Origin of the sequence: Nocardiopsis sp. FR4 (assembly GCF_009830945.1) — a bacterium.
Lineage (GTDB): Bacteria > Actinomycetota > Actinomycetes > Streptosporangiales > Streptosporangiaceae > Nocardiopsis.
Map to the genome: position 1 here is coordinate 64,903 of NZ_ML776456.1, position 56,935 is coordinate 121,837.

At 73.5% G+C, this 56,935-nt stretch carries 51 protein-coding genes, 2 pseudogenes and 1 riboswitch; of the genes and pseudogenes, 31 read left to right on the forward strand and 22 right to left on the reverse strand.

Annotated features, from left to right (window positions below):
- Positions 1-109: 109 nt before the first annotated feature.
- Positions 110-1,270 (reverse strand): bifunctional glutamate N-acetyltransferase/amino-acid acetyltransferase ArgJ, encoded by a 1,161-nt coding sequence (gene argJ / locus FYW95_RS03985; protein WP_160050007.1) that lies wholly within the window; start codon positions 1,268-1,270, stop codon positions 110-112.
- 173 nt (positions 1,271-1,443) lie between these two features.
- Here argJ and FYW95_RS03990 point away from each other — a divergent pair, with 173 nt between their 5' ends.
- Entirely contained in the window at positions 1,444-2,475 is a 1,032-nt protein-coding gene (locus tag FYW95_RS03990) for a serine hydrolase domain-containing protein (RefSeq protein WP_160050008.1), read from the forward strand.
- A 14-nt stretch (positions 2,476-2,489) separates the two neighbouring features.
- Here the strand turns inward: FYW95_RS03990 and otsB are convergent, their stop codons facing one another.
- Together otsB and FYW95_RS04000 are read right to left on the reverse strand one after the other, a co-directional pair.
- A complete protein-coding gene (gene otsB, locus FYW95_RS03995; RefSeq protein ID WP_160050009.1) occupies positions 2,490-3,323 on the reverse strand; it encodes a trehalose-phosphatase in 834 nt (277 codons plus the stop codon).
- A 312-nt stretch (positions 3,324-3,635) separates the two neighbouring features.
- Positions 3,636-3,920 (reverse strand): DUF3263 domain-containing protein, encoded by a 285-nt coding sequence (locus tag FYW95_RS04000; RefSeq protein ID WP_159943567.1) that lies wholly within the window; start codon positions 3,918-3,920, stop codon positions 3,636-3,638.
- Positions 3,921-4,151: 231 nt separating this feature from the next.
- Between FYW95_RS04000 and FYW95_RS04005 the strand changes: the two genes are divergently transcribed.
- The 3 genes from FYW95_RS04005 to FYW95_RS04015 all read left to right on the forward strand — a co-directional run bounded on the left by FYW95_RS04005 (position 4,152) and on the right by FYW95_RS04015 (position 6,916).
- On the forward strand, positions 4,152-5,327 hold the full coding sequence (locus tag FYW95_RS04005; protein ID WP_159943566.1) for a S8 family serine peptidase: 1,176 nt from the start codon (positions 4,152-4,154) through the stop codon (positions 5,325-5,327).
- 122 nt (positions 5,328-5,449) lie between these two features.
- Complete coding sequence (locus FYW95_RS04010; protein ID WP_159943565.1) at positions 5,450-6,235, forward strand: class I SAM-dependent methyltransferase; 786 nt, start codon at positions 5,450-5,452, stop codon at positions 6,233-6,235.
- Between the two features lie 87 nt (positions 6,236-6,322).
- Positions 6,323-6,916: a GrpB family protein gene (locus FYW95_RS04015; RefSeq protein ID WP_159943564.1), complete on the forward strand. Its 594-nt coding sequence runs from the start codon at positions 6,323-6,325 to the stop codon at positions 6,914-6,916.
- Positions 6,917-7,021: 105 nt separating this feature from the next.
- On the opposite strand, the gene FYW95_RS04020 is transcribed toward FYW95_RS04015, so the two are convergent.
- On the reverse strand, positions 7,022-8,458 hold the full coding sequence (locus FYW95_RS04020; protein WP_159943563.1) for an alpha,alpha-trehalose-phosphate synthase (UDP-forming): 1,437 nt from the start codon (positions 8,456-8,458) through the stop codon (positions 7,022-7,024).
- Between the two features lie 294 nt (positions 8,459-8,752).
- Positions 8,753-8,894: riboswitch (SAM riboswitch) on the forward strand.
- A gap of 13 nt (positions 8,895-8,907) precedes the next feature.
- On the opposite strand from FYW95_RS04020, the gene thrC reads away from it, so the two are divergent.
- From thrC to FYW95_RS04055, 7 genes are all read left to right on the forward strand, one after another.
- A complete protein-coding gene (gene thrC / locus FYW95_RS04025) occupies positions 8,908-10,167 on the forward strand; it encodes a threonine synthase (protein ID WP_159943562.1) in 1,260 nt (419 codons plus the stop codon).
- Between the two features lie 83 nt (positions 10,168-10,250).
- Positions 10,251-10,529 carry a ubiquitin-like small modifier protein 1 gene (locus FYW95_RS04030; protein ID WP_159943561.1) on the forward strand — a complete coding sequence of 93 codons (279 nt, stop codon included), beginning with the start codon at positions 10,251-10,253 and terminating at the stop codon, positions 10,527-10,529.
- 145 nt (positions 10,530-10,674) lie between these two features.
- Positions 10,675-11,265: a PadR family transcriptional regulator gene (locus FYW95_RS04035; protein WP_160050010.1), complete on the forward strand. Its 591-nt coding sequence runs from the start codon at positions 10,675-10,677 to the stop codon at positions 11,263-11,265.
- A gap of 113 nt (positions 11,266-11,378) precedes the next feature.
- A complete protein-coding gene (locus tag FYW95_RS04040) occupies positions 11,379-12,350 on the forward strand; it encodes an ATP-binding cassette domain-containing protein (protein ID WP_159943559.1) in 972 nt (323 codons plus the stop codon).
- A complete protein-coding gene (locus FYW95_RS04045) occupies positions 12,347-13,162 on the forward strand; it encodes an ABC transporter permease (RefSeq protein ID WP_160050011.1) in 816 nt (271 codons plus the stop codon). Before FYW95_RS04040 ends, FYW95_RS04045 begins: the two co-directional genes overlap by 4 nt.
- Positions 13,163-13,536: 374 nt before the next feature.
- Entirely contained in the window at positions 13,537-15,168 is a 1,632-nt protein-coding gene (gene groL, locus FYW95_RS04050; protein WP_159943557.1) for a chaperonin GroEL, read from the forward strand.
- A 220-nt stretch (positions 15,169-15,388) separates the two neighbouring features.
- Positions 15,389-15,826 carry a Uma2 family endonuclease gene (locus FYW95_RS04055; protein WP_236567882.1) on the forward strand — a complete coding sequence of 146 codons (438 nt, stop codon included), beginning with the start codon at positions 15,389-15,391 and terminating at the stop codon, positions 15,824-15,826.
- A gap of 150 nt (positions 15,827-15,976) precedes the next feature.
- On the opposite strand, the gene FYW95_RS04060 is transcribed toward FYW95_RS04055, so the two are convergent.
- The 3 genes from FYW95_RS04060 to FYW95_RS04070 form a co-directional block, all read right to left on the reverse strand.
- A complete protein-coding gene (locus FYW95_RS04060) occupies positions 15,977-17,800 on the reverse strand; it encodes an ABC transporter ATP-binding protein (RefSeq protein WP_160050012.1) in 1,824 nt (607 codons plus the stop codon).
- A complete protein-coding gene (locus FYW95_RS04065; protein ID WP_160050013.1) occupies positions 17,797-19,539 on the reverse strand; it encodes an ABC transporter transmembrane domain-containing protein in 1,743 nt (580 codons plus the stop codon). Before FYW95_RS04065 ends, FYW95_RS04060 begins: the two co-directional genes overlap by 4 nt.
- Before the next feature lie 84 nt (positions 19,540-19,623).
- Positions 19,624-20,046: an NUDIX hydrolase gene (locus tag FYW95_RS04070; protein WP_159943554.1), complete on the reverse strand. Its 423-nt coding sequence runs from the start codon at positions 20,044-20,046 to the stop codon at positions 19,624-19,626.
- A gap of 185 nt (positions 20,047-20,231) precedes the next feature.
- Here FYW95_RS04070 and FYW95_RS04075 point away from each other — a divergent pair, with 185 nt between their 5' ends.
- Positions 20,232-21,551: a glycoside hydrolase family 6 protein gene (locus FYW95_RS04075; protein WP_160050014.1), complete on the forward strand. Its 1,320-nt coding sequence runs from the start codon at positions 20,232-20,234 to the stop codon at positions 21,549-21,551.
- Positions 21,552-21,773: 222 nt separating this feature from the next.
- Entirely contained in the window at positions 21,774-22,862 is a 1,089-nt protein-coding gene (locus FYW95_RS04080; RefSeq protein WP_160050015.1) for a zeta toxin family protein, read from the forward strand.
- Here FYW95_RS04080 and FYW95_RS04085 read toward each other — a convergent pair.
- Complete coding sequence (locus FYW95_RS04085) at positions 22,840-23,883, reverse strand: R2-like ligand-binding oxidase (protein WP_159943551.1); 1,044 nt, start codon at positions 23,881-23,883, stop codon at positions 22,840-22,842. The genes FYW95_RS04080 and FYW95_RS04085 overlap by 23 nt on opposite strands.
- 201 nt (positions 23,884-24,084) lie before the next feature.
- Here FYW95_RS04085 and FYW95_RS04090 point away from each other — a divergent pair, with 201 nt between their 5' ends.
- Positions 24,085-24,321 (forward strand): hypothetical protein, encoded by a 237-nt coding sequence (locus FYW95_RS04090; protein WP_159943550.1) that lies wholly within the window; start codon positions 24,085-24,087, stop codon positions 24,319-24,321.
- A gap of 6 nt (positions 24,322-24,327) precedes the next feature.
- Here the strand turns inward: FYW95_RS04090 and FYW95_RS04095 are convergent, their stop codons facing one another.
- The 4 genes from FYW95_RS04095 to FYW95_RS04110 all read right to left on the reverse strand — a co-directional run bounded on the left by FYW95_RS04095 (position 24,328) and on the right by FYW95_RS04110 (position 27,604).
- Positions 24,328-25,974: a DNA repair helicase XPB gene (locus FYW95_RS04095; RefSeq protein ID WP_159943640.1), complete on the reverse strand. Its 1,647-nt coding sequence runs from the start codon at positions 25,972-25,974 to the stop codon at positions 24,328-24,330.
- A gap of 121 nt (positions 25,975-26,095) precedes the next feature.
- Positions 26,096-26,527 carry a DUF4190 domain-containing protein gene (locus tag FYW95_RS04100; protein ID WP_201294672.1) on the reverse strand — a complete coding sequence of 144 codons (432 nt, stop codon included), beginning with the start codon at positions 26,525-26,527 and terminating at the stop codon, positions 26,096-26,098.
- Between the two features lie 62 nt (positions 26,528-26,589).
- Positions 26,590-27,069 (reverse strand): hypothetical protein, encoded by a 480-nt coding sequence (locus tag FYW95_RS28815; RefSeq protein WP_370462401.1) that lies wholly within the window; start codon positions 27,067-27,069, stop codon positions 26,590-26,592.
- A 91-nt stretch (positions 27,070-27,160) separates the two neighbouring features.
- On the reverse strand, positions 27,161-27,604 hold the full coding sequence (locus FYW95_RS04110) for a CD225/dispanin family protein (RefSeq protein WP_159943549.1): 444 nt from the start codon (positions 27,602-27,604) through the stop codon (positions 27,161-27,163).
- 200 nt (positions 27,605-27,804) lie between these two features.
- Between FYW95_RS04110 and FYW95_RS04115 the strand changes: the two genes are divergently transcribed.
- Positions 27,805-28,671, forward strand: coding sequence for a CPBP family intramembrane glutamic endopeptidase (locus FYW95_RS04115; RefSeq protein ID WP_159943548.1), 867 nt, complete (start codon positions 27,805-27,807; stop codon positions 28,669-28,671).
- Positions 28,672-28,710: 39 nt separating this feature from the next.
- On the opposite strand, the gene FYW95_RS04120 is transcribed toward FYW95_RS04115, so the two are convergent.
- Positions 28,711-31,215 (reverse strand): helicase-associated domain-containing protein, encoded by a 2,505-nt coding sequence (locus FYW95_RS04120; RefSeq protein ID WP_160050016.1) that lies wholly within the window; start codon positions 31,213-31,215, stop codon positions 28,711-28,713.
- A gap of 176 nt (positions 31,216-31,391) precedes the next feature.
- Here FYW95_RS04120 and FYW95_RS04125 point away from each other — a divergent pair, with 176 nt between their 5' ends.
- The 4 genes from FYW95_RS04125 to FYW95_RS04140 all read left to right on the forward strand — a co-directional run bounded on the left by FYW95_RS04125 (position 31,392) and on the right by FYW95_RS04140 (position 37,296).
- On the forward strand, positions 31,392-32,177 hold the full coding sequence (locus FYW95_RS04125) for a hypothetical protein (RefSeq protein ID WP_159943546.1): 786 nt from the start codon (positions 31,392-31,394) through the stop codon (positions 32,175-32,177).
- Between the two features lie 506 nt (positions 32,178-32,683).
- A complete protein-coding gene (locus FYW95_RS04130; RefSeq protein ID WP_159943545.1) occupies positions 32,684-33,067 on the forward strand; it encodes a cold-shock protein in 384 nt (127 codons plus the stop codon).
- Positions 33,068-33,253: 186 nt separating this feature from the next.
- The gene (locus FYW95_RS04135) at positions 33,254-34,009 is read left to right on the forward strand and encodes a DUF3027 domain-containing protein (RefSeq protein ID WP_159943638.1); all 756 of its coding nucleotides are present in this window, start codon (positions 33,254-33,256) and stop codon (positions 34,007-34,009) included.
- A gap of 140 nt (positions 34,010-34,149) precedes the next feature.
- Positions 34,150-37,296: a sacsin N-terminal ATP-binding-like domain-containing protein gene (locus FYW95_RS04140; protein ID WP_159943544.1), complete on the forward strand. Its 3,147-nt coding sequence runs from the start codon at positions 34,150-34,152 to the stop codon at positions 37,294-37,296.
- A 12-nt stretch (positions 37,297-37,308) separates the two neighbouring features.
- Here FYW95_RS04140 and FYW95_RS04145 read toward each other — a convergent pair whose 3' ends face one another.
- A complete protein-coding gene (locus FYW95_RS04145) occupies positions 37,309-38,172 on the reverse strand; it encodes an MOSC domain-containing protein (RefSeq protein WP_159943543.1) in 864 nt (287 codons plus the stop codon).
- Between the two features lie 131 nt (positions 38,173-38,303).
- Here FYW95_RS04145 and FYW95_RS04150 point away from each other — a divergent pair, with 131 nt between their 5' ends.
- Positions 38,304-38,738, forward strand: a complete 435-nt coding sequence (locus tag FYW95_RS04150; protein WP_159943542.1) for a hypothetical protein — start codon at positions 38,304-38,306, stop codon at positions 38,736-38,738.
- A gap of 61 nt (positions 38,739-38,799) precedes the next feature.
- Positions 38,800-39,038: pseudogene (locus FYW95_RS04155) on the forward strand (ArsR/SmtB family transcription factor); the annotation flags it as partial.
- Positions 39,039-39,064: 26 nt separating this feature from the next.
- On the opposite strand, the gene FYW95_RS04160 reads toward FYW95_RS04155, so the two are convergent.
- On the reverse strand, positions 39,065-40,561 hold the full coding sequence (locus tag FYW95_RS04160; protein WP_160050017.1) for a DUF7059 domain-containing protein: 1,497 nt from the start codon (positions 40,559-40,561) through the stop codon (positions 39,065-39,067).
- 44 nt (positions 40,562-40,605) lie between these two features.
- Positions 40,606-40,881, reverse strand: coding sequence for a DUF2530 domain-containing protein (locus FYW95_RS04165; RefSeq protein ID WP_159943540.1), 276 nt, complete (start codon positions 40,879-40,881; stop codon positions 40,606-40,608).
- Between the two features lie 219 nt (positions 40,882-41,100).
- On the opposite strand from FYW95_RS04165, the gene FYW95_RS04170 reads away from it, so the two are divergent.
- The 3 genes from FYW95_RS04170 (at position 41,101) to thpR (ending at position 44,802) form a co-directional block, all read left to right on the forward strand.
- Positions 41,101-42,558 carry an NCS2 family permease gene (locus FYW95_RS04170; protein ID WP_236567881.1) on the forward strand — a complete coding sequence of 486 codons (1,458 nt, stop codon included), beginning with the start codon at positions 41,101-41,103 and terminating at the stop codon, positions 42,556-42,558.
- Positions 42,559-42,731: 173 nt separating this feature from the next.
- Positions 42,732-44,141, forward strand: coding sequence for an MFS transporter (locus FYW95_RS04175; protein ID WP_159943538.1), 1,410 nt, complete (start codon positions 42,732-42,734; stop codon positions 44,139-44,141).
- Between the two features lie 70 nt (positions 44,142-44,211).
- Positions 44,212-44,802, forward strand: a complete 591-nt coding sequence (gene thpR / locus FYW95_RS04180; RefSeq protein ID WP_159943537.1) for an RNA 2',3'-cyclic phosphodiesterase — start codon at positions 44,212-44,214, stop codon at positions 44,800-44,802.
- 138 nt (positions 44,803-44,940) lie between these two features.
- On the opposite strand, the gene FYW95_RS04185 is transcribed toward thpR, so the two are convergent.
- Positions 44,941-45,666, reverse strand: a complete 726-nt coding sequence (locus FYW95_RS04185; protein WP_159943536.1) for a 3-keto-5-aminohexanoate cleavage protein — start codon at positions 45,664-45,666, stop codon at positions 44,941-44,943.
- Between the two features lie 91 nt (positions 45,667-45,757).
- Here FYW95_RS04185 and FYW95_RS04190 point away from each other — a divergent pair, with 91 nt between their 5' ends.
- On the forward strand, positions 45,758-46,819 hold the full coding sequence (locus tag FYW95_RS04190) for a hypothetical protein (protein WP_160050018.1): 1,062 nt from the start codon (positions 45,758-45,760) through the stop codon (positions 46,817-46,819).
- Between the two features lie 26 nt (positions 46,820-46,845).
- On the opposite strand, the gene FYW95_RS04195 is transcribed toward FYW95_RS04190, so the two are convergent.
- Positions 46,846-47,454: a CGNR zinc finger domain-containing protein gene (locus tag FYW95_RS04195; protein ID WP_236567880.1), complete on the reverse strand. Its 609-nt coding sequence runs from the start codon at positions 47,452-47,454 to the stop codon at positions 46,846-46,848.
- 63 nt (positions 47,455-47,517) lie between these two features.
- On the opposite strand from FYW95_RS04195, the gene FYW95_RS04200 reads away from it, so the two are divergent.
- Complete coding sequence (locus FYW95_RS04200) at positions 47,518-47,967, forward strand: VOC family protein (protein ID WP_159943534.1); 450 nt, start codon at positions 47,518-47,520, stop codon at positions 47,965-47,967.
- Positions 47,968-47,991: 24 nt separating this feature from the next.
- Here FYW95_RS04200 and FYW95_RS04205 read toward each other — a convergent pair whose 3' ends face one another.
- Both FYW95_RS04205 and serC read right to left on the reverse strand, forming a co-directional pair.
- Positions 47,992-48,996, reverse strand: a complete 1,005-nt coding sequence (locus FYW95_RS04205; protein ID WP_160050019.1) for a glycerophosphodiester phosphodiesterase family protein — start codon at positions 48,994-48,996, stop codon at positions 47,992-47,994.
- A 94-nt stretch (positions 48,997-49,090) separates the two neighbouring features.
- Complete coding sequence (serC, locus tag FYW95_RS04210; RefSeq protein ID WP_159943532.1) at positions 49,091-50,215, reverse strand: phosphoserine transaminase; 1,125 nt, start codon at positions 50,213-50,215, stop codon at positions 49,091-49,093.
- Positions 50,216-50,815: 600 nt separating this feature from the next.
- Here serC and FYW95_RS04215 point away from each other — a divergent pair.
- From FYW95_RS04215 to FYW95_RS04235, 5 genes are all read left to right on the forward strand, one after another.
- Positions 50,816-51,322, forward strand: coding sequence for a hypothetical protein (locus FYW95_RS04215; RefSeq protein ID WP_159943531.1), 507 nt, complete (start codon positions 50,816-50,818; stop codon positions 51,320-51,322).
- 61 nt (positions 51,323-51,383) lie between these two features.
- Positions 51,384-51,851: a hypothetical protein gene (locus tag FYW95_RS04220; RefSeq protein WP_159943530.1), complete on the forward strand. Its 468-nt coding sequence runs from the start codon at positions 51,384-51,386 to the stop codon at positions 51,849-51,851.
- Positions 51,852-51,900: 49 nt separating this feature from the next.
- Positions 51,901-52,554 carry a pyridoxamine 5'-phosphate oxidase gene (pdxH, locus tag FYW95_RS04225; protein ID WP_159943529.1) on the forward strand — a complete coding sequence of 218 codons (654 nt, stop codon included), beginning with the start codon at positions 51,901-51,903 and terminating at the stop codon, positions 52,552-52,554.
- A 395-nt stretch (positions 52,555-52,949) separates the two neighbouring features.
- On the forward strand, positions 52,950-53,651 hold the full coding sequence (locus tag FYW95_RS04230; RefSeq protein ID WP_159943528.1) for an iron-dependent transcriptional repressor DtxR: 702 nt from the start codon (positions 52,950-52,952) through the stop codon (positions 53,649-53,651).
- Positions 53,652-53,803: 152 nt separating this feature from the next.
- Positions 53,804-56,086, forward strand: coding sequence for an ATP-binding SpoIIE family protein phosphatase (locus FYW95_RS04235; protein WP_159943527.1), 2,283 nt, complete (start codon positions 53,804-53,806; stop codon positions 56,084-56,086).
- On the opposite strand, the gene FYW95_RS04240 is transcribed toward FYW95_RS04235, so the two are convergent.
- On the reverse strand, positions 56,083-56,685 hold the full coding sequence (locus FYW95_RS04240) for a GNAT family N-acetyltransferase (protein ID WP_159943526.1): 603 nt from the start codon (positions 56,683-56,685) through the stop codon (positions 56,083-56,085). The two genes, FYW95_RS04235 and FYW95_RS04240, sit on opposite strands and share 4 nt — an antisense overlap.
- A gap of 124 nt (positions 56,686-56,809) precedes the next feature.
- A pseudogene (locus FYW95_RS04245) lies at positions 56,810-56,935 on the reverse strand (transcription initiation protein); the annotation flags it as partial.

Here is a 56,935-nt window from a genome sequence, read left to right on the forward strand (position 1 = left end):
AGCTCCGCCGCCCGTCCCGGGCTGAGCCAGGCCGAGTGCCCGATGTCGAAGTAGACCCGGGCCTGGGAGGAGCCCGCCCTGAGCGCCTTGCCCGCGTGGGCCATCCGGCTCAGGTCGTGTAGTCGGCGTTGATCCGGATGTAGCCCTCGGTCAGGTCGCAGCCGTAGACGGTGAAGGCGCCGTCGGCGACGCCCAGGTCGACGCCGATGACCACCTCGTCGCCCTTCAGGTGCTGGGCGGCGCGCTCCAGCACCTCGTCCGTGGACTCGGCCGGGTAGGTCTCCACGTCGCCGAAGAGGACCCGCACGTTCTCCGGGAGGATGTCGGTCTCCTCCGAGCACTTGCCGACCGCCATCACCACCCGGCCCCAGTTCGGGTCCGCGCCGTGCACGGCCGTCTTGACCAGCGGGGAGTTCACCACCGCCTTGCCGACCCGCTTGGCCTGGGCGTCGTCGCGCGCCCCGGTCACGCGCACCTCGATCAGCTTGCTGGCGCCCTCGCCGTCGGAGGCGATCATCCGCACGAGCTCCAGCGCCACCCCGTACAGGGCCGCCTCGAACTCCGCCGCGTCCACCGGACCGGCCAGCCCGTTGGCGAACACCGCCGCGGAGTCGCTGGTGGAGGTGTCGGTGTCGATGCTCAGCGCGTTGAACGTGCGGTCCACCACCCGGCGGAACACCGCGTCCAGCACCGGCTGCTCCAGCTCGGCGTCGGTGAAGAACCAGGCCAGCATCGTCGCCATGTCCGGCTCGATCATGCCGACGCCCTTGGCGATGCCCGTCACCGTGGCCGCGCCCACCCGGGCCGAGGCGGTCTTGGGGCGGGTGTCGGTGGTCATCATCGCCGCCGCCGCGCGGTCCAGGTCGGCCGGGGGGAACTCGGCGGGCAGCGCGTCCAGGTGGGCGCGCACCTTCTCCATGGGGTACGGGCGTCCGATCACCCCGGTGGAGGCGACCAGCACCTCCTCGGGCGCGACCCCCGCCGCCCGGGCCACGCGCTCCTGCAGTTCCCGGGCGTGCTCGTCGCCGGGGCGGCCGGTGGCCACGTTGGCGTTGCGCGCGATCACCGCGACCCCGCGCGCGCTTCCGTCGGCCGCGGCGCGGCGGCTGAGGAGCACGCTGGGCCCGGCGAACCGGGAGCGGGTGAACACCGCGGACACGTGCGCGGGCACCTCGGACACCACCGCGAAGAAGTCGTCCTTGGGATCCTTGATCCCGATGTTTCCGGCCACGCCGCGGAAACCGGCGGGTACGGGGGTCTGGCTGCTCATCGTCCTCCCTCAGGGGGCTTTCCCGGCGCCAGACTACTCGCACCGCCCGCGGGCCCCTTATTACGGCTGTGACCTGCGGGGGTTTCGTCCTGAGCACATGGAGGAGCGGTGTGACAACGACCTGATAACGGGGTATCCGCCGAGGTACGAGACCACCCGGGGGGAGGCGTGTTGTGCGTGATGGTGACTGGCTCACGGAGACGGGGGCGCAGATCCGCGGCGTTCTGAAGGTGATGGTGGACGCCGGCTGGCTCCCCGGGGGAGCGGCGGTGATCGGCACCGGCGGCATGTGGGAGTTCGTCGCGGTCGGCCGGGTCGACGCCGAGAACGACACCGCCCCGGACGTGGCCTACGACGTGGCGAGCCTGACGAAGGTGATGGCCACCTGGCCGCTGGTCGGACAGGCCGTCGCCGAGGGGATCATGGACCTGGACGCCCCCATGTCCGAATACCTGGACGTGGACCACCTGCCCGGCGCCGGCGTGACCACCCGCCAGATCCTCACCCACACCAGCAGGCTCAACCCGGTGACCTGGCTGGAGCGCTACGTGGGCACCGACCAGGACCTGGCCGAGGCCCTCCTGGCCGATCCCCTGGAGGAACCCGGGTACAGCTACATCGACCGGGGGTTCATCCTGCTCGGGCTGCTCCTGGAACGCCTCTACGGCACCGGCCTGGACCGGCTGGCCGGCGACCTGTGGGAGGAGCTGGGGATGCGCTCCACCACCTTCGGCCCCCTGGCGCGCTCACCCGCGGTCGCGCCCACCGAGCGCCGCATCCCCGGCACCGCCCCGACCTGGGGCGTGGTGCACGACGAGGCGGCGGCGCTGATGGGCGGCGTGGCCGGGCACGCAGGGGTGTTCAGCACCGCCATCGACCTCGGCGCCTTCGCCCGGGAGATGCTGCGCATGCACGAGGGCGGCCGGGGCCCGGTCCCGACCTCCTACGTGCGCACGAGCTGGCAGCCGCACGTGGACGCGGGCGCCCGGCTCTGGCGGGGCCTGGGCTGGCTGGTGACCCCGGAGGGGGTGGTCTACCACAACGGCTTCACCGGGACGAGCCTGTTCATGCACCCCCGGAGCGGCCGGTACGTCGGGGTGCTCACCAACGCCGTCCACTACGGGAGGGACCGCACCGGGCTGGTGGACCTGAGGTCGGCGGCCCGGACGGCCCTGTCGCCCCAGGCACACGAGTCCTCGTCCTGAACCGGGCGCGGACCTCACACCCCGGAGGCGTCGCGGGCCGCGTCGGCGAGCCGGCGCAGGAGGTCGGCCAGCCCGGCGGGCCCGTCGACGACCAGGTCGGCGGCCTCGGCCACGGCGGTGACCTCGTCGGAGGAGGAGCACACGTTCAGGCCCACGACGCCCTGCGCGCGCAGCGCCACGACGGCCTCGAAGGCGGGCAGGTCGCCGAGGTCGTCCCCGGCGTAGAGCACGGCGTGGGGCCCGGTCTCGGCCACGAGCGCGGTGAGCGCGGCGCCCTTGTCCACACCCTGTGGACGGAGCTCGACCACCATCCGGCCCGGCTCCACCCGCAGCTCGGCCCGGCGGGCCAGGTCCTCCAGGGAGGGGGTCAGCAGCTCCAGGGCGCCGTCGGGGTCGGCGGTGCGCCGGGTGTGCACCGCCAGCGACCGGCCCTTGTCCTCGACCCAGGTGCCCTCGGGCGCGCCCAGCCGGTCGAGCAGGACGGGCAGCTCCTCGCGCACCACCTCCACCCCCGGCGGGGTGGGGGCGGCGACCACGCCGCGGTCGCCCGTCCAGCGCTCGGCGCCGTAGTGGCCCAGCACGGTGATGCCCGGCACCCGGTCCAGCCCGCCCAGGCGCACCGCCGTCTCGGCGGGCCTGCCGGTGATCACGGCCACCGCGCCGACCACCCCGGCCAGGTCGGCGAGCGCGTCCACGATCCCCGGATAGGGGGCGGACGTGCGCGGGTCGGCCACGATGGGCGCGAGGGTGCCGTCGAAGTCGAAGGCGGCCAGCGCCCTCCCGGGCGTGGCCAGCAGGGCGTCGAGGGCGGTGCGCCCGGCGTCCGTGCCGGGCTGGGGCAGCGACATGAGCGACCTTTCCGGAGCTACCGCGGTTCGCGGACCGGGCGGGGCCGCCAGACTACCGGCGCGCTCCCGCCCGGGGCAGACCCCTACCCGCGCGGGAGGCGGGTTTCACCGAACGGTCGCGTGGCGTTCGGTACACGGTCGACCACGGTCGGGTTTCCCGGGGCCGGGAGTCCCGGAGGGTCCGTCCGGTCCCGGCGTCCGGGGGTGGCCCGGGCGCGGGGGAGCGGAAAACACGCGCGTGTGCTGTGGTCACCGTGGCGCGTGCTGGGTACAAGTGAGCGGAGAGGAAAGGGTGAAGGGTGAGGAGGCCGGTCAGAGCTGGATGCCCAACTGGCGTGCGTTGCGCTGGCGACGGCGGTCGGCGCGCAGCCGACGCAGTCGCTTGACGGTCATCGGGTCGAAGGCGAGCGCCTCGGGGCGGTCCACCAGCCCGTTCAGCAGCTGGTAGTAGCGGGTCGCGGAGAACCCGAACTCGTCACGGATCGCCTGCTCCTTGGATCCCTCGAACTTCCACCACTGGCGTTCGAAGGCGAGGATGCGCTGTTCGCGTTCGGCGAGGGCCGACTGACCGTCTTCGGTCGGACCGAGATTCGGCATGGGACACCCCCTGGACGGGAAATCGGTTTGTCCGGATCGGCCCGACTCATGCTAGCGACTCGACATGCCGTGTGCGGGGCCGAAAGCGCAGGACTGGCACCAGGGATACAGTTACGTTTCCTACCCCTCAGGCCACTTGTCCACGCCTGGATCCTGTGCTCATGACAGAATTTGCCGGGGTCCGGGGAGGGCCGCGTGGAACGCCGACCATATCGTTCGAGGGAGCCTGACGTGCTCGGGGGCAACAGCCGCAGCAGGACACACACACGCCGCGCACGCGGCGGAGCCGCCGCCCCCTGGGCAGCCGCCACCGCCACCGCCGTGATCCTCGGACTGACGGCGGCTCCGGCCGCGGCCGACCTGATCCCCGACTTCCGCCCCGAGCAGTGGGGCCTCCAGGCCATCGCCGCCCAGGAGCTGTGGGAGGACACCCAGGGTGAGGGCGTCACCGTCGCGCTCCCCGGCGCCTCCGTCAACGAGGAGCACCCCGACCTGGTCGGAAACGTCGAGGTCGACACCCGCTTCGGCGACAACGACGGCGACGCCGGGGCGGGCAACGCCGCGGCGGCCCTGGTCGCGGCGCACGGTCACGGTATGGACGCCGACGGCGGCGTGCTCGGTGCGGCCCCCGAGGCCGCCCTGCTCGTCCTGCCCGCCGACGACGGCCTGGCCGACGCCGTGCGCGAGGCCGCCCGGGAAGGCGCACAGGTCATCCTGCTGCCCGAGACCGACGGGGGCACCGACCTGACCGACGCCACCCGGGAGGCCGTCAGCAACGGCGCCCTGGTCGTCGGACCCGCCGGAGGCCCGGAGGACCCCAGCGTGCTCACCGTCGCCGGAACGGACCAGGACGGCCAGCTCCTCCCGGACTCGCCCGACGCCGGCTCCATCGAGCTGACCGCGCCCGGAGCCGACCTGGTCACCGCCGACGCGGAACTGGGCCAGACCGAGGTGACCGGTGCCCCCTACGCGGCGGCCCTGGCGGCCGGGGCCGCCGCGCTGCTGCGCGCCGACCACCCGCGGCTGCTCCCCGACCAGGTACGCGAGGCCCTCGTGCAGGGCTCGCAGGACGGTCCCGACGGCCTGCCCGCCCTGCACCTGCCCTCCGCCCAGCAGGCGGCCACCGCCGCCGCCCAGAACACCTCCCTGGCCGACGAGGACCTCCTCAACCGCGACGACCAGGAGGGCGTTCCGGTCTGGGCGTGGTTCGCCTCGGTCGGCGCCGTCCTGTTCCTGGGCGTCCTGCTGCTGGTCCTGTGGGTGCGCCGCTCCTCCGCCGACCCCTACGGAGTCCAGGCCGCGCGCCGCGAGGAGGACGAGAAGCTCGCCGCCGAGCGCGCCGCCCAGGCCCCGCCCCCCACCCGCCGCAGGAAGGGCGGGCGCCGCCGCAAGGCCCGCGGCGCGTAGCGCCACCCCCCCGCCGCCGGGGCCGCAGGTGTCCATAAGCACTGGCGCCCGGTTCGCCCCGGCGGTAGCGTCATCGCGGCCGGGCGCCTCCGGGGCGCACCGACGGACCGAGTGGAGCACACATGACGCGCAGGGCCGACGGCAGCGCGGGCGACGCCGACTACGGGGTGATCGCCCGCCGCTACAGCGACTACCGCCGCCCCGACCCGCGGATCGCCGCCGCCATCCACGCGGCGCTCGGCGACGCGCGCCGGATCCTCAACATCGGCGCGGGCACCGGTTCCTACGAACCCCTCGACCGCGAGGTCACCGCGGTGGAGCCCTCCTCCAGCATGCGCGCCAAGCGCCCCGACACCCTGTCCGCGGCCGTCGACGCCACGGCGGAGAGCCTCCCCTTCCCCGACGGCTCCTTCGACGCCGCCATGACCACGTTCAGCGTCCACCAGTGGCGCGACCTCGCGGCCGGGCTGGCCGAGGCCCGGCGGGTCACCACCGGTCCCGTGGCCGTCCTGACCTGCGACCCCGCCCGGGTCCGCGACTTCTGGCTGTACGAGTACGCGCCCGAGGTCCTCGACACGGAGGCCCGGCGCTACCCCTCGGTCGAGGAGCTGACGGAGGGCCTGGGCGGCACCACGACGGTCACCCCCGTCCCGGTCCCCCTGGACTGCTCCGACGGGTTCAACGAGGCCTACTACGGCCGGCCGGAGCGTTTCCTGGAGGTGGGCGCCCGCCAGTCCTGCTCGGCGTGGAGCTTCGTGGACGAACCGGTGCACGAGCGCTTCGTCGAACGCCTGTCCCGAGACCTGGCTGACGGCACCTGGGACGGCCGCCACGGGCACCTGCGCGAGCTCCCCGCCCTCAAGGGCTCGCTCGTCCTGGTGGTATCGCTCCCAGTCCGAACCCCGTAACCGCACGTGATGCGGCGTGTGCGCGTGCATATGTAAGGAACGCCGGACGGTCTTGACGCGGGCACGCCAGGGGACAAGGCTTTGAGGATGTCACCCGTCGAAGCGTCTCCCCTGCCCTCACGAGGCGAGCCGCGGACCGGTTCCGCACCCGGGTTCCGCAACCTGGTCAACGGACGCGTCCGCCTCTCCGAATACGACCCCAAGTGGCCCTACCTCTTCGAGCGCGAGGCCGCCAGGGTCCGCGCCGCCCTCGGCGACCGCGTCCTGCTCTTCGAGCACGTCGGGTCCACCGCCGTGCCAGGGCTGGCCGCCAAGCCCTGCGTCGACCTGCTCCTGGTCGTCGCCGACTCCGCCGACGAACCCGCCTACCTGCCCGACCTGGAGGCCGCCGGGTACTTCCTGGCCGCCAGGGAACCCGACTGGTACGGGCTCCGGGTGCTCCAGGGCTCGGAGATCAACCTCAACATGCACGTGTTCAGCGAGGACTGTCCGGAGGCGGAGCGGATGCGCCGCCTCCGGGACCACCTCACCGCCGACGCCGACGCGCGGGAGCGCTACGCCGCGGTCAAACGGGAGCTGGCCGAGCGCACCTGGGACAGCATCCGGGACTACGCCCTCGCCAAGTCCGCCATCGTGGAGCAACTCCTGGCCGAGGCCGAGAAGGGCCCCGCCGCCGACTGACCGCCCGGGGACGCGTACGCCGCACGGGCGCACGCACCACGGAAACCACCGCGCGCAACGGGAGCCCCCCGCCCCGGGAAACCCGCGCCCGGGGCCCCGGCCCCCTCAGTCCAGCGAACGCAGCTGGTCCTGGAACCACCGCCGCGGCGGCAGCGCCACCGCCGCCTCCGCCAGCCGCCGCCTGCGCCCGCGCCGCTCCTCCTCCGGCATCGACAGCGCCCTGTGCAGCGCCTCCGCCGTCTCCACGGTGTCGTAGGGGTTGACCACCAGCGCGTCCTCGCCCAGTTCGTCGACGGCGCCCGCCTCCCGCGAGAGCACCAGCACCGCGTCGCGCTCCGACAGCACCGGGCCCTCCTTGGCCACCAGGTTCATGCCGTCGCGGATCGGATTGACCAGCAGCACGTCGGCCAGCTGGAACGAGGCCAGCGAACGCGGGTAGTCGTCGTTGACCTCCAGGATCAGCGGGGTCCACTCGGCGGTCGCGAACTCGGCGTTGATCTCCTTGGCCGTGCGCAGCACCGTGTCGGTGTACTCGCGGTACTCCGGCACGTCGCCCCGGCTGGGGTAGGCGAAGGCCAGGTGCGTCACCCGGCCCCGCCACTCCGGGTGGAGGGTCAGCAGCTCCCGGTAGGCCTCCAGGCCGCGCACGATGTTCTTGGACAGCTCCGTGCGGTCCACCCGCACGATGAGCCTGGTGTCGCCGACCGCCTCCTCCAGGGTCGCGCGGCGCGCCGCCACGGCCGGGTCGGCCGCGCTCTGGCGCAGCCCCTCCCCGTCCGCGCCCAGGGCGTGCACCCGCACCCCGATCAGCCGGCCGCCGTACTCCACGGTCCGCTGTCCGAAGTCCACGTCCGCGCGCAGGAACTCCGCGCAGCAGCGCAGGAACGCGTCCGCCCACCGCGGGCTGTGGAAGCCCAGCCGGTCCGCGCCGAGCATCCCCTCCAGCAGGTCGCAGGCCACCCGGGCGGGCAGCATCCGGAAGTACTCCGGGGGAGCCCAGGGCGTGTGGGAGAAGTGCGCGATCCGCAGGTCGGGGCGGCGGGCCCTCAGGATGCGCGGCACCAGCGCCAGGTGGTAGTCCTGCACGGCCACGCGCGCGCCCTCGGCCGCTCCGGCCACCAGCGCCTCGGCGAAGGCGTTGTTGTAGGCGGTGTAGTCCTCCCACAGCCGCCGGAAGTGCGAGCCGAAGGACGGCTTGTTCGGGGTGTCGTAGAGCATGTGCTGCACGAACCACAGGGCCGAGTTGGCCACCCCGGTGTAGGCGCCCTCGAAGGTGCGCTTGGGGATGTCCAGCATGTGGACGCGCATGCCGCCCAGGTCGTGCGCCCGGTCCAGCCGGGCCTCCGGCGCCTCGGCCGCGGCCCGCCGGTCGGCGTCCGACAGCGCGGCGCACACCCAGATGCTGTCGATCTCGGTGGCCACCGAACTCATCCCCGAGACCAGGCCGCCCCCTCCCCGCCGGTACTCCAGGGAACCGTCCTCCGCGGTGGAGAAGGAGACGGGTCCCCGGTTGGAGGCGATGAGGATCTGTGCCTTGTCCACGTGGTCGTCCTCTCGAAAGGCTGCGGCTGGGGTCCGGCGGCGCGCGGGAGCGCGGGCGCGGGGGCGCACCCTAGGTCTCGCCTGTCGACAGGTGCCCCAAACCCCCTTTCGGCCAAGCGGGGCGTGCGTCACAGCCAGGAAACAACGCACGTGCGTCCGGGGAGCGCCGACCAGCGGCGTTCCACCATGTGAGACCATTCGTGTTACCCAGCTCACGAGCCATGGAAAACCGGTCAACGCGTCCGTTACAGTGACGGTGCGGTTCCGCGAGAGGATCCGCCCACAACTTCATATTGCTCATCCAGAGGGGTGGAGGGACCGGCCCTGCGAAGCCCCGGCAACCATTCCAGCGCGCGACGCTCGCGAACCCGCGAGGCCGCTGGGACAGGTGCCAACTCCGGCCTGGGGACAAGGTGTCCGCCAGGAAAGATGAGGGGAGACGCCTCGCCATGGCGATTGCCGCCACCGAACCCACCTCCACCCGCGCCTTCGGCCCCGGTACCGCACTCTCCTGTCGCGAGTGCGGCCAGCGCTACGAACTCACCCCCCGCTTCGCCTGCGACTTCTGTTTCGGCCCCCTGGAGGTCGCCTACGACTTCGGGACCGTGACCCGGGCGGACATCGAGAGCGGCCCCAAGAGCATCTGGCGCTACCGCTCCCTGCTGCCCGTCCCGGCCAACGTCGCCGAACTGCCCAACATGGCCCCCGGTCTGACCCCGCTGGTGCGGGCCGACCGCCTCGCCGCCGAGCTGGGCCTGGACTCCCTGTACGTCAAGGACGACTCCGGCAACCCCACGCACTCCTTCAAGGACCGCGTGGTGGCCATCGCCGTCGAGGCCGCCCGCACCTTCGGGTTCACCACGCTGTCCTGCTCCTCCACCGGCAACCTGGCCGGCGCGGTCGGCGCCGCCGCCGCGCGCGCCGGGTTCGAGTCCTGCGTGTTCATCCCCGCCGGGCTGGAGGAGGCCAAGGTCGTCATGGCCGCCGTCTACGGCGGCAAGGTCGTGGCCATCGACGGCAACTACGACGACGTCAACCGCTTCTGCTCCGAGCTCATCGGCGACCCGGTCGGCGAGGGCTGGGGCTTCGTCAACGTCAACCTGCGCCCCTACTACGGCGAGGGCTCCAAGACCCTGGCCTACGAGATCGCCGAGCAGCTCGGCTGGCGCCTGCCCGAGCAGATCGTCATCCCGATCGCCTCCGGCTCCCAGCTCACCAAGATCGACAAGGGCTTCCAGGAGCTGGTCAGGCTCGGCCTGGTCGAGGACCGCCCCTACCGGATCTTCGGCGCCCAGGCCACGGGCTGCTCCCCGGTCGCGCAGGCCTGGGACAAGGGCATCGACGTCATCCAGCCGGTCAAGCCCGACACCATCGCCAAGTCGCTGGCCATCGGCAACCCGGCCGACGGGCCCTACGTCCTGGACATCGCCAGGCGCACGGGCGGCTCGGTCGAGCACGTGGGCGACGACGAGATCGTCGACTCCATCAAGCTCCTGGCCCGCACCGAGGGCGTCTTCGCCGAGACCGCGGGCGGCGTCACCACCGGTGTGCTGCGCAAGCTGGTCCGCGAGGGCAGGCTCGACCCCGGGGCCGAGACGGTCGTCCTCAACACCGGCGACGGACTCAAGACCCTGAACGCCGTCGACGCCGGAGTGACCGCCACCATCAAGCCGTCCCTGAGCGCCTTCACCGGCGCCGGCCTGGCCTGAGGGCGCGCCCGGGGCCGCCGCGCCCCGGCCCCCGGCCCCGCCGGGAACACCGAACCCGTCATCTCCCACGAGAAGGAAGTCCCATGAGCGCCAGCGTCCGCGTGCCCACCATCCTGCGCACCTACACCGGCGACGCCGCCGAGGTGAAGGCCGAGGGCGCCACCCTCGCCGAGGTCCTCGACGACCTGGAGGCCAACTACCCCGGCATCCGCGCCCGGATCCTCGACGACAACGGCAAGGTGCGCCGCTTCGTCAACGTCTACGTCGGCGACGAGGACGTGCGCTTCGAGAAGGGCCTGCAGACCGAGGTGGCCGACGGCGCCCAGGTCTCCATCATCCCGGCGGTGGCCGGGGGCTGCTGACCCCCGACCCGCCCGAGCGGGGGCGGTCCCGGTCCGCGAGGCCACCGGGGCCGCCCCCTCCGCCGTGCCGGTCCCCGCGGCCGTTCCGGCGCCCCGCGCTCCCCCTCGTAGGCTGGAGGAGGTTTCCGGTCGAACGAGGGTGGAGATGTCGGCGACGCGGCTGTTGGTGCTGGGCGTGGTGCGGATGCAGGGGCAGACCCACGGGTACCGCGTGGGACGCGAGCTGCTGTCCTGGGGCACCGAGACGTGGGCCAACGTCAAGTGGGGCTCCCTCTACCACGCGCTGCGCAAGCTCTCCCAGGAGGGCAAGCTGCGCGAGTTCGTCGCCGAGGGCGACGAGGTCGTGGACCGCACCTCCTACGAGATCACCGAGGACGGCGTGGCCGAGATCCACCGCCTCCTGCGCCGGGGGCTGACCCGCCGGGACGACCCCGCGCTGCTGTTCGCCTCGGTCACCCTCATGTGCTCGCTGCCGCGCGCCGAGGTCCTGGACCTGCTGGGCCGGCGGCTGGAGCTCCTGGAGGGGGTCGCCGGCGAACTCGACCCCGCCGAGGAGCCGCGGGGGCCCGAGCACCTCGGCGAGCTGTTCGGCCTGTGGCGGGGCACGGTCGAGGCCGACCTGCGGTGGACGCGGGACCTCATCGCCTCCCTGCGCGCCGGCCGGTACACCATGGCCGACGACGGTCCCGACGCCTTCGGCCTGCCGCCGCTCCCGGGGGCCTCCGCCCCCGTCTAGGCGGCTCCACCCCCTTCCTCCCGTCACCCGCGCAAGCTCTTATTCAACTTTGAATATCGGGCTCCGGTCGGGCATACTCGGCTTGCTCAAGTTTGAATAGGAAGGGGGAAGGGATGATCCGCACACGCGGGCTGACCCGGGACTTCCGGGTCGGCAAGGAGGTAGTCCAGGCCGTCCGCGGCGTCGACATCGACGTCGCCGAGGGCGAGCTCGTCGCCCTGCTCGGACCGAACGGGGCCGGGAAGTCGACCACGCTGCGCATGCTCACGACGCTGCTGGAGCCCACCTCGGGCACGGCCGTGGTCGCCGGGCACGACGTGCGCGCCGAACCGGCGAGGGTGCGCCGGGGCATCGGCTTCGTCGGCCAGGGGCACGGGGCCGGGGACGACCAGCGGGCCGGGGAGGAGCTGTACACGCAGGGGCTGCTGTACGGCCTGGACCGGCGGACCGCGCGCCGCCGCGCGGCCGAGCTGATCGACCTGCTGGAACTGGGCGGCGCCGCCGACCGGGAGTCCACCAAACTCTCCGGCGGGCAGCGGCGGCGGCTCGACATCGCCATGGGGCTGATCCACGAGCCCCGGCTGCTGTTCCTGGACGAGCCCTCCACCGGCCTGGACCCGCACAGCCGGGCCAACCTGTGGGAGCACATCACGCGCCTGCGCGAACGGCTCGGGACCACGGTCGTGCTCACCACCCACTACCTCGACGAGGCCGACGACATGGCGGAGCGGGTGCTGGTCATCGACCACGGCAGGCTCATCGCCGACGGCACCGCCGACGAGCTCAAGGGCCGGGTCTCCGGGGACCTGGTCACCTTCACCGTGCCGGACGCCGACCACGCGAACACCGGCGCCGCGGTCGCCGGGCGGACCGCGTCCGCCGGGGAGCCGGAGGTGGTCACGGCCCCGGGGCGCGACCCGGAGGTGCGCCTGCGGGTGGAGCGCGGCGACGCGGTGCTGCCCGAGCTGCTGCGCGCGCTGGACGCGGCCGGGGTCCCCCTGCGCACGGTCCGGGTGCAGCGGCCCACCCTGGACGACGTGTTCCTGACCCTGACCGGCCGCAGCCTGCGGGAGGACGAGGCATGAGCGTGCACGAGGAGACCGGGACGCCCCCGGGGACGGGGAGGCCGGAGGCGGCCTGGAGGGGGCCGGGCCTGGTGCGCGACACCGCGACCGTCTTCGCCCGCCAGATGCGGCCGGTCCTGCACCGGCCGCTGATGCTGCTCTTCGGCATGCTCCAGCCGGTGCTGTACCTGGTGCTGTTCTCTCCGCTGCTGTCCGGCCTGGCCGGGGCCGAGGGGCAGGACCCGTGGCAGTGGTTCGTCCCCGGCCTGCTGGTCATGCTCGCCCTGTTCACGTCCGGGTTCGCCGGGTTCTCCCTGCTGCCGGAGATGGCCTCCGGGGTGCACGAGCGCCTGCTGGCCGCGCCGGTGAGCCGGGTGGCGCTGCTGCTCGGACGGGTGCTGCGCGACGTGGCGATCATGCTGGCGCAGATGGTGCTCATCCTCGTGCTGGTGGTCCCGTTCGGGTTCCGCGTCCCGGTGGCGGGCGCGGTCGCCGGACTGCTCCTGCTGGCGGTGCTGGGCGTCGGGCTGGCCACGCTGTCCTACCTGACGGCCCTGGCGGTCAGGCGGACGTACGTGTTCGCGCCGGTGCTGCAGACCGTGCTCATGCCGCTGATGCTGCTGTCCGGCGTGCTGCTGCCGATGGACCTGGCGCCGACGTGGCTGTACGCGCTCTCGCGCGCCAACCCGGTGGCGTACGTGGTCGACGCCGAGCGCGCGCTGTTCGCCGGGGAGTGGGGCGCGGCGGTCGGGACCGGCTGGGCGGTCGCGGTGGTGCTGGCGGTCGCGGCGCTGGCCGCGGGGTCGAGGGCGGTGCGGCGCCTGGGCTCCTGACCCGTCGCGGGCCGCCGCCGGGACCCCGGCGGCGGCCCGCCCGTCCGCCTCCCCGCGCCGCGGACCGGAGTGTTCGCCCGGTGTTGGCCGAACTGTCCGCTGAGCGCGGAAAACACGCGCGGCGCGGGGCGTTTGCGCAGCTGGAGGCGGGAATGAGAGGAGGGGGAATCGTGACCGCATCGTTTGCACTCTCAGGGGCCGAGTGCTAAAAAGGGAGCAGGTTAGCACTCGACTTGGCTGAGTGCTAACCGGATCGAGGCTGCGAGACCGCGGCCTTCCGGCAGCAGGGTTGCCGGGGCGTACGCGGTCGTCCGTCGCGGGCGCACGCCTCGTCCCATCGCGTATCAGCCCGGTCACGGGAGGACAAGAACTCAATGGCAGCCAAACTGATCGCGTTCGACGAGGAGGCCCGTCGCGGCCTTGAGCGCGGCATGAACCAGCTCGCTGACGCCGTCAAGGTGACGCTCGGCCCCAAGGGCCGCAACGTCGTCCTGGAGAAGAAGTGGGGCGCCCCCACCATCACCAACGATGGTGTCTCCATCGCCAAGGAGATCGAGCTCGAGGACCCGTGGGAGAAGATCGGGGCCGAGCTGGTCAAGGAGGTCGCCAAGAAGACCGACGACGTCGCGGGTGACGGCACCACCACCGCCACCGTGCTGGCCCAGGCGCTCGTCCGCGAGGGTCTGCGCAACGTCGCCGCCGGTGCCAACCCGGTCGGCCTCAAGCGCGGCATCGAGACCGCCGTGGCTCGCATCAACGAGGAGCTCGGCAACCTCTCCAAGGACATCGAGACGAAGGAGCAGATCGCCTCCACCGCCTCGATCTCCGCCGGCGACCCCCAGATCGGCGAGACCATCGCCGAGGCCATGGACAAGGTCGGCAAGGAAGGCGTCATCACCGTCGAGGAGGGCCAGACCTTCGGGCTGGAGCTCGAGCTCGCCGAGGGTATGCGCTTCGACAAGGGCTACATCTCGCCCTACTTCGCCACCGACCTGGAGCGCATGGAGACGGTCCTCGAGGACCCCTACATCCTCATCGTCAACTCCAAGATCTCGAACAACAACGAGTTCCTGCCGGTCGTCGAGAAGGTCCTGCAGGCCGGCCGTCCGCTGGTCGTCATCGCCGAGGACCTGGAGGGCGGCGCCCTCCAGACGCTGGTCGTCAACAAGATCCGCGGCACCTTCAAGTCCGTCGCCGTCAAGGCCCCGGGCTTCGGTGACCGCCGCAAGGCCCAGCTCGGCGACATCGCCGTGCTGACCGGCGGCCAGGTCATCACCGAGGAGGTCGGCCTCAAGCTGGAGAGCACCGAGCTGGACATGCTCGGCCGCGCCCGCAAGGTCGTCGTCACCAAGGACGAGACCACCATCGTGGACGGCGCCGGTGACGCCACCGCGATCGCCGGTCGCGTGAACGAGATCCGCAACGAGATCGAGCGCACCGACTCCGACTACGACCGCGAGAAGCTGCAGGAGCGCCTGGCCCGCCTGGCCGGCGGCGTCGCCGTCATCAAGGCCGGTGCCGCCACCGAGGTGGAGCTCAAGGAGCGCAAGCACCGCATCGAGGACGCCGTCCGCAACGCCAAGGCCGCGGTCGAGGAGGGCATCCTGCCCGGCGGTGGCGTCGCGCTGCTGCAGGCCAGCGTCCCCGCGTTCGAGAAGCTGGACCTGGAGGGCGACGAGGCCATCGGCGCCGACATCGTCCGCCGCGCCATCGCCGAGCCGCTCAAGCAGATCGCGATCAACGCCGGCCTCGAGGGCGGCGTCGTGGCGGACAAGGTCAAGAACCTGGAGCCCGGGTTCGGCCTGAACGCCGCCACCGGCGAGTACACCGACCTGTTCAAGGACGGCGTCATCGACCCGACCAAGGTCACCCGCTCCGCCCTGCAGAACGCGGCTTCCATCGCTGGTCTGTTCCTGACCACCGAGGCTGTCATCGCCGAGAAGCCGGAGAAGGCCGCCGCTCCCGCCGGCGACCCGACCGGTGGCATGGGCGGCATGGACTTCTAACGAGTCCGTGAGACCGCGGGCCTCCGGGCCCGCGGAGAGGTCCGGATACGCGACCTCGCCCGCGACGACCGGGCGGCTCCTCGGAGCCGCCCGGTTTCGCCGTTCCCGGGGGCGGTCGGCGACGGCGCTGTCCCGGTGGAAAGCCCGGGGTTATTCTGCGAAGTGACGGAGTCGTGCTCGTGGCCCCCCATCAGACCCCCACAACATCGTCGCGCACCGAGTGAACCGCGCCCTGCTCCGTGCCATTCCCGATGACTGGGGCGTCTACCAGACCCTGGGTGTTCAACTGCCGGTTGTCGAACGGCTGTACATGCCGGACCTGGTCGTCATACCGGAGGACGTCGTCCTCGACCCGTCGCGGAGCCCGTGCCCGGGGGACGAGGCGGAACTGGTGGTGGAGATCGTGTCCCGGAGCAGCCGGAACACCGATCGCAAGGCCAAGTTGTGGGGATACGCGCACGCCCCGGTCCCGCTCTACCTGCTCATCGACGCCTGGGACGAGGCGGGCCCCTCGGTCACCCTCTACGAGCAGCCGGGCAACGGCCGCTACAACCACGCGACCACGGTGGACTTCGGCGCCAAGATCCGGCTGCCCGAGCCCTTCGACGCCGAGCTCGACACCTCCCGCTTCCCCGGCCCCGACCAGCGGCCCTCCTGAATTCGCCTCCGTCGCCGTTTCGGTCCGAGCCGCCCTTGCCGAGCCGCGGGAGACCCCCCGTCCTCGCAGCTCGGTACCGGAGGGCGGGCGCCCGGGCCGCACCGGGCGCCCTGACCGCCGGGGCGCGTTTCCCGCAGGGGGCGCCTCCGCTCAGGCCCCGCCGTGCCAGGCCCGCCACAGGCGGGCGTAGGAGCCGTTCCGGCCCAGCAGCTCCTCGTGGCTCCCCAGCTCGCTGATCCGCCCGTCCTCCACCACCGCCACCCGGTCGGCGTCGTGGGCGGTGTGCAGCCGGTGCGCGATGGCCACCACCGTACGCCCCGACAGCACCCCGGCCAGGGAGCGCTCCAGGTGGCGGGCCGAGCGCGGGTCCATCAGCGAGGTGGCCTCGTCCAGCACCAGCACGTCCGGATCGGCCAGCACCACGCGGGCCAGGGCGAGCTGCTGTACGCGGGCCGGGTCCACGGCGGCCTCGCCCGAACCGACCCGGGTGTCCAGCCCGTCCGGGAGCGAGCGCACCCACGCGTCGGCGTCCACGGTGGCCAGCGCCTCCCACAGGCGCTTCCGATCCGCCCCGGCCGCGCCCCCGGGCAGGTCCAGCGCCAGCGCCAGGTTCTCGGCGATCGTCCCCCGGAACACGTGGCTCTCCTGGCTCAGCAGGATCGCCCGTCCGCGCCGCTCCTCGGGGGCCAGCCCGCTCATGGTCACCCCGCTCACCCGCACGCTGCCCGAGGTCGGCGGGTGCACTCCGGCGATCAGCTTGCCCAGGGTGGACTTGCCCGCGCCGCTGGGGCCCACCACGGCCAGGCGCTCACCCGGTTCCAGGACGAGGCCGACGCCGTGCAGCACCTCGTCTTCGGTGTAGGCGAACCGCACGTCCTCCAGCCGGACCTCGCCCGGCCGCGCCGGGACGGGCGAGGCCCGGGCGTCGGGCTCCTCCTCGGCCAGCTCCACGCCCAGCAGCCTGCGCATACTGGTGAACCCCATCATCAGGCTGTCCACCTGGTCCAGCAGCTGGTCCACCGGGCGCCCCATCTGGGCGGTCAGGAAGACCGCGGTGGCGATCCCGCCGACGCTCAGGGACCCCTGCGCGTGCAGCAGGCCGGCGGCCAGGAACGTCATGGCGACCGGGAAGAGGTAGCCGAACTCCAGCTGCGGGTACCACACGCACCGCAGCCACAGCGTGTACCGCTCCGCCGCGTAGGCGCGGGCCACCCGGCGGTCGTTGAGCGCTATCCGGCGGACCTGGCGGCCCAGCGACTCGATCGTGTGCGCGCCCTCCACGGTGTCGGTCAGGCTCTGGGTCAGCTCCGAGTACGTGGCCAGCTCGCGCACGTAGCCGTCCGGCGCCCGCCGGGCGTACCAGCGCGTGCTCACCCACAGCACGAGCACCGAGGGCGCCCAGGCCAGGAGCAGCGCCGGATGCAGGACGGCCAGCGCACCGGTGATGGCCACCACGGTCACCGTGCTCACCGCCATCACCGGCACCGACACGCGCACGGTGTGACTCAGGTGGCCGATGTCGCGTCCGGTGCGCGCCACCAGGTCACCGGTCCCGGCCCGTTCGACCACACCGACCGGCAGCCGGAGCACCGCGCGCACGAACTCCTCGCGCAGCTCCGCGAGCAGGGTCTCGCCGAAGCGGATCGAGGCGGCCACCGAGGCCAGCGTGAACCCGGCGTGGAGGACCAGGGAGAGCACGATCAGCACGGCGAGCAGGTCGACGCGGCCGGGGGAGCCCTGCGCGCGCACGGTGTCGATGATCACGCCGAGGATCCACGGCGCGCCCAGCGCGCACGAAGCCGCCGCCCCGTACAAGCCCACCACGGCGGCGAACAGGCGGCCGTGCTCGCGTCCGGTGCGGCGCAGGCGGCGCCACACCGCGGTCACCGGCGCGACCGGCAGCCCCGGGGCGTGGTGCTCCGACGGTGCCCCGGGCTGGCCGGGGGCGTCGGCGCGGTCGGTGGTCTGGGTCATGGCGTCCCCTCCGGGGCGACGGCGCGCAGGACGGTGGCGGTGTAGCGGTCGCAGGTGGCGAGGAGCTCCCGGTGGGTGCCCTCGGCCACGAGGCGGCCCTCCTCGACGTACTGCACGTGGTCGGTGTGGTCGAGCATGAGGGGGCTGGTGGTGACCAGGGCGGTCGTGCGCCCCGCGCGCTCGGCGGGAAGCCGGGCGGCGACGGCGGCCTCGGAGTGGGCGTCCACGGCCGAGGCGGGCTCCACCAGGACGAGGACCTCCGGGTCCAGGGCCAGCGCCCGGGCCAGCCGCAGCCGCTGCTGCTGGCCGCCGGAGTACTCGCGTCCGCGCTCGGTGAGCGGGGCGTCCAGCCCGGCGGCCGACTGGCGGACCACGTCTTCGGCGTGCGCGGCGCGCACGACCTCGGCGAGGCGCTCGTCGGGGAGCCCCCCGTCGGGGGAGAGCTCCTCGCGCAGGGTTCCGGAGAACAGGTGCGCGTCGTTGGCGGCGACCAGGACGCGCTGGCGCACCCGGGCCAGGGGCAGGTCGCGCAGGCGCACCCTCCGGCCGGTGCCGCGCTCGACGAGCGCGGCGTCGGCGCCCTCCTCGTCCCGGTAGCGGCCCAGGCGCTCGGCGACCGCGGTCGCGTCGGCCGGGTCGGCGCAGACCACGCCGGTGGTGCGCAGGGCGGCCACGGTCACGCCGCTGCCCGGGTCGTACAGGTCGCAGGGGCCGGTCGGTTCCGGCTCGGGGCGCTCGGGGTCGGGGTGGTCGTGCTCCAGCCGCAGTACGCGCACCACGCGTCCCGCGGCCACCCGGGCGGAGACGAGCATGGACGCCGAGCGCATGAGGTGGCGCACCGAGGCCGCCAGCGTGCCGGTGTAGCCGTAGAAGGCCACCAGCTGTCCGACGGTGATCTCCCCGACCAGGGCCAGGCGGGCGCCGTACCAGACGATCCCGACCAGCAGCAGCCCCGGGTAGAACTCGCGCAGGGCCTGGAGTGCGGCGTCCGCCCAGCCCACGCGCACGGCGGCGGAGCGGACCCGCTGGGAGGAGGCCCGGTACCGGTGTTCCACGGTCCGCTCGCCGCCCACGCCGCGGAGCACGCGCAGGCCCGCTACCAGGTCGGAGGCCAGGGTGGTCAGCTCCGCCTGCCGGTCCCGCTGGTACTCCTGGCGGCGGGAGAACAGCCGCAGCACGGGCGCCATGCCCCCGACGATGAGCGGCACCGCCACCAGCACCACCAGGCCGAAGGTGGCGTGCGAGGTGAGCATGAGGACGCTGACCGCAGCCAGCGACACGAGCGTGGACAGGATGAGACCCGCGGACTCGTAGAAGTCGCCGATCCGGTCGATGTCCTCGGTTCCCACGGCCACCACCTCGCCCGAGGGCAGGCGGCGGGTGAGGGTGGGGCCCATGCGCACCGCGTGGTTCGTGACCACCTGGATCGTGCGGTAGGCACAGGCGTACCAGTTGAAGGCCTCGGCCCGGTGCGCGACGGGGATCAGCGCCACGGCGGCCAGGGCGAGCGCGGCGAGGACGCCGAACCAGGCCAGGAGGGCACCGGTGTCGCCCCGGACCGCCCCGGAGTCCAGGGCGGTGCCCAGCGCGGCGGAGGTGAGCACCGAGCAGACCATGTAGCCGCCGAGGGCCGTTCCCGACCACAGCAGTGAGGGCCACTCCCTCAGGGCGAGCCACCACAGGAACCGGCCGGGGGACCTGGAGTCGGGGACCCCGGGAGGTTGGGGAAGGATACGCACAGTATCCGAACTGTAATCAGGGGATCGCGCCGGAACCACTGGTTTTCCGGCGGGAGGGACCGCTCCGGGAGGAGGGCGGAACCGTCAGCGGACGGTGCCCTCGGCGTGCAGCAGTTCGATGAGGCGGCGCACGGCCGGTGCGCAGCGGTCGCGCTCGGCGAAGCCGATCCACGCCAGGTCGGCGATCTCGTTGTCCACCGCGATGTCCCCGTCGTACTCGGCGGTGTGGCACGACAGGCGCACCCGCGTGCCGGGGGCCTGGGCGTGGGCCACCTCGTCGATCACCGCCACCCGCCGCACGGTGTCCGGGCGCAGGACCACGCTGACCTCCTCCCGGGCCTCACGCGCCACCGCCTCCTCGTCGCTCTCGCCGGGTTCGCGCTTGCCGCCGGGCAGGTAGAACAGGTCCACCCCCGCGGTCCGGACGCACAGCAGACGCCCCTCACGGACGTGGACCCAGGCCAGGGCGTCGATGACGGCGGCGGGGGAGGACGGGGTGGATGACATGGGACCACCCTATGGCAGGGGGAAGAGGTCACCTTTGGGAAAAGTGCCCGTTACCCCCCTGGGTTCGGAGGACTCCGGCGGGTAACCTGACGGCGCTTGGGAGCGCTCCCAGGCATCTGTCCGACACCCGACGACACGGAGGTCCCGGGGGTACCACGGGGGAACGCACAACCAAGGAAAGGCTCATGTCCCGCACACGCATAGCCATCGGAGCCGTACTCGGCTCCCTGTCCGCGCTGGTCACCGGAGCGGCACTGCTCAGCATGTCGCCCGCCTCGGCCGCGGCGTCCGATTTCTACGTCAACCCCAACACGTCGGCGGCCGTCTGGGTCCGGGAGAACCCGGGCGACCCCAGGGCCGACGTCATCCGCGACCGCATCGCCTCGGTCGCCCAGGCCACCTGGTTCACCCAGCACAACCCCGGCACGGTCCGCGGCGAGGTGGACGCCGTGGTCACCGCCGCCCAGGCCCAGGGCCAGACGCCCATCCTGGTGGTCTACAACATCCCCGGCCGCGACTGCGGCAACCACAGCGGGGGCGGGGCGCCCAGCCACGACGCCTACCGCGCCTGGGTGGACGAGGTGGCCGCCGGACTGGAGGGCCGCCCCGCCACCATCGTCCTGGAACCCGACGCCCTCCCGCTGGTGAGCGGCTGCAGCGACCCGTCCGACCTACTGGCGTCCATGGCCCACGCGGGCAAGGCGCTCAGGGCGGGCTCCTCCCAGGCCCGGGTCTACTTCGACATCGGGCACTCGGCCTGGCTCAGCCCGGGACGGGCGGCGGAGCTGCTCAACGGCGCCGACATCGCCAACAGCGCCCACGGCGTCGCCACCAACACCTCCAACTACAACTGGACCAACGACGAGATCGCCTTCGCCGAGGCCGTGATCGCCGCCACCGGCGTGCAGGGCCTCGGGGCCGTCATTGACACCAGCCGCAACGGCAACGGCCCCGCCCCCGACGGCGAGTGGTGCGACCCGCCCGGTCGGATGATCGGCCGCCCCAGCACCACCAACACCGGGCACCCGCTGGTCGACGCCTTCGTCTGGACCAAGCTGCCCGGTGAGGCCGACGGCTGCATCGCGCCCGCCGGACAGTTCGTGCCCCAGGCCGCCTACGACATGGCGGTGAACGCGCCCGAGCCCCCGGACGAGCCCACCGACCCGGGCGAGGACCCCAGCGACGAGCCGACCGATCCCCCCGCGGGCGACGGCTGCACGGCCGAGTACCGGATCGTCAGCGACTGGGGCAGCGGCTTCCAGGCGGCGGTGAAGGTCACCGCCGACTCCGTTCTCAGCGGCTGGACCGTGACGTGGTCCTACACCGACGGCCAGCGGATCAGCCAGGGCTGGAACGCCGACATCTCCTCCAGCGGTTCCCAGGTCACCGCCTCCGACCTGGGCTGGAACGGTTCCCTCGGCGCCGGTGACAGCGCCGAGTTCGGGTTCACCGGAACGCACGGCGGCACCAACGGTGTGCCCGCCGTGACCTGCTCCGCGGACTGACCGTAACCCGGCACGGCGGGGTGGGACGCGGACACCCGCGTCCCGCCCCGCCCCTCCTCCCCACCGGCCCCGCACCCGGTGGCCGTGTGCGGCCAAGGGGGCCAAACCCCCCTCCCGCCGCGCGCCGACGCACTAACATCCCCCGTGTCGGCGGCGGCGAACCGGTCGGCCCCGGACCCCTCCGGGCCCGGCCGCCAGGGAGGTTGCGGAGAGGTGTACGGCATGGCGGTGGCGGACACGACGGCGCGGAGGGGCACGACCCTCCTGGGGGACAGCTCCTGCGGGGGCTTCCCGCCGCAGACCGCGGCCCAGCGCGAGGCCCGCGAACAGGCCCACAACCTCTACAGCGCCGCCGTCGGCGCGTGCCTGAGCCGGGTCGGCTCCGACCCCGGACTCCGCGAGCGCGCGGCCGCACTCCTGGCGGAGGAGGCCCGGCTGCCCTTTCTCACCCCCGAGGAGGTCGACCGCGTCAACCGGGAGCTGCCCGCGACCGTCGCCGAACTGCGGGCCGAGCCGGTGCGCCCCCGCGACGGTGCCACCCCCCAGGACCCCGGCCGGACCCTGACCGACGCGGACCTGGCCGAGCTGTTCGACCTCGCGCTGCGCGAACGCCTCACCGGGGCGGCGCGCGAGGAGCCCCGCCTCCTGCTCCTGGGCGGCCAGCCCGGTTCGGGAAAGTCCACCCTGCAGCGCCTCCTGCCGCCCGTCCTGCCCGAGGGGACCGTCAGCTACGACGGCGACGACCTGCTGCGCCTGGCGCCCGACTACGAGTGGGCGATGGCCGCCGACGACCGCGCGGCCTCCGCCTCGCTGGCCCGGCAGGTCGGCGGACTGCACGGGCTCGCTATGGAGCACGTCCGCGCGGGCCGGGCGGACGTGGTGTGCAGCCACCCCCTCGGCCGTGCCGACTGGGCGGCCTCCTGGGTGGAGGGCTTCCGCGACGCCGGTTACCGGGTGGAGGTCGCCTTCGTGGCCACCCACACCTCCAACAGCAGGTTCGCCGTCGCCGACCGCTACGCGCGGGCCCGCGCGCACCAGGGCTTCGGCCGCTGGACGCCCGAGTCCGACCACGATCGCTTCTACCTGGGCCTGCCCAACACCGTGGAGTTCCTGGAGACCCACCAGCTCGCGGACTCCGTCTACGTCCTCTCCCGCGACGGCGAGGTGCTCTACGCCAACCACCTGGAGGTGGGTGCCTGGCGGAACGAGCCGTTCGGCAGGATCGCCCTGGAGGCCGAGCGCGGACGCCGGGAGCTGTGGCACGCGGAGGAGGCGCCCCCGGGCGCGGTCAGCGTGCTTCCGGCGAACTGACCCGCCCCCGGGCGGCGACCCGGCCCATGGCCTCCCGGTCCTCCTCGCCGAACCGCTCCTCCAGGTCCTCGGGGCTGGCGTCCAGGTCGATCCGGGCGACCGGCACCCCGCGCGCGGACTCGATGGCGCCCAGCCGCCGCAGCGCCCGGTCCCCCGCGTAGCGGACCAGCTCCCCCGGAGACAGCTCGTAGCGCTGGGAACCGGGGTCGTCCGAGGGCTCCTCGCCCCGCTCGACCGTGGCCATCACGTACGGCAGCAGCTCGTCCAGCCGCTCGCGCACCACGTCCCAGTTCGCGTCGTCGGCCGCCACGTGGCGCCGGCACGTGAAGGTGCCCCACGCCATGTGGCGCCGTTCGTCGTCGCCGATCCGCCGCACGACCTCCCGCATGCCCGGAAAGATCCCCCGCGCGGCGCACACGTGGTTCCACGCGTAGTACCCGGTCAGGGCCAGCGACCCCTCGATGACGTGGTTGTAGGTCACCGAGGCCCGCACCTGGTTGCGCGGGCTCGGGTCCTCCAGCAGCCGGTCCAGCGCACCGGGCAGCTCCTCGTAGAACAGCGCCCGGTAGCCGGGGTTGGCGTCGACGTACCCGTGCAGGTCCTCCCGCACCCCGATCGCGTCCAGCCACAGCCGGAACGCCTGGACGTGCTTGGCCTCCTCGAAGGCGAACTGGGCCAGGTACATCTCGTCGCCCAGCCTGCCCTCGGCCGCCATGGCCCGCACGAAGGGCTGGATGTCCTCGGTGACCGCCTCCTCGCCCGCCACGAAGAAGGCGCACAGGCGCAGGATGCGCGTTCTGGCGGCCTCGCCCAGTCCCTTCCAGTCCTCGGCGTCCCGGCTCAGGTCGATGTCGGCCGGGTCCCAGAACCTGGCGTTGCCCTTGGCGAAGAGCCGGAGCGGCAGGGAGTCCCAGTTCAGACCGCCGCCGCGCAGGGAGTGGAAACCGGTGCGCCGCTCCGCGGAGGGCGGGGCGGAAGGGCCGGGGGCGAGGGTGCTCTCGGGGGCGGGGGACTCGGGCATGGGTGACCTCCTGGGGGCTGTCGTGCCCTCATGATTGGACACGAGTGGGGTTCGTGTAAAGGGCGCGGAACGGCACCGGGGAACGCCGATACGCGCCCGGAGAGGGGGAAACCGGGATCCGGTCGGCGTCCTTGCTGATCCGCCTCCTCCGAAACGGTACGGTCAGGGAGTACCGACCGCACCGAACGATCGGGGAACGACGTGTTCTGTGGTGATCCCGGCACCTCCGGCTACACCGCGTGCGCCGCCCAGACCCAGCTCTTCGCGCTGGCCTCCGCCATCCCCGCGCTGCTCGGCCTGGCCCTCCTCGTGGCCGCCTTCGCCGCGCCCTCCGTGCGGGGCGACCGCGTCCTGCGCACCCGCACCCTCAGCTACTCCCTCGTGGCCTGGGTGATCGCGGCGGGCACCTACGTCATGGGCGTCCTGCCCTCCGTCTGAGCCGGGTCAGAGCTCCTCGCCGGAGAGCAGGTCGGCGGCGTCGGTGATCCGGTAGGCGTACCCCTGCTCGGCCAGGAAGCGCTGCCGGTGCGCCGCGTAGTCCTGGTCGAGCGTGTCCCGGGCGACCACGGCGTAGAAGCGGGCGGCGCGGCCGTCGGCCTTGGGGCGCAGCACCCGGCCCAGCCGCTGGGCCTCCTCCTGGCGCGAGCCGAAGGAGCCGGACACCTGCACCGCGACCCCCGCCTCGGGCAGGTCGATGGAGAAGTTCGCGACCTTGGACACCACCAGCGTCCGCAGGTCCCCGGCGCGGAAGGCGTCGAAGAGCCGCTCGCGCTCCTTGTTGCGGGTCTCGCCCTTGACCACCGGCGCGCCCAGCGACTCGCCGAGTTCGTCCAACTGGTCGATGTAGGAGCCGATCACCAGCACCTGTTCGCCGGAGTGGCGCTCCACGATCTCCCGGACCACGGAGGTCTTGGTCTCCGACGAGGCGCAGAACCGGTAGCGGTCCTCCGGCTCCGCGGTCGCGTAGGCCAGCCGCTCGGACTCCGACAGGTCCACCCGGACCTCCACGCAGTCCGCCGGGGCGATCCACCCCTGGTTCTCCATGTCCTTCCACGGGGCGTCGTAGCGCTTGGGGCCGATCAGCGAGAACACGTCGCCCTCCCGGCCGTCCTCGCGCACCAGGGTCGCGGTCAGGCCCAGGCGCCGCCGGGCCTGGAGGTCGGCGGTCATGCGGAAGATCGGAGCGGGCAGCAGGTGCACCTCGTCGTAGACCACGAGCCCCCAGTCGCGGGCGTCGAACAGCTCCAGGTGCGTGTAGACGCCCTTGCGCCGGGCCGCCATCACCTGGTAGGTCGCGATCGTGACCGGACGGATCTCCTTGCGGCTGCCGGAGTACTCGCCGATCTCGTCCTCGGTCAGCGAGGTGCGCCGCAGCAGCTCCGTCCGCCACTGGTGCACGGAGACGGTGTTGGTCACGAGGATCAGCGTGGTCGCGCCGGTCATGGCCATCGCCGCCGCGCCGACCACGGTCTTGCCCGCGCCGCAGGGCAGCACCACCACGCCGGACCCGCCCGCGTGGAAGCTCTCCGCCGCCTCGCGCTGGTAGCCGCGCAGCTCCCAGCCGTCCTGGACCAGGTCGATCCGGTGCGCCTCGCCGTCCACGTACCCGGCGAGGTCCTCGGCGGGCCAGCCGATCTTCAGCAGGGCCTGCTTGAGGTTGCCCCGCTCGCTCGGGTGCACGGCCACGGAGTCCCCGCCCAGCCGCTCGCCCAGCATCCCGCCGAGCCTCCTGGAGCGGACCACCTCCTCCAGGACCGCACGGTCGGAGGACTCCAGGACCAGGCCGTGCACCGGGTCGCCGACCAGCCGCAGCCGTCCGTAGCGGTCCATCGTCTCGGCGATGTCCACCAGCAGGGAGTGCGGCACCGGGAACCTGGAGAACCGGATGAGCGCGTCCACCACCTGCTCGGCGTCGTGCCCGGCGGCGCGGGAGTTCCACAGCGCCAGCGGGGTGATCCGGTAGGTGTGCACGTGTTCGGGAGCCCGCTCCAGCTCGGCGAAGGGCGCGATGGCCCGCCGGCACTCGTCGGCGAGCTCGTGGTCGACCTCGAGCAGGAGCGTCTTGTCGGACTGGACGATCAGGCAGGACACACGGACCTTCAATCTCACGGGTCGGGGGCGGTCCCAGGTGCAACGACTTCGGACCCCCGATCATGCCCCGGGAGCATAACCCCCGGGGCGCCGGGCCCGGACGCCGGGCGGTGCCCGGACGCTAGGCGGTGGCCACCGCGATCACGATGACCACCGCGCAGAGGACGATCAGGCCCACGCTGACACCGTTGGCGATCCACGCGTTGCGGACGTCGCGCCCGGCCTTCTCCGGGTCCGAGGCGGACGAGAGTGCCATCGAGGCGAAGACGATCCCGCCGATGGAGGGCAGGGCACAGCAGGACAGGACCATGAGGATGGACACCACCAGGGCCGCGATGGCGCCGCCCTGGTGGGGAGGGGGGCCGTACGCGGGGTACCGGGGTCCGATCGTGTAGGGGCCCGCCGGGTCCTGGTGGGGCGGGACTCCGTAGCCGCTCGCGGGGCCGTATCCGCCGTACCCGCCGGTCGGGTCCTTGTAGGGCTCGGCGCCGTACTGGTTCGGCGCGCCCGCGTACGGGTCGTCGGGGGGACCGGTGCGCCAGTTCTCACTCAAGGTCGTGGCTCCATGGCTCGTGCGGCGCCGGGGCGCCGGTGGGGAAGGGGAGGGGCGCGGGCTCAGTAGGTGAGGAGGAACATCACCGCGAAGATGACCGCCAGCGGGATCGTGAACAGGACGAACAGGGCGGCGTAGGCGAAGGTGCAGGCCCAGGTGTAGCGGATGTACCGCTCCACCGCCGCGGGGTCGGCGAGCCTGGTCAGGGCCGCGATGCCGAAACCGATCCCGGGCAGGTTCACCGCCAGCAGGAAGAACCAGTATTCCAGGTAGACCATCAGGGCCGGACCGGCCACGCTGAGCACCGCCACCACCAGCGCCGCCACCGCGCCGCCCACGCGGGCGGGGGGACCGGCCGGGGCGGGCGCTCCCGGCGGCTGGGCCGGGTCCGTCGGCGGGGGCGCCGACAGTTCCCGGAGCCCCGTCGGCTCCCGCCGCGCGGGGGAGGCGAGCGGTCCGCGCGGCGCCGCGGCGGAGGACGCGGGAGCGGAGCCGTGCTCCCTCTCCCAGAAGGCCCTGGGGCCGCCGCTGCCGTTCGTCACCACGTGCCCTGTCTCCCCGTCACCTGTCGCGTACCCGCGTTCGCACCCTGTGCAGAGGCGTTGCCCGTCGGGCGGGTTCGCCAAACACCGCTCAGTAGTTGTTGACCGGTACGATCCCCCCGATCCACGAGCCCGCCTGGGTGAACACCACCAGGGTCAGCACCGCCATCACGAAGAGCATCACCCCGGCCGCGCCCAGGCAGTACCAGGAGTAGCGGGTCAGCGTCTCTGCCTGGACCGGGCGCCCCCGGTCGCGCGCGTGCGCGGCGCGCACCGCGAACACGATCCCGGCGATGCCGAACAACCAGTTCGCGCAGCACACGAAGGTCACGGCGTGCAGGATCAGGGCCATCGTCGAACTGCTGGAGCCGCCCGGCACCCGGCGGTCCCCGAGCTCCGCCCCGCGCCCGTCGCGCTCGGACTCCCGCTCGTCGCGGTCGTGTTCGGACTCGCGGCTCCTCCCGCGCCCGCGGTCGTCACCGCGGCCGTGCTCGCGGGGGGACGATGCCCCGGGGGGCAGCGATGCGTTGCTCATGGGGGTTCTCTCGCTGTCGGTGGGTGACCAACTCGACTCCAGCCTAGCCCGCCGGTTCGCGCCCGTCCCGCACGCGACCGTCGCGGGCTCCACCGGAGGGACCGGTGAGGGCACCCCGACACCGGGCCGGGGACGGTTCGGGGGAGGTCTCGGTGGGGTCCCCGATGGACCGGCCGCGGATCCGGGCGGATGCTGACGGCATGAACCTCGCGCACACGAACGCCACGACGGGCAGGGCACGCCCCCACCTCCTCGTCCGGGTCGCCGTCGTCATGGCGGCGACCCTCCTGGTGTGGCAGGTCATGGGGTGGATCAGTGATCGTCTCCCGGAGGGGCCCCAGGCCGGACTCCGGCACTGGGTGAACGCCCTCACGGTGTTCGTGCTGGCCGTGCCCGTGGTCTGGCTGGCCCGCCGGTACCTGGACCGGCGGCCGTGGAGCGGGCTCCTCCTGGCCGGCCGGGGATGGGCGCCGCCGTTCCTGGTGGGCGCCGCCTCCTGGCTCGTGCCGGGCCTCCTGGGGCTCACGGCGGTCCTCCTGTCCGGAGCGGTGGAGGCCGTCCCCAACCGGCCCGCGGCCGAGGCCGCGGCGGTCGTGGCCGCACTCGTGGTCCTGGTGCTGCTGTTCGAGGCCGTGCCCGAGGAGCTGATCTTCCGCGGCTACCTCTTCCGCAACCTCAACACCGCCCTGCCGGGATGGCTCACGGTGCTGGCCCAGGCCGCGCTCTTCACCCTCTTCGGGCTGGCGCTGTGGATCCCCTCCGCGGGCTGGGGTGTGCTCCCCGAACGGCTCCCGCTGTTCTTCGGCATGGGTGTGGTCCTGGGCTGCCTGCGCCTGGTCACGGGGAACGTGTGGGCCTGCGTGGGCTTCCACGTGGCCTTCCAGACCGTCGCCCAGGCCCTGCTCACGGGGTACCTGTTCACGATCGGGGGAGAGGAGGGACTCATGATGCTGGCGGTGTTCGCCAGCCCCTTCGTGTTCGCCGTCCCGGTGGCCATGCTCCTCACCCGCGACACCGGCACCGGACGGTGGAGCGGACGCGTCCCCGACCCGGCCCGGACCTCCTGACACCGGTGGAGGACGGCGGGGCGGCGAAGGAGCGCGGCCTCAGTTCCGCCGGGTGTCCTCCGTCCGGGCGTCCTCCGCCGCCGGGGGGTCGGTCTCCAGCTCGGCCACCGCGGTCACCCGGTGCACGGCGAACCGGTGCACGGCCGCCCGCGTGGCGTCGTAGGCGGTCAGGAAACCGCCGTCCACCCCCGACGGTTCCACGATCCGGCTCACCTGGCGGCCGTCGGTGTCGGTGTAGCCGATCCACACCCGGCGCCCCTCGCGCGCGGCCCCGGCGAGCACCTCCAGCACCGCCGCCGAACGCGAGCCGGGCGGACCGTCCTCGGGCAGCGGGACCGGCCTGCGGGCCGCCGTGGCCGCCTCGTCGCCGGCGCGCAGGGCGCGTACGGCGGCGTCGGCCGTCTCCCTCCGCTGGACGCCCTCCCCCGGCCCGGGCGGGACCCCGACCGGGTCCGCGCGCCGCGCCTCGGGGCGGCCCAGGCGCATCGCGCCGTCCCCGCCCTCGGGCACCGGGTGATACCCCAGCTGGCGCAGTCGCTCCACCAGTGCCGCCCGGCTCACCCGGCTCGCCACCACGGTCGGAGCCAGCCGCAGCAGCCCCAGGTCCTGGGCCCGGCGGTCGCTGACCAGTTCCTCCAGCAGGGCGGGTTCGTCGCAGCGCAGGTAGCTCGACGCGGTTCCCGCCCGCAGCCGGCCGTGCCGTCGCCCCACGTCCGAGACCAGGTACCGCAGCGCCTGGGGGATCGGGGTGCGCGAGTGCCGTTCCAGCAGTGCGGTGATGTCGGCCACGCCCCGGCCGGCGTCCAGCGCCCGGCGTACCGAGTCCTCGCTGAACCGGTACACCGTGGCCCCGCCCGTGGACTCCACGTCGGCGACCAGCGCCAGCTCCCGGGCCAGCCCGGTCACCAGGGGCCCCGGGGCCACCGCGGTCAGGTCGCCCTGCACCAGCACGTAGTCCAGGGGCTTGGGCAGCTCCCCGGCCAGGATCCGCGCGGCGGACTCCTCGTCCCCCTCCAGCAGCGGCCGGACGTGGTCGGCCAGCGCGCCGAGCCCGGTCAGGCCGAGCACCGCCGCCTCGGCCGAGGCGGCCGCCACGAGTTCGGCGTAGACGGGGGACTGGCGGCGCGGGCGGCGCCAGGCCAGGCGCGCCGACAGCGAGTCCGCCAGCGGCGCGAACCCCGGGTCGGCGGTGCCCAGCTCCTCCAGCAGGTCGCGTCGGGCCTGGGCTGCGGCCGGGCGCACCAACCCCGGGCCGAGCAGGTTGCGCACCCGCCCGCCCGAGTCGCGCGAGCCCGCCAGCGCGGCCACCCGGTCGCTCTCCAGCCACGCCGCCGCCAGCCGCAGCCACCGGCGCTCGGGCGGGCTCTCCCGCCACAGGTCGTACGCGCGGGTGGGCAGCCACTCGCCCTCGATCCGGTCGTCGGTACCGAGCAGCCCCGCCGCGTGCGCGGCCTCCACGAGCAGGGCGGCGGTGGACTCGTCGGTCTCCATCACCCGCGCCGCCCGGCGCAGGTCGCGCACCCCCATGCCGCCGTTGCGCAGCACCGCGGCCGGGTCCTGCGACCAGTGCTCCAGCAGCTCCTCCACCGAACGCAGCACCGTGAACGCCTGCCCGGCGGCCGCCCGGGAGACGGTCTCCGCGGAGTGCCCGGTGCCCGCGAACGACGGCGGCTCGATGGTCACCTCGCGGAACAGCGGGCCCGAGCGCAGGAACAGCCCCACCTCGCGCGGCAGCGTCAGGGTGTCGTCCCCGCTGGGCAGCAGCAGGGCGCGGGCGATGAGCGCGTCGACCGGCGAGGCCGCGCTGGACAGGTCCACCTCGCGCCGGGCGTCGGAGACGGTCCCGTGCGGCGGCCCCCACGCCATGCTGTCCAGCAGCCTGCGGGCCTGGGTGTCCTCGCCGACCTGGCCGACCAGCGCCGCCACCCGCCCCGGATCGGACAGCAGCGCGGCCACCGCCTCCACGGGGGTGCTCGCGGTGCTGTCGGGGGCGAGGTCGTCGGCGAGCCGCTTGGCGGCGCCGGGCGGCAGCGCGGCCAGCAGCACCCGGGCGGGCGGGCCGAGCTGCGCGGGGTGGGGCAGCACGTCCCGCAGCACCTGCACGGGGCGCAGCCGTCCCCGGTCGGGCCAGACCAGAGCCAGCCCCAGCAGGGTGTCCAGCGCGCGGGAGAGCGGGTCCTCCCGCCCCGCGGGGGGCGGGTCCAGGCGCAGCGCCCCGGCCAGGTCGGCCGCGGGCACGCCCACGGGTTCGCTGAGCCGGTCGTCGCCGAGCGCGACCACCGCCTCCAGGACCTGGAGGGTGAACCGGTCCAGGCGCTCCAGGACCCGCAGCACCGTGTTGCGGGTCGTGGCCCGGGAGGCGAGCGCGCCGATGTCGGCCGGGACCGGCCGGGCCAGGTCGGGGCGGGCGCGCAGGAGCTCGGAGAGCTCGGCGTCCGACCGGCCGCGCAGCCAGGAGGTGAACGTGGGAGGACGGTGCGGTCCGGGGGCCGCGTCGTCCCCCGGGGCCGAGACGTCCGCGTCGGACGGTGCGTTGTCGGTCATCGCCTCAACGCTAAGCGATTCCCGCCCCGGTGTTCGCGCGAGTCCGCTTTGTCCTCGTGTGACGTCCGGTGCCACACCGTATTCGACCCACGCGATCGCGGGCCGATGCCGAAGGCCGTGCCCGAAACACGGGAAAGGAGCTTAAAAGCCAGGTCATCGTAGGCCAATATGGGTTCATGACCCAGCGCTCGGAGCAACTGGTACTGGACTATCTGTCCGAGGTCGGCCTGGAACTGCACGGTCGGATGACCGCGCGGGAGCGCACCGCCTACCTCGCGGGTGTGCGCTCGCGCATCGACGCCCGCCGCGCCGCCGCGGGCCGGGACGACGCGGACACCGTGCGGGGGATCCTCAGGGGCCTGGGGACGCCGCGGGACCTGGTCGAGCGGGAGCTCTCCGGCCGCGACCTCGACATCGAGGACGACGAGCTGATCCCGCCCAGGCCGCGCCACGCCGACCGGCCGCCGCCGCCCTGGCGGGGCGGGCCCAGCCGCGGCCTGATGTCCCTGGTCGAGGGGCCCCGCCAGACCGAGGTGCACATCCGGGGCCGCCGCGCGGACCGTGCGGGGGAGCCCGCGCCGAACCCCGGGCCCCTGCGCGGCCTGGCCTCCGTCGTGCGGCACACCCCGGCCGAGGCCGTCGCCCTGGCCCTGCTCCTGGTGTCGGCGCCCTGGTGGTGGAACCTGTCCTTCCTGTGGGTGCTCAGCGCCGCCCTGATCCTGCTCAGCCAGGTGTGGCGGGGCCGGGACAAGTGGATCGGCGCGGGCCTGCCCCCGCTGGCCTGCGCGGTCGGGATGGCCCTGTGGGGCGGTGAGGCCGAGTTCGTCGACCAGTACGTCCAGGAGTCCCTGGCCGGGACCGGCGTCGTCGGGCTGGGCCTGGCCTCCCTGGTGTGCGCGGTCTACCTCTACCCCAGGGCCCTGGGCGCGGCCCGGGCCGCGGAGGCCTCCGCGCGGACCTGAGGCCGAAGCCGACGCCCTCCGCCGCGTCCTCCCTGCTCAGGGGCCGCCTCCCGGGTCATTGCTTGGCAAACGCTGGGGAATAACCTTTTCCGGTCGGCACGTGACCGTGCGTCCCGACACGCGGATTCGGGTAGTCATGTCGGTACACCGCCTCTTTCGCTTCAGGCGGTCGCGTCAGTACCGGTGACCCGGTCTCCAGCCCGGTCGCCACCCTGCGTCGAGGCGGCCCGCGTTCTCCGCCGAGTCCCGTCCCACGCTCCGCACCCAGCGGATGAGGGGCCGCCGCCGACGCCGAGGCCCGGATGATCCGCATCCGGGCCTCGTCGCGTGCCCGGGCCCCCGCGTGCCGAGCCCCGTGACTTATGCCCTCGCGCCGGTCAGCCCCCGGGCACTACCTTGGATACACCCATGGAAACCAGGGGCGCTCCGGGAACGGGCGGACGGCGCGGATCCCACCGTGCCCCTCTCCTCCCGGGCGCACGTCACTGAAAGCATGAGGTCACCAGGTGCCCACCGGCAAGGTCAAGTGGTACGACGGCGAAAAGGGCTTCGGCTTCCTCACCCGCGACGACGGCGGTGAGGTGTTCGTGCACTCCTCCTCTCTTCCCAACGGCACCACGTCACTGCGCCCCGGCCAGCGGGTCGAGTTCGGCGTGGCCGAGGGACGCAAGGGCGCGCAGGCGCTCCAGGTCAAGCTCCTGGAGACCCAGCACTCGGTGGTCAAGGCGCGGCGCAAGAAGCCCGACGAGATGGTGGTCATCACCGAGGACCTCATCAAGCTGCTGGAGGGCCTGTCCAACGGCTACCGCCGGGGCCGCCACCCCGAGCGGCGGGAGGCGGCCAAGATCGCCTCCGTGCTGCGGGTGGTCGCCGACGACCTGGAGGCCTGAGCGGCGGCCGGGGCCCCGGACCGGCGCTCCGAGCGCGCCGTGTCCGGGCCCCGGTCCGATCAAGAGCTGGTATCGGGCGAACCTTGACCCTCGTTGTGGTCAAATCGGTGCCGCCGATCAGTGAGAATGGGAAACGTGAGCCCTTCTCGACGTTCTCCTGTACCGGACAAGGCATGTTTCGAGGCGGTGGATCTGGCCCGGTCGGTGGCAGCCGAGGCCGGGCGGCCCGAATGGGTGGGTGAGCACCTCACCCCGCAGGTCGAGGACACACGCCTGGTCACCCACTACTTCACCTGCCTGGACCCCGCCTACCCGGGGTGGAACTACGCCGTCACCGTGGTCCGCGCCGCGCGCGCCAAGCAGGTCACGGTCAACGAGGTCGTTCTGCTGCCCGGTGAGGGCGCCATCGTCGCGCCCGAGTGGGTTCCGTGGAAGGACCGGCTGCGCCCCGGCGACGTCGGCGTGGGCGACCTGCTGCCCACCGACGAGGACGACGAGCGCCTCGTGCCCGGCTACGCCCAGGTGCCCGACGACGAGCTGGACGAGGAGGGCGTGGACCGGCAGATGGTGTGGGAGCTGGGCCTGGGCCGACGCCAGGTGCTCTCCGAGGTGGGCCGTGAGCAGGCCGCCGAGCGCTGGTACAACGGCGAGGCCGGTCCGCGCAGCCCCATCGCCGCGGCGGCGCCCGCGCGCTGCCTGACCTGCGGTTTCATGACGCCTCTGGCGGGTGAGCTGCGCCAGATGTTCGGCGTGTGCACCAACGAGTACGCTCCCGACGACGGCAGGGTGGTCTCGATGGACCACGGGTGCGGTGCCCACTCCGAGGTGCGCCGTCCCGAGCCGCGAGGCGAGCCGGTCCGTCCGGTGATCGACGAACTGGGCTACGACCACATCGTCTTCGACGACACCGCCGAGCTGGAACTGGTCTCCTCCGACTCCTGAGCGCGCGGCGCCGAGCGCCGCCGCGCCGCACGGTCACGCCCTGGCCCCGCGCCGTCGTGGGCTAGGGTCGGTTTACCGCATCCGATTCCGCCCCGGGTGCACCGTGCCGGGCCGTGCCCGCAGCGCAGGAGGAAACCACCATGGCTGAGCCGCTGACCGCTTCGGTGGCCGATCCCTACAACACCGCCGAGCTGCGCCGACGCGTTCTCGCGGCGTGGGCCGACGCGCCCGCCCGGTTCCGTGAGGACGCCAACGCCGAGGAGGACTTCGCACTCGGCGGCTACCGTGACCGGGTCGTGGTCGAACTGGCCCAGAACGCCGCGGACGCCGCCCGCCGCGCGGGCGTTCCCGGCCGGCTGCGCCTGGAGTTGGAGGGCCGCGTGCTGACCGCGGCCAACACCGGGGCCCCGCTGACCCCCGAGGGCGTGGAGTCGCTGGCCACGCTGCGCGCCTCCACCAAACGCGACGACCACGGGTCCGCCGGACGCTTCGGAGTCGGCTTCTCCGCCGTGGCCGCGCTCAGCGACGACGTCACCGTCGACTCCGGCGGGTCGGCCGTGCGCTTCAGCGCCGAGGCCGCCCGCGAGGCCGTCACCGCCCTGCTCGCCGAGGAGGGCACCCACGGCGGCCTCGCCGAGGAGGTCGGGCGCCGCTCCGGGCACGTGCCCATGCTGCGGCTGCCCTTCCCCGCCCCCGCCGGAAGCCGGGGGGCCGGGGGGTACGACACCGTCGTCACCCTGGTGCTGCGCGACGACGCCGCCCGCGAGCGCGTGCGCGAACTCCTGGACCGCACCGGGGAGGCGCTCCTGCTGGCCCTGCCCGGCTTGGCCGAGGTGCGCGTGGTGGTGGAGGGCGCCGAACGCGTCCTCACCCGGGAGGAGGCGGCGGCCGGGTCCCAGGCCGCGGCCGACCTGGTCACCGGCCACCGGGACGCCGAGGGCACCCGCACCACCCTGTGGCGCGTGCTGAGCCGCTCGGGCGCCTTCGACCCCGCGCTGCTCACCGACCGCCCCACCGAGGAGCGCGACCGCACCGCCTGGTCGCTCACCTGGGCGGTGCCCGTGGACGAGGACGGGGCGGCGGCCGCGCTGCCCGCCGACGTCGAGGCCGTGGTGCACGCGCCCACGCCCACCGACACCGAACTCGACCTGCCCGCCGTCCTCATCGGCACCTTCCCGCTCGGCAGCGACCGGCGCGCCGTGCAGCCCGGGGCCGCCACCGACCTGCTGCTCATGGAGGCCGCCGACGCCTACTGCGCCCTGCTGCGCCGCTTCGGCCCCCGTGCCGCCCTGGACCTGGTACCCGGGACCCGGGTGGGCGGCGGGGCCGTGGACGCCGTCTTCCGGGCCCGCGTCGCCGAACCCCTCCAGGACACCCCCTTCCTGGCCACCGCCGCCGGAGCGCCCGTCGCCCCGCGCGACGCGGTGCTGCTCGACACCGGTGCCTCCGGGGGCGCTGCCGAGCTGGCGGGGGTCCTGTCCGAACTGGTCCCCCAGCTGCTGCCGGGGACGTGGAGCCCCCGCCACCCCGCCCTGGCCGCCCTGCGGGTCCAGCGCCTGGGCCTGGCCGACGTCGCCGACCTGCTCGCCGACACCGACCGCCCGCCGAGCTGGTGGGCGGGCCTGTACGCCGCCCTGGCGGCCGCCGGGAGCGGCGGCGCCGACCTCGACGAACTCGGCGCGCTGCCGGTCCCGCTCGCCGACGGCCGCCTCGTGCGCGGACCGCGCTCCCTGCTCGTGCCGGGCCAGGACTGGGCCGAGGTCAGCGACGCCCGGGGCAACCGGGTGCCCCCGGAGGCCCTGGCCACCCTCGGCGTGCGGGTGGCCCACCCCGACGCCGTCCATCCGCTCCTGCACCGCCTGGGCGCGGTGGAGGCCAGCGCCGCCACCGTCCTGTCCGACCCGCGCACCGAGGCCGCGGTCCGCGACTCCCTGGACGCCGACGACCCCGAGCCGATCGCCGAGGCCGTCCTGGACCTGGTCTCCGCCTCGGGGACGACCACGGTCGACGCGCCCTGGCTGGCGGAGCTGGCGCTGCGCGACGACGAGGACGGCTACTCGGTGGCCGCCGAGCTCCTCGTGCCCGGAGCGCCCCTGGCCGACCTGCTCGTGGACGACGCCCCCTTCGGCACCGTCCACCCCGACCTCGTGGAACGGCACGGGACCGAGGTGCTGCGCGCGGTCGGCGCGCTGTGGGAGCTGACCGCGGTGCGCGCCGAGGAGGTCGCGCTCGGCGAGGATCTGGCGTCGGTCTTCGACGGCGCGGCGGGGGAGGAGGGGCCCGACGGCCTGGAGGACTGGGCCGACGAGGTCCTGGAACGGGTCGGGGACCCCGACCTGCCGCCGGTCGTGCCCGAGCTGGTGTGCGTGGCCGACCTCGACTACGTGGCCGACGACCAGTGGCCCCGGGCGCTGGCCATGCTCGCCGAGGGGCCGCTGCGCGAGGCGGTCACCGCGCCCGCCCGGGTCCTGCTGCCCGACGGCCGCGTGGTGGACGTGCCCTCCTACACCGCCTGGTGGCTGCGCACCCGCGCCCTGCTCGGCGGCGCCGCTCCGGCGGCCCTGCGCACCGCCGACGCCGAGCCCGAGCTCACCGGCCTGTACGACGAGGTCTCCGACGACATCGACCCGGAGTTCGCCCGTGCCCTGGGCGTGCGCACCAGCCTGGCCGACCTGCTGGCCGACCCCGACGGGCCCGACGACCTGCTCGCCAGGCTGGCCGACCCGGCCCGGCACGTGGGCCGCGCGGCCCTGCGCCGGGTGTGGGCCGCGCTGGCGGGGGCGGACGCCGACCTGGTCACCCCGCCCTCCCGGGTGCGCGCGGTGCAGGGCGGCGCGATCGTGGTGGCCGACGCCGAGGACGCCGTGGTGGTGGACTCCCCGGACCTGCTGCCGCTGCTGGAGGACCGCGCACTGGTGCTGGCCCCGGCTGAGGCGGCCGTGGCCCTGGCGGACGTCCTCGACCTCGACCTGGCCAGTGAGGCGGTCACCGGCCGGATCGGCTCCGCCGGGCGGATCCGTCCGGTGCCGGACGAGGCCGACCTGTTCCTCGACCCCGACGGCGAGCCCGACCGCACCTACCTGCACCACCAGACGCTCACCGTCGACGGGGTGGAGCTGGAGTGGTACGTCGGCGACGGCTCGCTGCACGCGTCCGGCTCCGACGGACTGGCCCGGGCCCTGTGCTGGCGCGCGGGGCAGTGGTCGCGCAGGCACCTGCTCTCCGCGGTGCTGCGCGACCCCTCCGCCGCGGCCCGGCTCCTGGCCGAGGCCGACCTGGACGACTAGGGGCCGTGCGCCTCAGCCGGCCAGGGCGGCGGCCAGGCGCTCGCCGAGCCCCTCCTCGGGGTCGTCCCAGGCGGTGACCTCCACCTCGTCGCCGACCGCGAGGGGGCCCGGCCGGGTCACCGCGAACTTGGCGCCGAAGGACACCCCGCCCGTGTCGGCGCGCCGGTAGCCCGCCAGGGTGCGCAGCGGCTCGGGTCCGTCCCTGACCCCCCGCTCCTGGTCCACCGTGGTGACCGCGCACCGGATGCACACCTTGGCGTAGCCCAGTTCGGCGCCGCCCAGGCGCACTGAGCGCACACGGTCCTCGGTGTGCGGCTCCGTCCAGCCCGACACCACGACGTTGGGGCGGAAGCGGTCGATCGGCACGGCCTGGGCGCCGCGGGCGAGGATGCGCTCGTTGAGCAGGTCCAGGGAGGACAGGGAGGCCATGAGCACGGCCGTGCTGTCGGCGAACCCGCTGGTGCCCGTGGTCAGGCCGCCCACCCGGCGGTCGTGGTCGGCGGGTACGCGCACCAGGCGGCTGGGGGCGCCCAGGACCTCCGAGAGCCACGCGGCGGCCTCGGCTCCCTGGTCCACGCCGGTGAGGCGCTGACGGTGCAGCGTCACCTCCAGGCGCGGCCCCTCCGGGCCGACGCCGATCTCGACGGGGCCGGACCCGTCGGTGTCCAGGCGCAGGCGCGCGCCGTCGTCGCTGATCCCGGCGCGGACGAGCGCCATGCGGGGGTGATTGCGCTGGCTGCGGAAGTGTCCGGCCCCGTCGACCACCATGAACGCGCGGTCGTGCTCGATCCCGGCGGGGGTCATCGTCGCGGTGCGCACGGGGACGCCCGCGCATCCCTTGACCGGATAGCGGATGAGTTCGGCGATTCGGGCCATGGGCAGACGCTATCGTTCCCGATGGGCCTCCGCCCGAGGCGGGTGAGCCCTTCCCGTCCGGGGGAGCCGGACGCGGGCGCGGAGCGCCCGCACGGGAGCTCCCTGCCGCCATCGAAACCGACAGGATCCCCATGCGCGCAACCCCTCTCGCCCTGGCCATCGGTGCCCTCCTGGCCGCCACCGGCTGCTACGGCGGCAGCGGCTCCGATGCCCTGCCCGAGGACGTGATCCCCACCGGCGAGCCCGAGACCGAGCACGTCTACGCCCCCGGCCAGCAGATCACCGCGGACCTGACCATGCTCAGCGGGTCCGACGGCGGTCGCGCCACGCCGTTCTTCTCCGGGTACCGCGCCACCGTCCGGTTCGACCACGAGGACCAGACGGCCGAGTGCACCGCCCAGCTGCCCGTGGAGCTGCGCGAGTTCCCGCCCGGGGAGAACCACGTCATCGGCCTGGAGTGCGACACCGAGGTCACCGTGCCCGTGGACGCCCCCGGGTTCACGCTGCTGGACGGCGACCAGGAGCACGGCAGCGGCGAGGTGCTGTTCACCGGCGAGGGCCGGTGATCCTCCGGACTCCCTGGCATCAAACCTAGCTTATATAAGATCTTTGTTATATGTTGGTGTCGTGCACGCCTTCGACGTTCTCGGCGACCCGGTCCGGCGGCGCCTGCTGGAGCTGCTCAACGACGGTGAGCGCTCCTCGGACGAGCTGACCGAGACCGTGCGCGCCGAGTTCGGCAGCTCCCAGCCCGCCGTCTCCCAGCACCTGCGGGTGCTCCGGGAGAACGGCTTCGCCACCGTGGCAGGGAGGGCGCCCGCAGGCTCTACGCGGTCGACCCCTCCCCGCTGCGCGAGGCCGACGCCGGGCGCACCGTGGCCTTCTACACCGCTCAGCGGGCCACCCGGAAGAACCCCTCCGAGATGAGCGTGCGCAGCGCCTCGGGCGTGCGCTCGCGCACGGTCTCGGCGTCCCCGCCGATGAGCTCGGCGATCACGTCCAGCAGCGGGCCCACCGGCATGGTGCCGTCGCACACCCCGGCCAGGGCCGCCTCCACCGTGCCCACGCGGGCCACCCGGCGCAGGCCGTCGCGCTGGCGCAGCAGGATCCTCTCCGGGTCCGGTGCGCCCGGACGCCCCACGCGCTCCTCCACCACGCCCGGCGCGAGCGCCACGTGCGCGGACAGCAGGGCGGCGTCGGTCAGGCGCAGCGCCGTCATGGCGCCGTCCACCACGTCGGGCAGGTAGGGGCCCACGGGCTGCTCGATCTCGTGCCGCAGCTCCTCCACCCGCACGGTCGCGTCCTGGGCCACGTCGTTGCGCAGGCTGATCCAGCCGAAGCCGATGCCCTTGATGCCCTGGCGCTCGAAGTAGTCCAGCCAGGCGTCGTAGCGGCGCGTGTACTCGGGGGTGCCGTGCTCGCACGAGTCGCGCAGCCACAGCTCCACGTACTCGGCGGGGTCCTGCACGTCGCGCTGGACCACCCAGCCCGAGCACCCGGTCCCCGTCACCCAGCCGCCGACCCGGTCCTCCCAGTCGTCGCCGTCGGAGTGCAGCCAGTTCGCCAGGATCTGGCACCAGCCGCCCTCGGTCAGGTACTCGGGGGCCTGGCGCACCAGCTCGGCGCACACGGTGTCGCCGGGCAGGTCCGACTCCCGGTAGGTGTACCGCGAGGAGTCCGGGGTGATCACGAAGGGCGGATTGGACACGATGAGGTCGAAGCGCTCGCCCCGGACCGGCTCGTACAGCGAGCCCTGCGCCAGCCGCGCGCCGGTCACGCCCGACAGCGCCAGGCTGATCCCGGCCAGGCGCACCGCCCGCGGGTTGAGGTCGGTGGCCACCACCTCGCGCGCCCGGGAGGCCAGGTGCAGGGCCTGCACGCCGCAGCCGGTGCCCACGTCCAGGGCCCGGTCGACCGGGCCGTCCACGATCAGATGGGACAGGGTCGAGGAGGCGCCGCCCGCGCCCACGACGTGGTCGTGCCGGGGGACCTCGCCGCCGCCCGGCCGCACCTTGGGATCGGAGACCACGAAGCCGGGTCCGCCGTCCTCCAGTTCCCAGGGGCCCAGGTGCACCAAGGCGCGCACGACGGGACCGTCCGCGCCCTCCTCCACGGTGACCAGACCGGCCTCGGCCAGTTCGTCCACCGGCAGGATCGAGCGCGCGGCACGGGCGGGGATGGGGGAGCGCAGCCACCACAGGCGCAGCAGCAGTCCGAGCCGCTCCTCACCGCCGGTGGCGCGCAGCGCGGGCACCAGTTCCTCACGGGCCAGCGCTCGTGCGGCGGCGTCGCCGAGGCGGTCGCGAACGCCGGACACCGTGTAGTCGGCGTCGATGAGGATGCCGCGGAGTCGCTCGGCCAGACCGCGCGGGAAGTTCGTCTCAGACACCCGCCCATTATCGGGCAGAAGTACGGTGCCCCGTTGATCGCGTGTCAGTGCAGGTCAGGGCGGTCGGATTCGGTTTCGTCCGCGCGTGCGGCGGCCTGGGCGCGCCTGCGCAGCAGACGCGGGATGTAGAGGAACCCGAACACGCCCAGCACGATCCCGGTCACGCACACGCCGATCCACCAGCGCTCGGACTCGGGCAGGTCCTCGCCCAGGGCCAGGAGGACGACGAGGGCCGCCGTCCAGGCCAGGGTGCCGATCCCCGCGGGCACGCGGTAGTCGCTCTCGTGGACGTCCGGGTCGGGCTGACGAGGTTTGCGCACGCCTTCCAGGCTATCCGCTCACGGAGCGGGAGCGACGGCGTGCGCGGCGCCTCGCGCGCGGCGGGGACGTCTTCGTCACACTCTCCGGCGGGATCATCCGATCCTCTGGTGATTTCTCTGAATCCTGTGCGGAACATGTGGCCCGAGTTGTATGAAGATGCAACTAACCTGGCGCAGAATCCTTGTTGTCCGATAACACGACCAGGTCAGGCTGTCGACGTGAAAACTCCAAGCGCATCCCCCACCGACACCGGCAAGCGCCCGGCGGGGCCCATTGACCGCTACTTCCGCATCAGCGAGCGCGGGTCCACCCTCGGCACCGAGGTCCGCGGCGGCCTGGCGACCTTCTTCGCCATGGCCTACATCGTCGTCCTCAACCCGCTGATCATCGGCACGGCCGAGGACGTCAACGGCGACACCCTGGGCATCCCCGAGGTGGCCGCCGTCACGGCCGTGGTCTCGGCGATCTCCTGCCTGCTCATGGGCGTGGTCAGCCGCTACCCGTTCGCCATCGCCGCGGGCATGGGCCTCAACGCCGTCGTCGCCTACGGGATCGCGCCGGTCATGCCCTGGTCCGACGTCTTCATGCTGATCGTCGTCGAGGGCGTCATCCTGCTGATCCTGGTGCTCACCGGGTTCCGCACCGCGGTCTTCGCCGCGATCCCGCCCGGCCTCAAGGTCGCCATCGCGGTCGGCGTGGGCCTGTTCCTGGCGCTGATCGGCCTGGTCAACGCCGGCTTCGTGCAGGCGGGCCAGGGCACCCCGGTGCAGCTCGGCGACGGCGGCCTCCAGGGCTGGCCGATCCTCATCTTCGTCCTCGGCCTGCTGGTCACCATCGCGCTGTACGTGCGCAGGGTGCCGGGCGCCATGCTGCTGGGCATCCTCACCGCCACGGTCGTGGCGATCGGGGTCGAGGTGGCCCTGGGCGGCGGCGACAACCGCCTGGGCTGGAGCCTGACCGTTCCGGCCCTGCCCACCGGCGCGGGCGACCTGGTCGCGGTACCCGACTTCTCGCTGATCGGCCTGTTCACCGAGGGCGGCTTCAACGTGTTCGGCCGCTGGTCCGAGATCGGCTTCGCCACCGTGCTCATGCTGGTCTTCACGCTGCTGCTGGCCGACTTCTTCGACACCATGGGCACCATGGTCGGTGTCGCCCACCAGGGCGGCCTGGCCGACGAGGACGGCAACATCCCCGGCAGCCGCGAGGTGCTGGCCGCCGACGCCTTCGGCACGATCCTCGGCGGCGTGGGCTCGGCCTCGGTGGCCACCATCTACGCCGAGTCCGCCGCGGGCGTCGGTGAGGGCGCCCGCACCGGCGTCGCGCCGATGGTCACCGGCGCCCTGATGCTGGTCGCCACCCTGTTCACCCCGCTGGTGTCGCTGGTGCCCTTCGAGGCGGCCACGCCGGTGCTGGTGATCGTGGGCTTCATGATGCTGACCCAGGTCGTCAGCATCGACTTCAAGGACCCGGCCCTGGGTCTGGGCTCCTTCATGGCGATCGTCATGATGCCCTTCACCTACTCGATCGCCAACGGCATCGGGTTCGGCCTGCTGACCTACGCCTTCGTCAGCCTGGTCACCGGCAGGAGGCGTCAGGTGCACCCGCTGCTGTGGCTGATCTCCCTGGTGTTCCTGATCCACTTCGCGGAGGCCCCGATCAGTGCGCTGATCGGCTGATCCGCCGCCTTCTCCTCCGGGCGGGAATTCCGGAGACGGGAAACGGCGTTGACTCCACTGATGAGTCAACGCCGTTTACTTATTTGTCCAGCTTGTCCGATACATCCGGTTCGACACGGCGGTCAGCCGGTGGCCGCATCAGTCCCTCCCCGCCCGTTCCAGGGGAGGGACTGATGCGGCGTATCGCCATGTTCCGCTCTCTGTCCATCCGCAACTACCGCCTGTTCGCCCTCGGCCAACTGCTGTCCAACCCCGGCACGTGGATGCAGCGCATTGCCCAGGACTGGCTGGTCCTGCAACTCAGCGGTGGCAGCGGTATCGCGCTGGGCATGACCACCGCCCTGCAGTTCCTGCCCATGCTCCTGTTCGGCCTGTGGGGCGGGGCCCTGGTCGACCGGCTGGACAAGCGCAGGCTGCTGATGTGCACCCAGTGCGCCATGGGAGTGCTCGCCGTGGGCCTGGGCGTGCTGGCCACGCTCGGGGCCGCCGAGGTCTGGCACGTGTACCTGTTCGCCCTCCTGCTCGGCCTCATCACCGTGCTGGACAACCCCGGGCGCCAGGCCTTCGTCCCGGAGATGGTCGACCGGGAGCACCTCTCCAACGCCATCGCCCTCAACAGCGCCAGCTTCCAGCTCGGCCGGGTCACCGGACCCGCCGTCGCGGGACTGCTCATCGCGGTCATCGGCAGCGGCCCGGTCTTCCTCATCAACGGGGCCTCGTTCGGGTTCACCATCCTGGCCCTGGCGATGATGCGCACCGGTGAGCTCAACACCCCCGAGCGGGCGTCCGGGGGCAGGGGGCGGATCCGGGAGGGGCTCAGCTACATCGGCGGCAGGCGCGACCTCGTCCTCCTGCTGGCCCTGGCCGCGTGCACGCAGTTCTTCGGAGCCAACACCCAGAACCAGATCGCCCTGATGGTCAACAACGTCTTCGAGACCGGCGCCGACGCCTTCGGCGCCGCGGCGGCGTTCCTGGCCGTCGGGGCGCTGGCGGGCGCCCTCCTGGCCGCCCGCCGGGAGCGGCCCCGGCTGCGTCTGGTGCTTCTGGGGTCGATGGGGTTCGGCGTGCTCCAGGTGGTGGCCGGGCTCATGCCCGGCTACGTGCCGTTCGTCGTGGTCCTGGTCCCCATGGGCATCGCCTTCATGACCTACATGACCACGATCAACGCCACCTTCCAACTGAGCGTGGACCCGCACATGCGCGGCCGGGTCATGAGCATGTTCATGCTGGTGTTCCTGGGCGTGGCACCCCTGGGCGCACCCGTGGTCGGCCTGCTCGCCGACTCCTTCGGCCCGCAGGCCAGCCTCGTGATCGGCGGCTCGGTGACCGTCGTGGTGGTCTCGGCGCTGTCCGTGCCGCTCTTCCGGCTCAAGGGCGTGCGCCCGCGCGACCTGGTGCGGCGACGGCGTCCGGACGCGGAGCGGGCTGCCGGGGAGCGGGCGGCGGAGGAGCCGGAGCCCGTCCCGGACGCGCGCGCGGAGGCGGGGACCGAGCCGCTCCGGCGCCCCCGCACGGCGGAGGCGGCGGGCGCCTCCGAGGGCGGGGAACCCCGTCCCCCGGAGGACGCGGTCAGCCGTACCTGAGAACCCGTGAGCCGGTCGCGCCCCGCCGTCCTCGGGGCGCGACCGGCTCACGGCGGGGCAGGATGGGGGCATGAGACTCTTCGTCGCGCTCGACCCGCCCCCCGAGGTGACCGACGCGCTGCGCGCCGCCGTCGACCGGGGCCGTGAGCACACCCCCGACCTGCGCTGGTCCAGGCCCCGGGACTGGCACCTCACCCTGGTCTTCCTCGGCGAGGTGGGCGAGGGCCTCCTGCCCGCGCTCACCGAAGCCCTCGGCCGCGAGGCCCGCGCGCACCGGCCCCCGCGCCTCGCCGTCGAGGGCTGGGGCACCTTCCCGCCCGGCGGCCGGCGCTCCTCCGTCCTGTGGGCCGGGCTCAGCGGCGACACCGAGGCCCTCGGGGCCCTGGCCGACGGGGTGCGCGCCGCCGTGCGCGGGACCGGTCTCCCGGTCGAGGACCGCGCCTACGTGCCGCACATCACGGTCGCCCGCAGCCGCCCCGCCCGGGATCTCAGCGGCACCGTCCGCGCCCTGGGAGACCTGCGGGTCCGCGGGTGGCGTGCGGGGGAGCTGTGCCTGGTGGAGAGCCGCCCGGGACGGGAGGACCGCTACCGAACCGCCCGGACCTGGGCATTAGGCTGGGAAACGGATCCCACCCCACCTCCGGAGCGGAGCACGTCATGAGCATGCTCACCAACAACCGTAAGCAGCGCTGGCTGCTGCCCGTGGTGCTGGGCTCCATCATGCTCATCGTGGTCCTGGGCGCCCTGCTGGGCTGAGCGGCGCCGACCCGGCTCGGGCCCCGGGTCCGCGCCGACCGGTTCAGGCCGCGGCGGAGGCCACGGCCACCGCGTGCTCGATCAGCGCGGCGTTGTCGCGCGCCTCCGTGCCGTCGGGCAGGCGCATGGTGTCCTCCAGCCCCATCCGGATGTCGTGGCCCGAGAAGACCGCCGACTCCAGGAGCGGCCAGGCCGTCGCGTCGATCCCGTGCAGCAGCCGGGGCTGCTGCACCCCCGCCCGGTCCAGCAGCGAAAGGATCGCCATGGCGTTGCGCTCGGCGTCCTCCACCGTGACCTGCGTGGGCTCCACCAGCACCGACGCGGCCTCCAGCCCGGTGGCGACGAGGATGCGCGCGGCCTCCACCGTCCACAGCCCCGCCTCCACCTCGATCCGGCGGTCCCTCAGCAGGTGCACCAGGTCCACCGAGCCCGCCTCGTGCAGGTTCACCGTCACCGAGTCCGGCAGGGCCGAGGACGCCCACCTCTGCACCAGGTCGTAGCGCCGCCAGGGGTCGGACTCCGCCGACAGGGACGTGGTCAGTGACACGGGCACCCCGGGCCCGTCGGCGCGCAGCCGCTCCATCAGCGGTCCGACCACCTGCGGTTCCAGGGACTCGGCTCCGCCGCGGTCGCGCGGGTGCACGTGGATCTCGGTCGCGCCCGCCGCCACCACCGCGTGGGCGTCCGCCACCAGCTGGTCCACGGACACGGGCAGGGCGGGGTGCGCTCCGGGGCGGCGGTCCCCGTTCAGACAGGCGACGATCCTCATGAGGCCCTCCTTACGGCGCTCCGTAAGCCCAATGTGCCCGTTACCGCCCGGGTACAAGCCATCCGGGCGGTTCCCTGGCAGGATGTCGGTCATGAGAACTCCCCGTGTTCTTGCCGCGACCGCCCTCCTCGCCCTCCTTCCCGCGTCCCCCGCCCTGGCCTTCCCAGAGGAGCCGAGCGGTTCCGGCGGAGTGGACTACCCGCGCGGAGGGGAGGGCCCCGAGGGCTCGGAGATCGCGTTCGAGTTCCAGGACCCCCGGATCTCGGAGTCCAGCGGGCTGGCGCCCTCCCTGCGCCACGAGGGCGTGTGGTGGACGCACAACGACAGCGGGGACCACCCCAGCGAGGTGTACGCGGTCGACGAAGGGGGCGCCACCCTCGCCACCGTCACCCTGGGCGTGGAGCGGCGCGACTGGGAGGCGCTGTCCGTCGTGGCGGCGCCCGACGGGACCCCCTCGGTCCTCGTGGGCGACATCGGCGACAACTTCAACGGCGGCTGGCCCGACGTGCGGGTGTACCGGTTCGCCGAACCCGAGGTGCTCGCCGACGCGGTGATCGACCCGGCGGTGTTCACCCTCACCTACGCGGACGGCGGGCGCGACGCCGAGTCGATGATGGTCGACCCCCGCGACGGTCGGCTGTACGTGGTGTCCAAGGAGTTCTCCGGCGGGCTGTACGCGGCCCCCGAGACCCTGGACCCCGAGGGCGGGAACGTCCTGGAGCGGGTCGACTCCGCTCCGCTGTTCGCCACCGACGCCGCCTTCGCCCCGGACGGCGGCCGCTACGCGATCCGCACCTACTGGGGGGCCACCGTCTACGACTCCGCCGACGGCGTGCCCGGCACCGCGCTCGGCTCCTTCGACCTGCCCGAGTCCGACCAGGGCGAGTCCCTGGCCTTCACCCCGGACGGGGCCGCGCTCATGGTCGGGACCGAGGGCCCGAACGCGCCGGTCTGGCGGATCCCGCTGGAGGACGGGTACCTGACCGGGGAGGCGGCCGCGGAGGCCGGCGGGGCCGCGGAGGAGTCCGCCGTCGACGAGGAGGAGGGCACCGCCGGGCCCGAGGCCCGCGACGCGCTGCCGTTCATCGTCGGCGGTGCCGCGGTGGCGGCGCTGGTCATCGCCGGGATCGTGCTGCTGGCCCGCCGGGGCTGAGCCGTCGGGTCCGCCGGCGGCGGACCTCAGGTCCGCCCGTCGGCCTCGCGTCGGGCGCGCAGCGCGCGGACCTTGGCGCGGTTGCCGCAGCGCTCCATGGAGCACCAGCGGCGCCGTCCGGGCCGCGAGGCGTCCACGAAGACGAGCTCGCAGTCGGGCGAACCGCACACGCGTATCCGCTCGGCGAGGGGGCCGGTGAACAGTTCCACGGCGTCGCGGGCCACCGTGGACAGCACCGCGGCGGCGTCCGCGGGCAGTGCCCAGGAGCGCTCCCCGCCCGGGCCCATCCGCGGCGCCAGCGGAGGGCGGGCGGCGGCCCGGTTGACCGCCTCGACGTCCTCGGCGGGGAGGGGGCCGCCGCCGACGTGGGCCAGGACCGCGCGCCAGAGCGCGTCGCGCAGGGCTCTGGCCGCGGTCAGCCCGGCCTCGCCGACCGCGACCCGCGCGGGGTCCAGGCGCAGGCGGCACCGCGCGGCCCAGTCAGCGAGGTCCCCGGGCCCGCGCAGGCTCTCGTGGACCGCGTACGCCCCCGGCCCCCCGGTGACGAGCAGCTCAAGGCACAGGGTTCCGGGGTCGAAGACGTAGGCGGGCCCGTGCCCGGGGTTCATGGGCATACCGGTTGTGGCCTGTGTCATGTAACCAGTATAACTGGAATCACGTGGGCGGCCGCGCCCGCGCCAACAGTGAGGAGGCCGACCATGGCCGTGGACTGGCAGCTCGTGGCGGACTGCGCCGAACCGATCCCCCTGGCCCGCTTCTGGGCGGCGGCGCTGGAGTACGAGCCCGAGGACAACAGCGCGCTCATCGAGCGCGTGGTGGCCGCCGGACTGGCGGGGGAGGAGGACTACACCGAGGTCGACGGGCGCAAGGCGTGGGTCAAGGCCGCCGCCATCCGCCACCCCGACGACCCCGTGGACGGCCCCACCGGCTTCGGGTTGGGGCGGCGCGTGCTCTTCGTGGCCGTCCCCGAGCCCAAGGCGGTCAAGAACCGCCTGCACATCGACCTGCGGGTGGGCGCCGACCGCAGGGAGGGGGTGGTCCGGCGGCTGGAGGGCCTGGGCGCCGCCTACGTGCGGACCGTGGAGGAGCCCGGGGCCTCGCACGTCACCATGCGCGACCCCGAGGGCAACGAGTTCGACGTCCAGTAGCGGCGGACGGCGCCCCGAGGGAGGTCAGTCCACGGGCTGGGGGTCCAGGAAGTGCTCGCGCACCAGGAAGGCGTGCCGGGAGAAATCGGTGAACACGCCGTCCACCCCGGCCTCGAAGAAGGCCTCGTACTCGGCGGCGAAGGACCCGTAGTCGCCCGGCTCGCCGTCCGAGCGCAGGTCGGCGGGCAGGAAGTGGTTCTCGCTGCGGAAGGTGTAGGGGTGCACCAGGAGTCCGGCCTCGTGGGCGTCCTCCACCAGGCTGGTCGGCTCGCCGAGCGTGCCGTCCTCGTTGGTCGGGATCACCAGGCCCTTGGCCGGGCCGATCGCGTGCGCGAAGGAGGCCACCTCCGCCAGCCCGTCCGGGGTGGTGTGGTGCAGCCAGTGCTCCTCGGTGCCCATCAGGTACACGAGCGGCAGCCCGGTCCCGGTCAGCTTGCGCAGGCTCTCGGCCTCGAAGGACTGGAGGAACACCGGCACCCGCGGCTCCGGGCCGGTCAGCCCCGCCGCGCGCAGGGCCTCGGTCAGCACCGGCTCCAACTCCAGGCCCTGCGCCTCGTGGTAGGCGGGGTGCTTGGTCTCGGGGTAGATCCCGATCGGACGGCCCAGCTCCCCGGTGAGCGCCAGCGCCAGCTCGATGACCTCCTCCAGGATCGGGATCCCGTAGGTCCCGTCCATCATGGCGTTCATCGGGCGCACGTCCCTCAGGCGCTCCACCGCGCGCAGGGTCCGGATCTCCTCCAGGGTGAAGTCCTGGGCGAAGAACCCCGTCACCTCGCGCCCGTCGACGGTGCGGGTGGCGCGCCGGTCGGCGAACTCGGGGCGTTCGGCCACGTCCGTGGTCTGGCCGATCTCCTGCTCGTGGCGGCAGATCAGCCGCCCGTCCCGGGTGGCCACCAGGTCCATCTCGATGAAGTCGCCGCCGTGGCGCGCCCCCAGCTCGTAGGAGGCCAGGGTGTGCTCGGGGCGGTGCCCCGACGCGCCCCGGTGCGAAATGATCTTGATGGGGGGTTCCTTCTTGTTCCTGCGCACAGTCGAACCGTCCTGGGAGAGCGAGAGCCGGGAAAAGGGGGTGGCCGACCCGGGATCCGGGTCGGCCACCATTGTGCAACGAGGTGCGCGGGGGTCAGGACAGCTTGGTGAGCACGTAGTCCACGCACTCGGTGAGCGCCCGCACGTCGTCCGGCTCGACCGCCGGGAACATCGCCACGCGCAGCTGGTTGCGGCCCAGCTTGCGGTAGGGCTCGGTGTCGACCACGCCGTTGGCCCGCAGCACCCTGGCCACCGCGGCGGCGTCGACCTCCTCGCTGAAGTCGATGGTGCCCACGACCTGGGAGCGCTTGGCCGGGTCGGCGACGAACGGCGTCGCGACCGGGGACTTCTCCGCCCACTCGTACAGGACCGAGGAGGACTCGGCGGTGCGCGCCACCGTCCACTCCAGGCCGCCCTGGCCGTTCATCCACTCCAGCTGCTCGGCGAGCAGCAGCAGCGTGGCCACGGCAGGGGTGTTGTAGGTCTGGTCCTTGCGGGAGTTGTCCACCGCCGTGGCCAGCGAGAAGAACTCCGGGATGTAGCGGCCGCTGGCGGCGACCTCCTCCACGCGGGCCAGCGCGCGGGGCGACATGACCGCGATCCAGAGGCCGCCGTCTGCGGCGAAGCTCTTCTGCGGCGCGAAGTAGTAGACGTCGGTCTCGGCGATGTCGACGGGCAGGCCGCCCGCGCCGCTGGTGGCGTCCACCAGCACGAGGGCGTCCTCGTCGGCGCCCGCCACGCGGCGGACGGGGGCGGCCACACCGGTGGAGGTCTCGTTGTGGGTGAGGGCGTAGGCGTCCACCCCGGCCTCGGCGACGGGCTCGCCGTGGCTGCCGGGGTCGGTGCTGATGACGGTGGGCTCCTCCAGCCAGGGGGCGCCCTTGGTGACCTTCGCGAACTTGCTGGAGAACTCGCCGAAGGACAGGTGCTGGGACCTGCTCCTCAGCAGGCCGTGCGCGGCGATGTCCCAGAAGGCGGTGGTTCCGCCGTTGCCGAGCACGACCTCGTACCCGTCGGGGAGGGAGAAGAGGTCGCGCACGCCGCCGCGCACCCGGGAGACCAGGGACTTGACCGGCTTCTGCCGGTGCGAGGTGCCCATGTAGCGGGAGCCGGAGGCGGCCAGGGCGTCGAGCTGGGCGGGGCGGACTTTGGACGGGCCGCTGCCGAAACGGCCGTCGGAGGGCAGCAGGTTCGCGGGAATCTGAATGTCGTCGGTCACGGTCTCCAGAGTAGTGGCCGCGGCGGCGACAGCGCCGGTCAGGGCCGCTGTTGGACCGGTGAAAATACGTGACGGCCCGCTCGCGAAGTCACATTCAGGAGATTTCTGGCCAGTATGGGCCAACACCAATTCCGCGAACAGACCTGAACCCTCGGTGCGCTTTGTTGTCTAATGGGCCGCTGTCGGGGGTGACACGAGTTGCGACACGAGCCGTGGAAGGTGCCCGCGAGTGGCCGAGAAGGCGTCCAGCGGCGAGGACACGCGGTCGTCCGCCGGTACCGGAGCGTCACCGCGAGCTCCCGCCGCCTCCCCGCATCTCCCGGCTGCGGTCGCTGCTGTGGCTGCGCCGCTGCGGATACGACGCGATACGGTCGCGGCTGCCCCTGTCCGACCAGGGCTCCGATCCGCAGACCGGCGGGGAGGAGGTGCCGCGACCCTGGGAACTCTCCGAGCACGAGCCGGTCACCACGCAGGTCGAGGTCGTCCGGGCCCTGCACGAGGCCCAGCCGGAGGGGCCCGGAAGGAGCGGGACCGGCTCCGGGCCGAGCGCGGGCCCGGCCGTTCACGCTGGGCGCGCCTCCGAAGCAGGTGCGCCGTCCTATGGCGCTGGACGGCCCTTTCGGCGACTTCGTCTTCCACGAACGGCTCCGGGAGGTCACCGAACTCATCCACGAGCAGAACCAGGCCGTGGACGCTGGCGGCGAGCCCTACGTCACCATCGCCTACCTGGGCGAGCTGTACGTCCCCGACCCCGACAACCCCTCGTTGGCGGGGGTGCAGGGCGAGCTCCTGGGGCTGGCCTACGAGCAGTACGTCCCGCACCTGGTCCGGGAGTTCATGTCGGCCTTCACCGACGGGGAGGGCGGGGGCCGGGTGTGGGAGGGCGCGAAGGAGGAGTACGAGGACGGCGTGCCGCTCTACCAGACCGGGAACCCGGACGCGGACGCCTCCTTCAGCGCCCACCTGGACCGGCTGTGCACCGAGGGCCCGCCGGATCTGGTGTACTTCGCGGGCCGCTCGGAGGACCTCGAGGCCTTCCGCACAGAGATCCAGGGCACCGGCGGCGACGCCTGCGTGAACGGGGACGTGACCATACCTCGGCGGTGACGACATCGCCAAGTACGTCACCGACGAGGCCGAGCGCATCGGCGACGCGAACCGGCACCCGGTGTTCTACACGCCGCTGGCGCCCAGCGGCTCCTGGGGCGCGGGCGACGACACCGAGGGCAACAGGTCCTTCTACAGAGGCGTCGACCGGCTCGTGCAGGGGCTGTACCGAGAGGAGGACGACGGTGGGGACGAGGACGGGAGCGGTACCGGGGGCGGCTCATCCGACCCGTCGACGGGCGGTCTCCTCCAGGACCTGGGGTTGCTGGGACCGCCGTTCCTGCGCGGCCAGGAGGAGTACGAGGCGGTGCGCGACACGCTGTTCGAGGAGATCAAGGACATCGAAAACACCACGGGCATGTCCGGGTACACCGCGTTCGCGGCCGACGTCGACGGCCACTGGCACCCCGAGCGCATGGTGCAGCTCGTGCTCGTGGGGCCCGAGGTCGGGGGCGAGCTCCAGCACGTGATCTCCAGCTGCGGCAGGACCAGTGCCAGTCCGCCCGCCTCCGCCCCGGACTGCGTGTGAGGCGCGGCCGGGTGGCGCGGGGAGCGTCCGGCGCGAGAGGATGCCCCCTGTGGACCACCAAGACCCCGCCGAACTGCGCAAACCGTACCCGGGAGAGCCCTTGAGAAGGTCCTCGCTCGCCGAGCACCCCATGACGCAGTTCCAGCTCTGGTTCGACGAGGCCTACCTCTCCGGACTGGCCGAACCCAACGCGATGGTGCTCGCCTCCGTCGAGCCCTCGGGCATGCCGCGCGCCCGCACCGTGCTGATGAAGGGCTACGACAGCACCGGCCTGCGCTTCTTCACCAACTACACCTCGCGCAAGGGTGTGGCCCTGGACGCCGATCCGCGGGCCAGCGCGGTCTTCCCGTGGCACGCCATCCGGCGCCAGGTGCTCCTGGCGGGACGGGTGGAGCGGCTCAGCGACGAGGAGAACGACCGCTACTTCGCCTCCCGCCCGCGCGGCTCGCAGCTCGGCGCCTGGGCGAGCGAGCGCCAGTCCCAGCCCGTGGCCGACCGCGACGAGCTGGACCGCCTCTACCGGGAGTTCGACTCGGTGTGGCCCGAGGACGAGGAGATCCCGCGGCCCTCCTACTGGGGCGGGTACCGGCTGGTGCCCGAGGAGGTGGAGTTCTGGCAGGGCGGCGCCGACCGCATGCACGACCGGTTCCGCTACCTCAGGACCGGGGACGACACCTGGGAGGTCGAGCGCCTGGCCCCGTGAGGGGCGGGACCGGCTCCGAGCTCCGAGTGCCGGGCCCACCAGGTGTTCTTCCGGCGTGATCTTCGCTGTCCCGTACGCGGGGCCGCGGGGCGGACGCGGAGGGGACCACGGCCGCGAGCAGGCATGATGCCCCTCACGGGCCGAAGGCCCGGTGCGTCCGGGACCTGTGGCCCTTGCGCCGGGAGCGAAAGTGTCCGCATTGTGAGACCGCGCAGAATTTCGGCTCCTCCTCCGCGCGATATGCTTGCGTGTATCGGTGGTCGCTCCCGCGGTCCTGCGGACGCCCCGGTCCCCACTCGGCCCCTGGGAATGACGACGCCCCGGCCTGTGTTGAGAGAGACCCGCCGTGTCCGCCGCGACCGCGCGCCGGGCACAGACGCCTTGGGAGGGGAGACTTGACCGCACACGGGCTGATCGACACCACGGAGATGTACCTCCGTACGGTCTTCGAGCTCGAAGAGGAGGGGATCGTCCCGCTTCGGGCCCGTATCGCCGAGCGTCTGCACCAGAGCGGCCCCACGGTGAGCCAGACGGTGGCCCGGATGGAGCGCGACGGCCTGCTGCGGGTCGAGAACGACAGGCACCTGGTCATGACCGCCGAGGGGCGGCGCCTGGCCACGCACGTCATGCGCAAGCACCGGCTCGCCGAGCGCCTGCTCGTCGACGTCATCGGGCTGCCCTGGGAGGACGTGCACATCGAGGCCTGCCGCTGGGAGCACGTCATCTCCGAGGCCGTGGAGGAGCGTCTGGTGACGCTGCTCAACGCCCCCTCGGTGTGCCCGCACGGCAACCCGATCCCCGGCCTGGACGAGCTGGGCCTGGAGGACTACTCCCCCGAGCCGTTCACCGACGACTCGATCGTGCCGATGATCGACGTCGCGGGTAACAGCGAGACCACGGCCACCGTGCGCCGCATCAGTGAGCAGATCCAGTCGGACGCCGACATCATGCTCACCTTGCGTGAATCCGGGGTACAACCGGGGCAGGAAGTAGTGCTGCGCGCCTCTGACGACGGGGTCCGTCTGATCGACGCGGAGTCCGGGGACACCGAACTCTCCGCGCAGGTCGCCGGGCACATCTTCGTCGCCAAGCCGTAAACCGTACGGACACGTTGATTGGTTGCTCATCGGGATTGTCACATTGCGCTGCGGGAACGTTGACGGTGTTGCTACGCTCGCCCCAAGGTGCGGTCGTTCGGGGTACCCGGGGCGGGCATGTGTGCAGCTCATGACGGCGAGGTGGCGGCTAGATGACACGGTGGGGTGAGCCCTTCCGGGAGAGCGACGCGCTCGCCACGGCCGCCGTGGTGGACCAGGCGCAGATCGCCATCGTCGTCATCGACCGCTTCAGCCTGCTGCGCTACTGGAACCCCTTCGCGCGCGAGCTCTTCGGATTCGTCGACGGCCGCGACTACGTCGGCCTCTCCCTCCTGGACATCGGCATCCACGAGTCGGACCGCGAGCACGCCTCCCAGCTCGCTCGCCGGGTGCTGCGCGGCGAGCCGTGGGAGGGCACCTTCGCCATCCTGCGCGGCGACTCCACGTGGATCCACGTGCGCGCCCAGGCCGTGCCCATGCGCGGCGACTCCGGCGAGATCGACGGCATCATCCTCATCGCCCGCGAGGCGCTGCGCAGCGGCCGGGTGGAGGAGCAGTACGGGCTGCTGGAGCGGATCGGCAGCCGCCTGTCCAGCTCGCTGGAGTTCGACTCCACGGTCCGGGGCGTGGCCGGGATCCTGGTCCCGCAGTTCGCCGACCACTGCTTCATCGACCTCTACGACCACGACCGCCTGGTCAGACAGGTCTCCATGCACGCCGAGGGGTGGACGCCCCCGCCGCGCACCTGGTACGACGTCGGGGACGAGGTCCGCTACCCCGAACGCCACTTCGTCACCCAGGCGCTGCGCCGCATGGAGGCGGTGATCAGCAACGAGTACGTGTTCGAGAGCTCGCCCAGCAGCCGCTCCGACTTCGTCTCCCGCCAGGTCGGCATCACCTCCGCCATCGCCGCCCCGCTGCGCGCCCGCGGCGAGGTGCTCGGGGTGCTCACCCTGGCCCTGTCCGGCCTCTCCCCCCGCCAGAAGAACACCTACGGCGGGTTCGACCGCGACCTCGTCGGCGCCATCGCCTCCCGGGTGGCGCTGGCCATCGACAACGCCCGGCTGTACGAGGAGGAGCGCAGCACGGCGATCGCCTTCCAGCGCAGCCTGCTGCCGAGCAGCTTCCCCCCCCTGGACGGCCTGACCCTGGCCCACCGCTACCTGCCCGCCACCCCGCTCCACGCGCACGGGCACGGCCTCCAGACCCAGGCCGGCGGCGACTTCTACGACGCCATTCCGCTCTCGGCCGGGCGCGTGGGCCTGGTCATCGGCGACGTGGAGGGCCGGGGCCCGCACGCCGCGGCGGTCATGGGCCAGCTGCGCGCCGCGCTGCGCGCCTTCGCCCAGGCCGACCGCGAGCCCGCCGACATCCTGCGCGAACTCGACGAGTGGGTCCGCCAGCTCGGCCAGGACGACGGCAACGGCGGCACCTGGATCCCCAGCGTCAGCTGTCTGTACATGGTCTACGACGCCTGGTCGCGCGAGCTGTCCTACGCCAACGCCGGGCACGCCCCGCCGCTGCTGGTCACCTCCGACTCGGTGGAGAAGCTCGACCTGGAGGTCACCGACCGCATGCTGGGCGTGCGCGCCAAGGGCGGTTCGGGCGAGGACGTGGTCTACCACCAGGCCGACCTCACCCTGCCCCTCGGCGCCACCCTGGTGATGTACACCGACGGCCTGGTGGACCGGAGCACGGGGGAGGGCGGGGCCGACCCCGACCAGGCACTGGGCCGGCTCGCCGACCGGGTGGCCGAGGTCGCCGACAAGGACGTGGACCAGATCGCCGAGGCGGCCGTGTACAGCGTTCCGGGCGAACTGCACGACGACACCGCCGTGCTGGTCGTGCGCAGCCACTTCGAGGCGCTCGCCCTGCGCGAGGGGTGGTTCCGCTCGGAGGCCTCCACCGTGGGCGAGGCCCGCCACCTGGCGGCCAACACCTTCAAGGAGTGGGGGATGGACCGCGACCAGGCGGAGCTGGCCTGCCTGCTGGTCTCGGAGATCGTCACCAACGTGGTCATCCACGCCACCCCGCACCCGGTGCACCGCGAGTTCACCGGCGGCGGGGTCCTGGACTCGGAGACCCCGCTCGGAGCCGCCGCCGGCCCCGACGAGTTCGACGAGGACTGGACCGACCTGCTGGAGGCGGTGGCCGAGGAGTCCGACGAGTCCCCGGCCGAGGTCGCGGAGAAGGAGTTCCTGCTCCGCCTGCGGCGCGGCGCGTCCGCGGTGTGGGTGGAGGTCTTCGACAACGACCTGCGGCTGCCCCGGATCCGCAGTGCCGCCGCCGACGACGAGGGCGGCCGGGGCCTGTACCTGGTCGAGCAGCTCGCCAGCCGGTGGGGCTCGCGCCCGACGCCGGACGGCAAGGCGGTCTGGTTCGAGATGCCCATGCACGGCGAGGTCGAGGAAGCCGAGAAGGACGACGACGCCTAGGCCGTGCCCGGTGGGACGGCCCGACCGTTCCCGTCCGCCCGCCGGCCGACCGGCCTCACCGTCGCGTACAGGAGCACGTCCACCCGGTCGCCGCCGATGTCCCGGTGGCCGCGCAGGAGCCCCTCGCGCTCGTACCCGGCGGCCTCGGCGGTGCGCACCGAGCCCAGGTTCCACGGCTCGATGTGGAGTTCGATCCGGTCCACCTCCGGGAGGGACCAGGCGAACCGGGTCAGTGCGGTGAGCGCCTGGCCCGCGAGCCCGCGCCCCCGGCTGCGCGGCGCGACGCCGTACCCCGCGCCGGCCCGGCCCGCGGCGACGGCCGCGAGGTGCAGGCCGACCACCCCCACGGCCTCGTCGGTGTGCCGGTCCGCGACGCAGAAGGAGTACCCGGTCCCGGTGCGGAACCGGTCGTGCTGCCGCGTGATGTAGGCGCGTGCCTGGTCGCCGTCGGCGTCGCCGGGCAGGGTGCCGATCCGCGGCACGTACGGATCGGTGGACAGATCCGTCAGCATGTCCACGTCCCGGTCCGTGAAGGCCCGCAGCCGGACCTCCCCGAAGGTCGGGGCGGTCGACGGCCAGGCGAGCGGGGGGTGTGTCATGCGGGTCCTTCCGGGCGGCACTGCGGCGGCGGAGTCCGGGCGGCCCGGGTGTTCGGGCCGCCCCGCGGACCGTTGCGCGGGCGGGGACCGCCGCCACCGCCTCCCCGCCGCGACGGCCGTCTCCTCAGAGCTGGCCGGTGGCCTCGCGCCAGGCCCGTTCCTTGCGGATCCACTCGTTGTCCTGGGGGAACTCGTCGATGGTGGTGACCCGGCGGATCTCGGTCTTGAAGCCGGGTCCGGTGACGGGGGA

Coding starts and splice junctions, on each gene's coding strand:
- argJ (WP_160050007.1), bottom strand. CDS start 1,270: ATGAGCAGCCAGACCCCCGTACCCGCCGGTTTCCGCGGCGTGGCCGGA.
- otsB (WP_160050009.1), bottom strand. CDS start 3,323: ATGTCGCTGCCCCAGCCCGGCACGGACGCCGGGCGCACCGCCCTCGAC.
- FYW95_RS04000 (WP_159943567.1), bottom strand. CDS start 3,920: ATGCCGAATCTCGGTCCGACCGAAGACGGTCAGTCGGCCCTCGCCGAA.
- FYW95_RS04010 (WP_159943565.1), top strand. CDS start 5,450: ATGACGCGCAGGGCCGACGGCAGCGCGGGCGACGCCGACTACGGGGTG.
- FYW95_RS04015 (WP_159943564.1), top strand. CDS start 6,323: ATGTCACCCGTCGAAGCGTCTCCCCTGCCCTCACGAGGCGAGCCGCGG.
- thrC (WP_159943562.1), top strand. CDS start 8,908: ATGGCGATTGCCGCCACCGAACCCACCTCCACCCGCGCCTTCGGCCCC.
- FYW95_RS04030 (WP_159943561.1), top strand. CDS start 10,251: ATGAGCGCCAGCGTCCGCGTGCCCACCATCCTGCGCACCTACACCGGC.
- FYW95_RS04035 (WP_160050010.1), top strand. CDS start 10,675: ATGTCGGCGACGCGGCTGTTGGTGCTGGGCGTGGTGCGGATGCAGGGG.
- FYW95_RS04040 (WP_159943559.1), top strand. CDS start 11,379: ATGATCCGCACACGCGGGCTGACCCGGGACTTCCGGGTCGGCAAGGAG.
- FYW95_RS04045 (WP_160050011.1), top strand. CDS start 12,347: ATGAGCGTGCACGAGGAGACCGGGACGCCCCCGGGGACGGGGAGGCCG.
- groL (WP_159943557.1), top strand. CDS start 13,537: ATGGCAGCCAAACTGATCGCGTTCGACGAGGAGGCCCGTCGCGGCCTT.
- FYW95_RS04060 (WP_160050012.1), bottom strand. CDS start 17,800: ATGACCCAGACCACCGACCGCGCCGACGCCCCCGGCCAGCCCGGGGCA.
- FYW95_RS04070 (WP_159943554.1), bottom strand. CDS start 20,046: ATGTCATCCACCCCGTCCTCCCCCGCCGCCGTCATCGACGCCCTGGCC.
- FYW95_RS04075 (WP_160050014.1), top strand. CDS start 20,232: ATGTCCCGCACACGCATAGCCATCGGAGCCGTACTCGGCTCCCTGTCC.
- FYW95_RS04080 (WP_160050015.1), top strand. CDS start 21,774: ATGGCGGTGGCGGACACGACGGCGCGGAGGGGCACGACCCTCCTGGGG.
- FYW95_RS04085 (WP_159943551.1), bottom strand. CDS start 23,883: ATGCCCGAGTCCCCCGCCCCCGAGAGCACCCTCGCCCCCGGCCCTTCC.
- FYW95_RS04110 (WP_159943549.1), bottom strand. CDS start 27,604: ATGAGCAACGCATCGCTGCCCCCCGGGGCATCGTCCCCCCGCGAGCAC.
- FYW95_RS04115 (WP_159943548.1), top strand. CDS start 27,805: ATGAACCTCGCGCACACGAACGCCACGACGGGCAGGGCACGCCCCCAC.
- FYW95_RS04120 (WP_160050016.1), bottom strand. CDS start 31,215: ATGACCGACAACGCACCGTCCGACGCGGACGTCTCGGCCCCGGGGGAC.
- FYW95_RS04125 (WP_159943546.1), top strand. CDS start 31,392: ATGACCCAGCGCTCGGAGCAACTGGTACTGGACTATCTGTCCGAGGTC.
- FYW95_RS04140 (WP_159943544.1), top strand. CDS start 34,150: ATGGCTGAGCCGCTGACCGCTTCGGTGGCCGATCCCTACAACACCGCC.
- FYW95_RS04145 (WP_159943543.1), bottom strand. CDS start 38,172: ATGGCCCGAATCGCCGAACTCATCCGCTATCCGGTCAAGGGATGCGCG.
- FYW95_RS04150 (WP_159943542.1), top strand. CDS start 38,304: ATGCGCGCAACCCCTCTCGCCCTGGCCATCGGTGCCCTCCTGGCCGCC.
- FYW95_RS04175 (WP_159943538.1), top strand. CDS start 42,732: ATGCGGCGTATCGCCATGTTCCGCTCTCTGTCCATCCGCAACTACCGC.
- thpR (WP_159943537.1), top strand. CDS start 44,212: ATGAGACTCTTCGTCGCGCTCGACCCGCCCCCCGAGGTGACCGACGCG.
- FYW95_RS04185 (WP_159943536.1), bottom strand. CDS start 45,666: ATGAGGATCGTCGCCTGTCTGAACGGGGACCGCCGCCCCGGAGCGCAC.
- FYW95_RS04190 (WP_160050018.1), top strand. CDS start 45,758: ATGAGAACTCCCCGTGTTCTTGCCGCGACCGCCCTCCTCGCCCTCCTT.
- FYW95_RS04195 (WP_236567880.1), bottom strand. CDS start 47,454: ATGACACAGGCCACAACCGGTATGCCCATGAACCCCGGGCACGGGCCC.
- FYW95_RS04200 (WP_159943534.1), top strand. CDS start 47,518: ATGGCCGTGGACTGGCAGCTCGTGGCGGACTGCGCCGAACCGATCCCC.
- FYW95_RS04215 (WP_159943531.1), top strand. CDS start 50,816: ATGGCGCTGGACGGCCCTTTCGGCGACTTCGTCTTCCACGAACGGCTC.
- FYW95_RS04235 (WP_159943527.1), top strand. CDS start 53,804: ATGACACGGTGGGGTGAGCCCTTCCGGGAGAGCGACGCGCTCGCCACG.
- FYW95_RS04240 (WP_159943526.1), bottom strand. CDS start 56,685: ATGACACACCCCCCGCTCGCCTGGCCGTCGACCGCCCCGACCTTCGGG.